The 57,671-nt window shown below is 72.4% G+C and carries 47 protein-coding genes and 1 tRNA gene (2 of these 48 only partly in view); 33 read left to right on the top strand and 15 right to left on the bottom strand.

What is annotated here, in order from left to right; translation table 11 throughout:
* A protein-coding gene (locus ACZ619_RS20220) for a penicillin acylase family protein (protein ID WP_469600490.1) crosses the window boundary here: on the top strand, positions 1–2,172 show its 3' portion. Its footprint begins 585 nt before the window's first position; only the last 2,172 of its 2,757 coding nucleotides appear in the window; its start codon lies beyond the left edge, outside the window; the stop codon is at positions 2,170–2,172.
* 112 nt (positions 2,173–2,284) lie between these two features.
* Here ACZ619_RS20220 and ACZ619_RS20215 read toward each other — a convergent pair whose 3' ends face one another.
* Positions 2,285–2,830 carry a 5-formyltetrahydrofolate cyclo-ligase gene (locus tag ACZ619_RS20215; protein ID WP_469600487.1) on the bottom strand — a complete coding sequence of 182 codons (546 nt, stop codon included), beginning with the start codon at positions 2,828–2,830 and terminating at the stop codon, positions 2,285–2,287.
* 169 nt (positions 2,831–2,999) lie between these two features.
* Between ACZ619_RS20215 and galU the strand changes: the two genes are divergently transcribed.
* The 7 genes from galU (at position 3,000) to ACZ619_RS20180 (ending at position 8,680) form a co-directional block, all read left to right on the top strand.
* Positions 3,000–3,911, top strand: coding sequence for a UTP--glucose-1-phosphate uridylyltransferase GalU (gene galU / locus ACZ619_RS20210; RefSeq protein ID WP_469600485.1), 912 nt, complete (start codon positions 3,000–3,002; stop codon positions 3,909–3,911).
* Complete coding sequence (gene glp / locus ACZ619_RS20205) at positions 3,908–5,230, top strand: molybdotransferase-like divisome protein Glp (RefSeq protein WP_469600482.1); 1,323 nt, start codon at positions 3,908–3,910, stop codon at positions 5,228–5,230. The genes galU and glp overlap by 4 nt, the downstream gene beginning before the upstream one ends.
* 128 nt (positions 5,231–5,358) lie before the next feature.
* Entirely contained in the window at positions 5,359–5,838 is a 480-nt protein-coding gene (moaC, locus tag ACZ619_RS20200; RefSeq protein ID WP_469600479.1) for a cyclic pyranopterin monophosphate synthase MoaC, read from the top strand.
* Complete coding sequence (locus ACZ619_RS20195) at positions 5,835–6,371, top strand: MogA/MoaB family molybdenum cofactor biosynthesis protein (RefSeq protein WP_469600476.1); 537 nt, start codon at positions 5,835–5,837, stop codon at positions 6,369–6,371. The genes moaC and ACZ619_RS20195 overlap by 4 nt, the downstream gene beginning before the upstream one ends.
* A 20-nt stretch (positions 6,372–6,391) precedes the next feature.
* A complete protein-coding gene (locus ACZ619_RS20190) occupies positions 6,392–7,063 on the top strand; it encodes a GNAT family N-acetyltransferase (RefSeq protein WP_469600638.1) in 672 nt (223 codons plus the stop codon).
* Positions 7,064–7,247: 184 nt separating this feature from the next.
* Positions 7,248–8,501 carry a divisome protein SepX/GlpR gene (gene sepX, locus ACZ619_RS20185; RefSeq protein ID WP_469600474.1) on the top strand — a complete coding sequence of 418 codons (1,254 nt, stop codon included), beginning with the start codon at positions 7,248–7,250 and terminating at the stop codon, positions 8,499–8,501.
* Positions 8,502–8,606: 105 nt separating this feature from the next.
* A tRNA-Ala gene (locus tag ACZ619_RS20180) sits at positions 8,607–8,680 on the top strand.
* Between the two features lie 323 nt (positions 8,681–9,003).
* Here the strand turns inward: ACZ619_RS20180 and ACZ619_RS20175 are convergent.
* Positions 9,004–9,480, bottom strand: coding sequence for a GNAT family N-acetyltransferase (locus ACZ619_RS20175; protein WP_469600472.1), 477 nt, complete (start codon positions 9,478–9,480; stop codon positions 9,004–9,006).
* Positions 9,481–9,559: 79 nt separating this feature from the next.
* Between ACZ619_RS20175 and ACZ619_RS20170 the strand changes: the two genes are divergently transcribed.
* On the top strand, positions 9,560–10,363 hold the full coding sequence (locus ACZ619_RS20170; protein WP_469600470.1) for an exodeoxyribonuclease III: 804 nt from the start codon (positions 9,560–9,562) through the stop codon (positions 10,361–10,363).
* A 34-nt stretch (positions 10,364–10,397) separates the two neighbouring features.
* Here ACZ619_RS20170 and ACZ619_RS20165 read toward each other — a convergent pair whose 3' ends face one another.
* Positions 10,398–11,018: a MerR family transcriptional regulator gene (locus tag ACZ619_RS20165; protein WP_469600635.1), complete on the bottom strand. Its 621-nt coding sequence runs from the start codon at positions 11,016–11,018 to the stop codon at positions 10,398–10,400.
* A 222-nt stretch (positions 11,019–11,240) separates the two neighbouring features.
* On the opposite strand from ACZ619_RS20165, the gene ACZ619_RS20160 reads away from it, so the two are divergent.
* The 4 genes from ACZ619_RS20160 to ACZ619_RS20145 all read left to right on the top strand — a co-directional run bounded on the left by ACZ619_RS20160 (position 11,241) and on the right by ACZ619_RS20145 (position 15,001).
* A complete protein-coding gene (locus ACZ619_RS20160; RefSeq protein WP_469600467.1) occupies positions 11,241–12,803 on the top strand; it encodes a flavin-containing monooxygenase in 1,563 nt (520 codons plus the stop codon).
* Positions 12,800–13,783, top strand: a complete 984-nt coding sequence (locus tag ACZ619_RS20155; RefSeq protein WP_469600464.1) for an alpha/beta fold hydrolase — start codon at positions 12,800–12,802, stop codon at positions 13,781–13,783. Before ACZ619_RS20160 ends, ACZ619_RS20155 begins: the two co-directional genes overlap by 4 nt.
* Positions 13,780–14,664 carry an SDR family oxidoreductase gene (locus ACZ619_RS20150; protein ID WP_469600462.1) on the top strand — a complete coding sequence of 295 codons (885 nt, stop codon included), beginning with the start codon at positions 13,780–13,782 and terminating at the stop codon, positions 14,662–14,664. The genes ACZ619_RS20155 and ACZ619_RS20150 overlap by 4 nt, the downstream gene beginning before the upstream one ends.
* 88 nt (positions 14,665–14,752) lie before the next feature.
* The gene (locus tag ACZ619_RS20145) at positions 14,753–15,001 is read left to right on the top strand and encodes a hypothetical protein (protein ID WP_469600460.1); all 249 of its coding nucleotides are present in this window, start codon (positions 14,753–14,755) and stop codon (positions 14,999–15,001) included.
* Positions 15,002–15,188: 187 nt separating this feature from the next.
* On the opposite strand, the gene ACZ619_RS20140 is transcribed toward ACZ619_RS20145, so the two are convergent.
* Positions 15,189–18,632 carry a S41 family peptidase gene (locus ACZ619_RS20140; protein ID WP_469600458.1) on the bottom strand — a complete coding sequence of 1,148 codons (3,444 nt, stop codon included), beginning with the start codon at positions 18,630–18,632 and terminating at the stop codon, positions 15,189–15,191.
* A 376-nt stretch (positions 18,633–19,008) separates the two neighbouring features.
* Here ACZ619_RS20140 and ACZ619_RS20135 point away from each other — a divergent pair, with 376 nt between their 5' ends.
* From ACZ619_RS20135 to ACZ619_RS20095, 9 genes are all read left to right on the top strand, one after another.
* Positions 19,009–19,611 carry a TetR/AcrR family transcriptional regulator gene (locus ACZ619_RS20135; RefSeq protein ID WP_469600456.1) on the top strand — a complete coding sequence of 201 codons (603 nt, stop codon included), beginning with the start codon at positions 19,009–19,011 and terminating at the stop codon, positions 19,609–19,611.
* A gap of 130 nt (positions 19,612–19,741) precedes the next feature.
* Positions 19,742–22,027, top strand: coding sequence for an MMPL family transporter (locus tag ACZ619_RS20130; RefSeq protein WP_469600454.1), 2,286 nt, complete (start codon positions 19,742–19,744; stop codon positions 22,025–22,027).
* Between the two features lie 206 nt (positions 22,028–22,233).
* Positions 22,234–22,755, top strand: a complete 522-nt coding sequence (locus ACZ619_RS20125; RefSeq protein ID WP_469600451.1) for a YbaK/EbsC family protein — start codon at positions 22,234–22,236, stop codon at positions 22,753–22,755.
* A complete protein-coding gene (locus ACZ619_RS20120; protein ID WP_469600450.1) occupies positions 22,752–23,597 on the top strand; it encodes an EamA family transporter in 846 nt (281 codons plus the stop codon). The genes ACZ619_RS20125 and ACZ619_RS20120 overlap by 4 nt, the downstream gene beginning before the upstream one ends.
* Positions 23,598–24,144: 547 nt before the next feature.
* The gene (locus ACZ619_RS20115) at positions 24,145–25,197 is read left to right on the top strand and encodes an ABC transporter ATP-binding protein (RefSeq protein ID WP_469600633.1); all 1,053 of its coding nucleotides are present in this window, start codon (positions 24,145–24,147) and stop codon (positions 25,195–25,197) included.
* Entirely contained in the window at positions 25,194–26,651 is a 1,458-nt protein-coding gene (locus tag ACZ619_RS20110; protein WP_469600447.1) for an ABC transporter permease, read from the top strand. The genes ACZ619_RS20115 and ACZ619_RS20110 overlap by 4 nt, the downstream gene beginning before the upstream one ends.
* 4 nt (positions 26,652–26,655) lie before the next feature.
* Positions 26,656–29,421 carry a bifunctional YncE family protein/alkaline phosphatase family protein gene (locus tag ACZ619_RS20105; RefSeq protein WP_469600445.1) on the top strand — a complete coding sequence of 922 codons (2,766 nt, stop codon included), beginning with the start codon at positions 26,656–26,658 and terminating at the stop codon, positions 29,419–29,421.
* A gap of 202 nt (positions 29,422–29,623) precedes the next feature.
* Entirely contained in the window at positions 29,624–30,505 is an 882-nt protein-coding gene (locus tag ACZ619_RS20100) for an NAD(P)-dependent oxidoreductase (protein ID WP_469600442.1), read from the top strand.
* Between the two features lie 56 nt (positions 30,506–30,561).
* Positions 30,562–30,837 carry a DUF1876 domain-containing protein gene (locus tag ACZ619_RS20095; protein WP_469600439.1) on the top strand — a complete coding sequence of 92 codons (276 nt, stop codon included), beginning with the start codon at positions 30,562–30,564 and terminating at the stop codon, positions 30,835–30,837.
* 267 nt (positions 30,838–31,104) lie between these two features.
* On the opposite strand, the gene ACZ619_RS20090 is transcribed toward ACZ619_RS20095, so the two are convergent.
* The 6 genes from ACZ619_RS20090 to ACZ619_RS20065 all read right to left on the bottom strand — a co-directional run bounded on the left by ACZ619_RS20090 (position 31,105) and on the right by ACZ619_RS20065 (position 36,069).
* Complete coding sequence (locus ACZ619_RS20090; RefSeq protein ID WP_469600631.1) at positions 31,105–32,274, bottom strand: serine hydrolase domain-containing protein; 1,170 nt, start codon at positions 32,272–32,274, stop codon at positions 31,105–31,107.
* 100 nt (positions 32,275–32,374) lie between these two features.
* Positions 32,375–32,779 (bottom strand): organic hydroperoxide resistance protein, encoded by a 405-nt coding sequence (locus ACZ619_RS20085; protein ID WP_469600627.1) that lies wholly within the window; start codon positions 32,777–32,779, stop codon positions 32,375–32,377.
* Positions 32,780–32,960: 181 nt separating this feature from the next.
* Positions 32,961–33,431 carry a MarR family winged helix-turn-helix transcriptional regulator gene (locus tag ACZ619_RS20080; RefSeq protein ID WP_469600437.1) on the bottom strand — a complete coding sequence of 157 codons (471 nt, stop codon included), beginning with the start codon at positions 33,429–33,431 and terminating at the stop codon, positions 32,961–32,963.
* Between the two features lie 55 nt (positions 33,432–33,486).
* Positions 33,487–34,272: an energy-coupling factor ABC transporter ATP-binding protein gene (locus ACZ619_RS20075; protein WP_469600435.1), complete on the bottom strand. Its 786-nt coding sequence runs from the start codon at positions 34,270–34,272 to the stop codon at positions 33,487–33,489.
* Positions 34,260–35,021 carry a cobalt ECF transporter T component CbiQ gene (gene cbiQ / locus ACZ619_RS20070; protein ID WP_469600432.1) on the bottom strand — a complete coding sequence of 254 codons (762 nt, stop codon included), beginning with the start codon at positions 35,019–35,021 and terminating at the stop codon, positions 34,260–34,262. The genes ACZ619_RS20075 and cbiQ overlap by 13 nt, the downstream gene beginning before the upstream one ends.
* A gap of 1 nt (position 35,022) precedes the next feature.
* Complete coding sequence (locus ACZ619_RS20065) at positions 35,023–36,069, bottom strand: energy-coupling factor ABC transporter permease (RefSeq protein WP_469600429.1); 1,047 nt, start codon at positions 36,067–36,069, stop codon at positions 35,023–35,025.
* Between the two features lie 147 nt (positions 36,070–36,216).
* Between ACZ619_RS20065 and ACZ619_RS20060 the strand changes: the two genes are divergently transcribed.
* The gene (locus tag ACZ619_RS20060; protein WP_469600426.1) at positions 36,217–36,564 is read left to right on the top strand and encodes an SsgA family sporulation/cell division regulator; all 348 of its coding nucleotides are present in this window, start codon (positions 36,217–36,219) and stop codon (positions 36,562–36,564) included.
* A gap of 10 nt (positions 36,565–36,574) precedes the next feature.
* On the opposite strand, the gene ACZ619_RS20055 is transcribed toward ACZ619_RS20060, so the two are convergent.
* The 3 genes from ACZ619_RS20055 to ACZ619_RS20045 all read right to left on the bottom strand — a co-directional run bounded on the left by ACZ619_RS20055 (position 36,575) and on the right by ACZ619_RS20045 (position 41,892).
* Positions 36,575–38,245: a penicillin-binding transpeptidase domain-containing protein gene (locus ACZ619_RS20055; RefSeq protein ID WP_469600424.1), complete on the bottom strand. Its 1,671-nt coding sequence runs from the start codon at positions 38,243–38,245 to the stop codon at positions 36,575–36,577.
* Between the two features lie 103 nt (positions 38,246–38,348).
* A complete protein-coding gene (locus ACZ619_RS20050) occupies positions 38,349–39,959 on the bottom strand; it encodes a penicillin-binding transpeptidase domain-containing protein (RefSeq protein WP_469600421.1) in 1,611 nt (536 codons plus the stop codon).
* A 142-nt stretch (positions 39,960–40,101) separates the two neighbouring features.
* Positions 40,102–41,892, bottom strand: coding sequence for a dolichyl-phosphate-mannose--protein mannosyltransferase (locus tag ACZ619_RS20045; protein ID WP_469600418.1), 1,791 nt, complete (start codon positions 41,890–41,892; stop codon positions 40,102–40,104).
* A 124-nt stretch (positions 41,893–42,016) separates the two neighbouring features.
* On the opposite strand from ACZ619_RS20045, the gene rsmI reads away from it, so the two are divergent.
* The 6 genes from rsmI to ACZ619_RS20015 all read left to right on the top strand — a co-directional run bounded on the left by rsmI (position 42,017) and on the right by ACZ619_RS20015 (position 48,154).
* Positions 42,017–42,865, top strand: a complete 849-nt coding sequence (rsmI, locus tag ACZ619_RS20040) for a 16S rRNA (cytidine(1402)-2'-O)-methyltransferase (RefSeq protein ID WP_469600416.1) — start codon at positions 42,017–42,019, stop codon at positions 42,863–42,865.
* 452 nt (positions 42,866–43,317) lie between these two features.
* On the top strand, positions 43,318–43,752 hold the full coding sequence (locus ACZ619_RS20035) for a hypothetical protein (RefSeq protein ID WP_469600413.1): 435 nt from the start codon (positions 43,318–43,320) through the stop codon (positions 43,750–43,752).
* A 46-nt stretch (positions 43,753–43,798) separates the two neighbouring features.
* Positions 43,799–44,704: a TatD family hydrolase gene (locus ACZ619_RS20030; protein WP_469600411.1), complete on the top strand. Its 906-nt coding sequence runs from the start codon at positions 43,799–43,801 to the stop codon at positions 44,702–44,704.
* Positions 44,705–44,861: 157 nt separating this feature from the next.
* Positions 44,862–46,319: a ubiquitin-like domain-containing protein gene (locus ACZ619_RS20025; protein WP_469600408.1), complete on the top strand. Its 1,458-nt coding sequence runs from the start codon at positions 44,862–44,864 to the stop codon at positions 46,317–46,319.
* A gap of 39 nt (positions 46,320–46,358) precedes the next feature.
* A complete protein-coding gene (gene rsmA, locus ACZ619_RS20020) occupies positions 46,359–47,228 on the top strand; it encodes a 16S rRNA (adenine(1518)-N(6)/adenine(1519)-N(6))-dimethyltransferase RsmA (RefSeq protein WP_469600406.1) in 870 nt (289 codons plus the stop codon).
* Entirely contained in the window at positions 47,225–48,154 is a 930-nt protein-coding gene (locus ACZ619_RS20015; RefSeq protein WP_469600403.1) for a 4-(cytidine 5'-diphospho)-2-C-methyl-D-erythritol kinase, read from the top strand. The genes rsmA and ACZ619_RS20015 overlap by 4 nt, the downstream gene beginning before the upstream one ends.
* Positions 48,155–48,425: 271 nt before the next feature.
* Here the strand turns inward: ACZ619_RS20015 and ACZ619_RS20010 are convergent, their stop codons facing one another.
* Both ACZ619_RS20010 and guaD read right to left on the bottom strand, forming a co-directional pair.
* On the bottom strand, positions 48,426–49,751 hold the full coding sequence (locus ACZ619_RS20010) for an MFS transporter (RefSeq protein WP_469600401.1): 1,326 nt from the start codon (positions 49,749–49,751) through the stop codon (positions 48,426–48,428).
* Positions 49,752–49,766: 15 nt separating this feature from the next.
* Positions 49,767–51,098, bottom strand: coding sequence for a guanine deaminase (guaD, locus tag ACZ619_RS20005; RefSeq protein ID WP_469600398.1), 1,332 nt, complete (start codon positions 51,096–51,098; stop codon positions 49,767–49,769).
* Positions 51,099–51,361: 263 nt separating this feature from the next.
* Between guaD and ACZ619_RS20000 the strand changes: the two genes are divergently transcribed.
* The 4 genes from ACZ619_RS20000 to ACZ619_RS19985 all read left to right on the top strand — a co-directional run.
* Entirely contained in the window at positions 51,362–52,474 is a 1,113-nt protein-coding gene (locus ACZ619_RS20000; RefSeq protein ID WP_469600396.1) for a peptidoglycan recognition protein family protein, read from the top strand.
* Between the two features lie 69 nt (positions 52,475–52,543).
* Positions 52,544–54,346 carry an ABC-F family ATP-binding cassette domain-containing protein gene (locus tag ACZ619_RS19995; protein WP_469600394.1) on the top strand — a complete coding sequence of 601 codons (1,803 nt, stop codon included), beginning with the start codon at positions 52,544–52,546 and terminating at the stop codon, positions 54,344–54,346.
* 433 nt (positions 54,347–54,779) lie between these two features.
* Positions 54,780–56,621 (top strand): outer membrane protein assembly factor BamB family protein, encoded by a 1,842-nt coding sequence (locus ACZ619_RS19990; protein ID WP_469600392.1) that lies wholly within the window; start codon positions 54,780–54,782, stop codon positions 56,619–56,621.
* Positions 56,622–56,826: 205 nt separating this feature from the next.
* Positions 56,827–57,671, top strand: partial view of an outer membrane protein assembly factor BamB family protein gene (locus ACZ619_RS19985; protein WP_469600388.1) — the start only. It continues 1,012 nt past the right edge of the window; the window shows 845 of its 1,857 coding nt (coding positions 1–845); the start codon lies at positions 56,827–56,829; its stop codon lies off the right edge, out of view.

Genomic DNA, 57,671 nt, shown 5'->3' with positions numbered 1-57,671 from the left:
CCCGTCGACTCGGTCGCCTGGCTGAAGGCGATGGCCTGGGACCTGCGCGGCAACATGCAGGACGAGATCGACCGCGCCCTGATGACCAGCCGCCTCGGCCCGCAGCAGATCAAGGACCTCTACCCGGACTACCCGTACAGCCGCAACAAGGCGATCGTCCAGGAGGGGCAGTACGACGAGCTCACCAAGACGTTCGAGCAGAGCGGCTCCACAAGCGGCTCCGGGACCTCGACGGGCACGACCGGCTCCTCCACCTCGTCGTCCACCGGTTCGGCGCTCACAAGCCAGCTGGCGGGCCTCTACAACCTCCTGGACGACGTCCCCACGGCCGTCGGCGTGAACGGCCAGGGCATCGGCTCCAACTCCTGGGTCGTCGCGGGCAAGTACACGATCACCGGCAAGCCGCTGCTCGCCAACGACCCGCACCTGTCGGCGTCGCTGCCGTCCGTCTGGTACCAGATGGGCCTGCACTGCACGACGGTCTCCAGCAAGTGCCAGTACGACGTGACCGGCTACACCTTCGCCGGCATGCCGGGCGTGATCATCGGCCACAACGCCGACATCGCCTGGGGCATGACCAACTCCGGGGTCGACGTCACCGACCTCTACCTGGAGAAGCTCTCCGGCGAGGGCTACCTCTACGACGGCAAGGTCAAGCCCTTCACGACCCGCGAGGAGACCATCAAGGTCGCCGGCGGCGCCTCCAAGAAGATCGTCGTCCGCGAGACCAACAACGGCCCCCTCCTGTCCGACCGCGACGACGAACTCGTCCAGGTCGGCAAGAAGGCCAGCGTCGACACCGCGGCGCCCGACCGAGGCGACGGCTACGGCATCGCGCTGAGATGGACCGCCCTGGACCCGGGCACCTCCATGGACGCCGTCTTCGCCATCGACAAGGCCTCCGACTGGAGCGAGTTCCGCGACGCCGCCGCCCTGTTCGACGTGCCCTCGCAGAACCTGATCTACGCCGACACCAAGAACAACATCGGCTACACGCTCCCGGGCAAGATCCCCACGCGCTCCTCGGCCGACGACGGCTCGATCCCGGCGCCGGGCTGGGACTCCAAGTACCGGTGGACCGGCTACATCAAGCAGAACGAGCTGCCCTACGAGTACAACCCGGAGCGCGGCTACATCGTCACCGCCAACCAGGCCGTGGTCGACAAGGACAAGTACCCCTACACGCTCACCACGGACTGGGGCTACGGCACCCGCAGCCAGCGCATCACCGACCTGATCGAGTCGAAGATCAAGGACGGCGGCAAGATCTCCACCGACGACATGCGGCAGATGCAGCTGGACAACAGCAGCGAGATCGCCAAGCTGCTCGTGCCCAAGCTGCTGAAGCTCAACCTCGACGACAAGGACGTGCGCGAGGCCCAGAAGCTGCTGGAGGGCTGGGACTACACCCAGGACTCCGACTCGGCGGCGGCCGCCTACTTCAACGCGGTCTGGCGCAACGTCCTCAAGCTCGCCTTCGGCAACAAGCTGCCCAAGGAGCTGCGGGTCAAGGGCCAGTGCCTGTGGGTGGACAAGATCGACAGCACCGGCCCGGTCGACGACGACACCAAGGTGCGCGAGTGCGGTGAGCGCGACGCCGACCAGGCCCAGCCGGACGGCGGCGACCGCTGGTTCGAGGTGGTCCGCAACCTCATGAACGATCCGAACAGCGACTGGTGGAAGACGTCGGCCTCGGGCACCCGCCCCAAGGCCGACAACATGAACGAGCTGTTCCGGCGCGCCATGATCGACGCCCGCTGGGAGCTGACCGCCAAGCTCGGCAAGGACATCGACACCTGGAGCTGGGGCCGGCTGCACCGCCTGTTCCTCAAGAACCAGACCCTGGGCACCGACGGTCCGAGCATCCTCCAGTACGTCCTCAACCGGGGCCCCTGGAAGCTCAGCGGCGGCGAGGCCACGGTGAACGCGACCGGCTGGAACGCCGCCGGCGGCTACGGCGTCGTCTGGGTTCCCTCCATGCGGATGGTCGTCAACCTCGCCGACCTCGACAAATCCAAGTGGATCAACCTCACCGGCGCCTCCGGCCACGCCTTCAGCGCCCACTACACGGACCAGACGGGCAAGTGGGTCGCCGGCGAACTGCTCTCGTGGTCGTTCTCCGACAAGGCGGTCGACAACAGCACGAGCGACACCCTCGTCCTGAAGCCGTGAACCGCTGACCGCACCCGGCTGAAATGGCCCTCCACGCACGCGTGGAGGGCCATTTCGCGTGAGAGCGGCTCCGGCCGCCGGGGGAGGAATGCTGCCTGAGGGGCGACCCGGCTCAGGGGCTCGTGAACCGGCGCGCGCCCGACGGCGTCACCACCGCGTGGACCGGCCGGTCGTGCGCCTCCGCGGGCACGTGCTCGACGACCTCCGCGTCGTAGAGCAGCACCATGAGCGCGGGGCGCGCGCCCGCGTTCGCCAGGCGTGCCAGTACGCGGTCGTACGAGCCTCCGCCGCGCCCCAGACGCATGCCGCGCGCGTCCACCGCGAGCCCCGGCAGCAGCACGACGTCGGCGGAGAGTACGGCCTCCGGCCCCAGGCGTTCGCCCGAGGGCTCGAAGAGCGCCATCTTCCCGCCGTGTTGGACGCGCGCGAGGGAACCCTCCCCGGCGTACGCGCCCCAGTCCAGGTCGTTGTCCGGCAGGAGCGCGGGGAGAAGGACGCGCACACCCCGCGCGACCAGCGCGTCCAGCAGCGGGAGCGTGCCCGGCTCGTTCCCGACGGAGACGTACGCCGCCACCGTTCGCGCACCCGCCAGCTCGGGAAGCCGCAGCGCGTGCCCGGCCAGCGCGTCGCCCGCCTCCCTGACGACATCCGTCGTCAATCTGTTCCTCACTCCGAGGAATTCTCGCCGCAACGTTCGCTTGTCACTCTCGGCCTCGGATCCGCCTTGCTCCACAGGTCGTTCCCGCACCCTTCTCAATCTGCTCATATGAGTGCCAATTAACCAGAGCCTCAGATTCTTCACAAAGGCACCGGATAAGGTTGCGGACATGACTCAGTCGCACCCCAGGATCAGCAAGGCTGTCATCCCCGCGGCAGGCCTCGGCACCCGGTTCCTCCCGGCGACCAAGGCCACTCCCAAGGAGATGCTGCCGGTCGTCGACAAGCCGGCGATCCAGTACGTGGTCGAGGAGGCCGTGTCGGCGGGGCTCGACGACGTCCTCATGATCACCGGACGCAACAAGCGTCCCCTCGAAGACCACTTCGACCGCAACTACGAGCTGGAGTCGGCCCTTCAGAAGAAGGGCGACGCGAGCCGGCTCGCCAAGGTCCAGGAGTCCAGCGACCTGGCCACGATGCACTACGTCCGCCAGGGCGACCCCAGGGGTCTCGGTCACGCCGTGCTGTGCGCGGCGCCGCACGTGGGCCACGAGCCGTTCGCCGTCCTGCTCGGCGACGACCTGATCGACCCCCGCGACCCGCTCCTCCAGCGCATGATCGAGGTCCAGGAGCAGCACGGCGGCAGCGTGATCGCGCTCATGGAGGTCGCCCCCGAGCAGATCCACCTCTACGGCTGCGCGGCCGTGGAGGCCACCGCCGACGGCGACGTCGTCAAGGTGACCGGCCTGGTCGAGAAGCCGGACGCGGCGGACGCCCCGTCCCACTACTCGGTCATCGGCCGCTACGTCCTCGACCCGCACGTCTTCGACATACTGCGGCGCACCGAGCCCGGCCGCGGCGGCGAGATCCAGCTGACCGACGCCCTCCAGCAGCTGGCCCAGGACGAGAAGGTCGGCGGCCCCGTGCACGGCGTCGTCTTCAAGGGCCGCCGCTATGACACCGGAGACCGCGGCGACTATCTGCGTGCCATTGTCAGGCTCGCGTGCGAACGTGAAGACCTGGGCCCGGACTTCCGGACCTGGCTTCGCAGTTACGTAGCCGAGGAGATGCAACAGAGTTGAGCAACACCGCGACCCGCCCCGCCGGCCCGGACCACCTGTGGTCGGTGGACGAGCACCTGGAGGACGTCCTCGCCGCAGTCCGGCCCCTGGAACCCATCGAACTGCAACTCCTCGATGCCCAGGGCTGCGTCCTCGTCGACGACGTCATGGTGCCGGTCTCGCTGCCGCCGTTCGACAACAGCTCCATGGACGGGTACGCGGTAAGGGTCGCGGACGTGGCGGGCGCGAGCGAGGAGTTCCCGGCCGTCCTGGAGGTCGTCGGGGACGTCGCGGCGGGCGCGGCGGAGCTCACCCCGGTCGGTCCGGGCCAGGCCGTCCGGATCATGACCGGCGCCCCGCTGCCGCCCGGCGCCGAGGCCGTCGTCCCCGTGGAGTGGACCGACGGCGGACTCGGCGGGGGACCGGTCGGCGGGATGCGGGCGCGCAGCCTGGCGCCCGAGGGCGCCGAAGGACACGTGCGCGTGCACCGCCCGGCCGAGGCACGCGCGCACGTGCGCGCGGTCGGCAGCGACGTACGGGCGGGCGACCGGGCCCTGGAGGCGGGTACCGTCCTCGGCCCGCCGCAGATCGGACTGCTCGCCGCGATCGGCCGCGGCACGGTCCGCGTGCGCCCGCGCCCGCGCGTGGTCGTCCTGTCCACCGGCAGCGAACTCGTCCAGCCCGACGAGGCACTGGCCGGCGGCCAGATCTACGACTCCAACAGCTTCGCCCTCACCGCCGCCGCCCGGGACGCGGGCGCCATCGCCTACCGGGTGGGCGCCGTCGTCGACGACGCCGAGACCCTCCGGGCCACCATCGAGGACCAGCTCGTCCGCGCCGACCTGCTGGTCACCACCGGAGGGGTGAGCGTCGGGGCGTACGACGTCGTCAAGGAAGCGCTGTCGCACGTCGGCGACGAGGACGAGGCGGGCAGCGGGATCGACTTCCGCAAGCTCGCCATGCAGCCCGGCAAGCCCCAGGGCTTCGGCTCCATCGGACCCGACCACACACCACTGCTGGCCCTGCCCGGCAACCCCGTGTCGTCGTACGTCTCCTTCGAACTGTTCGTCCGCCCCGCCATCCGCACCCTGATGGGCCTCACGGACGTCCACCGGCCCCGCGTCACCGCGACGCTCAGGGCGGAGCGGGCGCTCGGCTCGCCCAAGGGGCGCAGGCAGTTCCTGCGCGGGGCGTACGCCGACGGCGAGGTGACCGCCGTGGGCGGCGCAGGCTCCCACCTGGTCGCGGCCCTGGCCCACGCCGACGCGCTGATCGTCGTACCCGAGGACGTGGAGTCCGTCGAGCCCGGCACCGAGGTCGAGGTCGTCCTCCTCGGCTGAGCCACGCGCGCGTGCCGCCCGCCGGACGGTCCTGCGCGATGGGGCGCGCCTGCTTGGCGGTACCGTGTCGCGCACAGCAGGCCCGAGCTCCGCATCGCGACGGGCCCGGACGGGGAGCGCCACACAGCATGAGTACGCCAGACCGACTGACGCACATCGACGACGCGGGCGCCGCCCGCATGGTCGACGTATCCGGCAAGGACGTGACCGCGCGCACCGCCCGTGCCAGCGGACGCGTCCTCGTCTCGCCCCGCGTGGTCGAGCTGCTGCGCGGCGAGGGCGTCCCCAAGGGCGACGCCCTGGCCACCGCGCGTATCGCGGGCATCATGGGCGCCAAACGGACGCCGGATCTGATCCCGCTGTGTCACCCCTTGGCGGTCTCCGGTGTGAAACTGGATCTGTCGGTCGCGGACGACGCCGTGGAGATCGTGGCCACGGTGAGGACGACCGACCGCACGGGTGTCGAGATGGAGGCGCTCACCGCGGTCTCCGTCGCCGCGCTCACCGTGATCGACATGGTCAAGGCGGTCGACAAGGGAGCGGTCATCACGGACGTACGCGTGGAGGAGAAGACGGGCGGCAAGTCGGGCGACTGGAGCCGGGCGTGAACGGCGTGCCGTCCGCCGGTGGTGCGACGCGCGCGCCGTATCGCGCGCTGGTCGTGACCGCCTCCAACCGTGCCGCCGCCGGTGTGTACGAGGACAGGGGCGGTCCGTTGATCGCGGCGGGCCTGGCGGGTCTCGGGTTCGCCGTGGACGGGCCGCGGGTCGTGCCCGACGGCGATCCCGTGGCGGCGGCACTGCGCGTGGGCGTCGAGGCCGGATACGACGTGGTCGTCACCACCGGGGGCACCGGGATCTCGCCCACCGACCGCACCCCGGAGGCCACCCGCGCGGTGATCGACTACGAGGTGCCGGGCATCGCGGAGGCCGTCCGCGCGTTCGGACGGGAGAAGGTGCCCACCGCCGCACTCTCCCGGGGCCTGGCCGGAGTGGCGGGCCGGACACTGATCGTCAACCTTCCGGGCTCCACCGGCGGGGTGAGGGACGGGCTTGCCGTCCTGGAGCCCCTGCTGGCGCACGCCGTCGAGCAGATCCGCGGCGGAGACCATCCCGGACCCAGCAGTGGGGGTGCGAGCTGAACAGCCCATCCTGGCCCGTGGTGCTGGTGGACGGCGATGTCGTCCTCCGGCCCATAAGGCTGCGCGACCAGCGGGCCTGGCGCGAGGTCAACCGGCGCAACCGCGACTGGCTGCGCCCCTGGGAGGCGACCATCCCGCCGCCCACGCCCAGCGGGCCGATCGTGCACCGGCCGACCTACCGGCAGATGGTCCGGCACCTGCGGTCCGAGGCGAACGCGGGCCGGATGCTGCCGTTCGTCATCGAGTACCAGGGGCGGCTGGTGGGGCAGTTGACGGTCGCCGGAATCACCTGGGGGTCGATGTGCTCGGGGCACGTCGGTTACTGGGTGGACCAGTCGGTGGCCGGCCGCGGGGTGATGCCGACGGCCGTCGCGCTCGTCGTGGACCACTGCTTCCGCACGGTCGGTCTGCACCGCATCGAGGTCTGCATTCGCCCCGAGAACCGGCCCAGCCGCCGGGTCGTGGAGAAACTCGGATTCCGCGAGGAGGGGCTGCGGCCGCGTTATCTGCACATCGACGGGGCCTGGCGCGACCACATGGTCTTCGCGCTGACCGCGGAGGAGGTGCCGGAGGGGCTGCTCGGCCGCTGGCAGCGGGAACGCTCCCACGGCGCCTCGGCGAAGACACCCGGTACGTCGGGCGCACCGAACGCGTCCCGCAATGCGCACAACACCCCGGGTAATCCCGGCTAGCCGAGGAAATTGAATAAGTGTTCGAAATTGATCGATCGGCGACCGTCTCGGGGCATTGAATTCGCGCCTCCGGCGGCCTGCTGATCGCATCGGTCACAAAAAAGCTCGAAATATCAGCCAGATCGTGCGACACACCGACGCAATTGGCAGATGGCCCCACGCAAACCCCTCTACCGTGTGAGGCGTGAGCAGCAGCGGCCTCATCTACGCAGTCATTGTCGGGGCCTGGGCCGCCTACTTGGTGCCGATGTGGCTCCGTAGGCAGGACGAGCTGAACGAGGCCCGTCCGACGGAACGCTTCAGCACCGCCATCCGGCTGCTGTCCGGACGGGCGGGTATGGAGCGTCGGTACGCCAGGGACCTGCGGGCGCGCTCCACCTCGGAGGGGGAGCAGGACGCCGGTGATCCGGACGCCGTCACCGACTCGGTGGACGTCCGGGCCTTCGCCATGCCCCCGACCCGCCGTCAGGCCCGGGCGGACGTGGAACCGGAGGCGCCCGGGCGCCAGGAACCGGCGCGCGACCAGGTGGTCGCGCCGGCGGCCAAGTCCCCGTCCGCACCGGCACGTCAGGCGGGCGGCACGTCCGCCCCGGCATCAGCTTCGGCGTCCGCCTCCGTCTCCGCGTCGGCGCGCAAACGCGTCCCGGCCGCGAGGCGCACGCCCTCGGATCAGGCGGCCGCGGCGCGAGCCCGGCGCACGAAGGCGCTCGCGCGCCGTCGGCGCACCACCGTCATGCTCTTCCTCGCGTTCACGCTGGGCGCGATCGTCGCCGCCGTCGGGGGGCTCGCGTTCCTGTGGGCGCCGGGGGTGCCCGCGGTCATGCTCAGCGCGTACATCGCCTACCTGCGCACGCAGGAGCGCCGGCGCTTCGCCTTCCACATGGACCGGCGTCAGGCCGAGGTCGCCGCACAGCGGCTCCGGGAGCGCCAGCCGCGGCGGCGCGCGCCCCTCGACGCGGGTGCCGTCGCCGACGAACCGGACGAGGGACCAGTGGCCGAAACCGACCCCGGCCTGTCCGCACTCGCCGCCGACCGCCGCGCCCTCGTTGAGCAGACCGACCACGCGGAGTGGGTCGACCAGCAGCGCGAGCGGCAGCGCCGGCCCGGGCACGGGGACAGCTGGGACCCGGTGCCGGTGCCGCTGCCGACGTACGTGACCGCGCCGGTCGCGCCGCGGGCCACCTCCGACGTGGACCTGGGAGCGCCCGACGCGTGGAGTTCGGCGCGGTCCAGTTCCGTCGCGCCGGAGCAGGAGGCCAAGCCGGCGGCGCCGGAGGCCGAGGAGGACGAGGCGGCGCCCGCCGCCGAGGACAAGTCGGCGGACGGCAAGAGCGACGCGCGCCGCGCGGCCTCCGCACGCCGGGCACGTGAGCGCGGCCGCACGCCGCTCTTCGACCAGTACGAGGACGGCGACCGTCCTCGTGCCGCCAACGAGTGACGGGCGCAGGGGGCGGGGTGCCCAGGCCGGGACCCCGCTCCTGACCAGTCAGGGAACGGATTTCCAAGCACCCCGACGGGGATGCTAGAGTTTCACTCGTTGCAAGGGCCTGTGGCGCAGTCCGGTAGCGCACCTCGTTCGCATCGAGGGGGCCAGGGGTTCGAATCCCCTCAGGTCCACTGCACGACAAGATCCCGGCGATCATGATGATCGCTCGGGATCTTTGTCGTTCTCCGGGCCGCTGCAAGGGCGTTCGGCAGGAGCGGGGTGCCGGGTCCTGCCGGCCGGCCTCGATCGCCTCGTGGCGGCGGCGGCCGCCTGACGCACCGCCTTGTCGGCGACGCGCAAGGCCGGGCGGCCATCTGGGCGGCTTGGTGCAGCAGTTGGGGCCAGCGCTGCGGGGCAGGGGCTGCCCAGGTGCGAACTCCGCGTCGTGGTTGCCCTCCGGACCGTGCCGCCCACCCGGCTGGCCCAGTCGGGCAGGGCGGTGCGCCGGGGCCCTCTACAGGGCCTTCGCGTAGCAGCGGCTCGACTCGTAGTGACGGTAGTAGCCGAACTTGGCGCACGGTTCGTAGCCGCTGGAGGTGTACAGGGCGATGGCCTCCGGCTGCTCGGTGCCCGTCTCCAGGACCATCCGGGCGCGGCCGGCCGCGCGGGCGTCGTCCTCCAGGGCCGTGAGCATCCGGCGGGCCAGGCCACGGCCGCGCGCCTCCGGGATGACGAACATGCGCTTGAGCTCCGCGTCGCCGTCCTCGTTGCCCTCGCCGTTCTCGTCCTGGCTGCGCCAGCCGCCGGTGGCCACGGGCCGGTCGGACTCGTCGTAGGCGATCAGGTAGACGCCGTTCGGCGGTTCGAAGTCGGTCGGGTCGAGGACCGTGGCGTCGCCGCCGTCGCCGTAGCGGACGTGGTACTCGGCCTGGACCTCGTCGTTCAGCTTCACGGCGTCGGGGTGGTCGAAGGGGACACGGCGTATGTTCATGTGGGCCATCGTATTTTCGTGCGGGCGGCGACGCGGGTGGGCATCCGGACTCCGTCCAGTGTGCCGGTAGTGTGCCCTGGTGCTGACTGTGACCTCGGTGAATGTGAACGGGCTGCGGGCCGCCGCGAAGAAGGGCTTCGTGGAGTGGCTCGCGGAGACTTCCGCGGATGTGATCTGTCTCCAGGAGGTGCGCGCCGAGCCGAAGCAGCTCCCGGAAGAGGTGCGCGCGCCTGGCGCGTGGCATGTCGTGCACGCCCCCGCTGCCGCCAAGGGGCGCGCGGGCGTCTCCCTGTACACCCGGCGTGAGCCGGATCGCGTGCGGATCGGCTTCGGGTCGGACGAGTTCGACACGAGCGGGCGCTACGTCGAGGCGGACCTGCCCGGCGTCACCGTCGCCTCGCTCTACCTCCCCTCCGGCGAGGTCGGCACCGAGCGGCAGGACGAGAAGGTCCGGTTCATGGGCGAGTTCCTCGCCCACCTGAAGGAGCTGCGCGAGCGGGCCGCCGCCGACGGGCGCGAGGTCGTCGTCTGCGGCGACTGGAACATCGCCCACCGCCAGGCCGACCTGAAGAACTGGCGCGGCAACACCAAGAACTCCGGCTTCCTCCCCGAGGAGCGCGAGTGGCTCGGCAGCGTTCTCGACCCGGCCGACGGCGGGTACGTCGACGTCGTGCGCGCCCTGCACCCGGACGCCGAGGGGCCGTACTCCTGGTGGTCGTACCGCGGGCGGGCCTTCGACAACGACTCGGGCTGGCGCATCGACTACCAGATGGCCACGCCCGGGCTCGCCGGCAAGGCGGTCAAGGGGTTCGTGGAGCGCGCGGCCACGCACGGGGAGCGCTGGTCCGACCACGCGCCGGTCACCGTCGTGTACGACCTCTGACCGCGCCCGGCGCGGCCACGGGCGCTCCCGCCGGCTAGGTCTGCTTGCGCAGCCGGCGGTCCAGGGCCAGGGAGACCTCCGCCTCCACCACGCTCCGGGCCAGCGGGCGCAGGCGCTCCAGGTCCTCCTCGGGGCCGTGGCGCAGGACGAGGGCGGCGAAGAGTTCGGCGAGCGCGTCGGCGTGCTCGCGCACGCTCCGGCCGGCCGCAAGCACCTCCGCGAGCGGGAAGCCCTCGCGGACCAGGGCCTCGGAGGCGTCCAGCAGACGGCGGCTGATGTGGACGATCTCGTCGCCGTCGGTGCCCAGGTAGCCGAGTTCCATCGCGGCGGCGAGGTTCTCCGGGGTGACCTCGCCCTCGAAGCGGGTGGCGAGCTCCTCCGGGGTGAGCCGGACCGGCTCCTCCTCGGTGGGGGTGTCCACGCCGAGCAGTTCGGCGACGTCCCGGCCGTGGTCGAAGGCCTCCGCCAGCTCGGCGATGCCGTTGAGCGTGTGACCGCGCTCCAGGAGGGCCGAGATCGTCCGCAGCCGGGCCAGGTGATGGTCGTCGTACCAGGCGATACGGCCCTCGCGGCGCGGTGGCGGGATCAGCTTGCGCTCGCGGTAGAAGCGCAGCGTGCGCACGGTGATGCCGGCCAGTCCCGCCAGTTCCTCCATGCGGTACTCGCGCGGTCCGCCGGGCCGTCCGCTCTGTTCGAGGGGCCGGTCACGGTCCGTGGAGCTGCTTCGTCCGCCGTCTTCTGCCACGTGCGCAGCCTATGTTGTACCGCCGGTAACTTTCCCCCGCCCGACCCCTACCCATCGGTACGGGGCTGTTCTACAGTCCCATTGTGCCAGTGTTCACTGGCGTAATCGCGGCAGATGCGTGGAGGCTCCGGGATGGCCCAGCACGAGCATGTACGGGTGGCGGTGATCGGGTCCGGATTCGGCGGACTGGGCGCGGCCGTGCGGTTGCGCCAGGAAGGGATCACCGACTTCGTCGTCCTGGAACGGGCCGGCAGCGTCGGCGGCACCTGGCGGGACAACAGCTATCCGGGGTGCGCCTGCGACGTACCGTCCCACCTGTACTCCTTCTCCTTCGCGCCCAACCCCGACTGGCCGCGCACCTTCTCCGGGCAGGAGCACATCCGCGCCTACCTGGAGCACGTCGCCGACATGTTCGGGCTCCGGCCCCACCTCCGCTTCGACGCCGAGGTGAAGCGGATGACGTGGGACACGCAGAAGCTGCGCTGGGACATCGAGACGGCCGCCGGTTCGCTCTCCGCGGACGTCGTCGTCTCCGCCACCGGACCGCTGTCCGACCCGAAGACCCCCGAGATCCCGGGGCTGGACTCGTTCCCGGGCAAGGTCTTCCACTCGGCCCGCTGGGACCACGACTACGACCTGCGAGGCAAGCGCGTCGCCATGGTCGGCACCGGCGCCTCCGCGATCCAGATCGTGCCCGCCATCCAGCCCGAGGTCGCGCGGCTCACCCTCTTCCAGCGCACCCCGCCGTGGGTGATGCCCCGCGCGGACCGCGCGATCAGCGCCGTCGAGCGCCGGCTGCACCGGGCGCTGCCCTTCACCACCCGGGCCCGGCGCGGACTGCTCTGGGGCATCCGCGAGCTCCAGGTCCAGGCGTTCACCAAGCACCCCGACGAACTCGGCCTGGTCGAACAGCTCGCCAAGCGCAACATGGCCCGGGCCGTGAAGGACCCGGCCCTGCGCGCCAAGCTCACCCCCGACTACCGCATCGGCTGCAAGCGGATCCTGCTGTCCAACGCCTACTACCCGGCGCTCGTGCGGGAGAACGTGGACGTGGTGGCGAGCGGACTGAGCGAGGTGCGCGGGTCGACGGTGGTCGCCGCCGACGGCAGCACCGCCGAGGTCGACGCGATCGTCTTCGGCACCGGCTTCCACGTCACCGACATGCCCATCGCCGAACGTGTCGTCGGCGCCGACGGGCACACCCTCGCCGAGGCATGGAAGGACGGCATGGCGGCGCTGCGCGGCACGGCCGCCACCGGGTTCCCCAACTGGATGGCGATCATCGGGCCCAACACCGGCCTCGGGAACTCCTCCATGATCCTCATGATCGAGTCCCAGCTGAACTACCTGGCCGACTACCTGCGCCAGCTCGACGTCCTCGGGGGGCGCGCGGCCCTCGACGCACGCCCCGGCGCCGTGGCCGCCTGGAACCACAAGGTCCAGGAGCGCATGAAGCGCACCGTCTGGAACACCGGCGGCTGCAACAGCTGGTACCTCGACGCCAACGGCCGCAACACCACCGTCTGGCCGGGCACGACCGCGGAGTTCCGGCGCGCGACCCGGCGGGTGGACCTCGCGGAGTACGAGGTGATCCGCCCGTCGGCGACCGGTGACGGCGACGGCAGCGACGGCGTGGACGGCGCCCGCTCCGGCGCCGAGTCCGACGCCAGGCCCGGCGCGGAGGTGGGCGCGTGAGCCGGCTCACCCACGTGACCTCCGGGCCGTACGCCCCGCCCGCGCCCGCGCACGAACTGACCGTCGTTTCCGCGGACGGCGCGCGCCTGCACGTCGAGGTGCACGGTCCCGAGAACGCGCCGACCGTTGTCCTCGCCCACGGCTGGACCTGCTCGACCGCCTTCTGGGCGGCGCAGATACGGGAGCTGGCCGTCGACCACCGGGTCATCGCCTACGACCAGAGGGGGCACGGACGCAGTCCCGCGAGCCCCGCGTGCACCACCCGCGCGCTGGCGGACGATCTCGAAGCGGTGCTCACGCAGACGCTCGCGCGCGGGGAGCGTGCCGTGATCGTCGGCCACTCCATGGGCGGCATGACCGTCATGGCGGCCTCCGCGCGCCCGCGCTTCCGCGAACACGCCGCCGCGGTCCTGCTGTGCAGCACCGGCAGTTCGCGCCTGGTCGCGGAGGCGCGCGTCATACCAGTGCGCGCCGGGGTCGCGCGCACCTGGCTCACTACCCAGGTCCTCGCATCGCGCGCCCCGCTCGGACCGGTCACGCCCCTCGCGCGGCGCATCCTCAAGTACGCCACGATGGGCGCCGGTTCGGCACCCCAGATGGTGGAGGCGTGCGCACGGATCGTGCACGCCTGCCCGCGCGCCGTGCGCCACGCCTGGGCACGCGTCCTCGCGGAACTCGACCTCGACGACGGCGTGCGGGAGTTGAACGTGCCCACGGCGGTCGTCGCCGGCACGGACGACCGGCTCACGCCCCCTGTGCACGCCCGTGCGCTGGCCGCCGCGCTGCCGCACTCGCTCGGACTCACCGAACTGCCGGGCATGGGCCACATGACGCCCGTCGAGGCACCGGAGCTGGTCAACACGAGGATCCGGGAACTCGTCACCGCGTATGTGACGGACATCCCCGGCGGCACCGGCGGCACCGGCAGCGGCGACGACACCGGCGCCGAGGCGCCCGAGCGGATCAAGGAGGGCTCATGAGCAGGGTCGGTCTGGAAGGACAGGTCGCGGTCGTCACCGGAGCGGCGCGCGGCGTCGGCGAGTTGCTCGCCCGCAAGCTCTCCGCGCGCGGGGCGAGGATCGCGCTGGTCGGGCTGGAGGAGGAGGCGCTCAAGGAGGTCTCGGGGCGGCTGCACACCGACAGCGCGTACTGGCACGCCGACGTCACCGATCACGAGGCGATGAGCCGGGTGGCGCGGGAGGTCAAGGAGCGGTTCGGGAAGGCCGACATCGTGGTGGCCAACGCCGGGGTGGCCAACGGCGGTCCGTTCGCCGACTCCGACCCGGTCGCCTGGCGGCGGGTGATCGAGGTCAACCTGGTCGGCTCGGCGGTGACGGCGCGCGCGTTCCTGCCGGTGCTCACGGAGAGCCGCGGCTACCTGCTGCAGGTCGCCTCGCTGGCCGCGATCACACCGGCGCCGATGATGACGGCGTACTGCGCGTCCAAGGCGGGCGTGGAGGCGTACGCGCACTGCCTGCGCGCCGAGGTCGGCCACCAGGGCGTGCGCGTCGGGGTCGCGTACCTGTCCTGGACGGACACCGACATGGTGCGCGGCGCCGACCAGGACGACGTGATGCGGGAGTTGCGGCAGCGGCTGCCGTGGCCGGCGAACAAGACGTATCCGCTGGGCCCGGCCGTGGACCGGATCGTGGCCGGGATCGAGCGGCGCTCCGCGCACGTGTACGGACAGTGGTGGCTGCGCGGGATGCAGGGCGTGCGCGGGTATCTGCCGGCGCTCATCGGCACGGTCGGGCAGCGCGAGGTGAAGCGGTTCGCGCCCCGCTTGCAGGGCATGCGCACGGGGCTCGTGGGCGCGGGCGGGGCGGCCGACGAGGAGGCGCGCGCTACGCACCGTGACTGATCGACATGCGCGCCGTCACACCCCGTGTGAGCCTGGTCGAGGCCCCACCGAGGGCCGATCCCCTCACCCTCTACGGGAGTGAACCCACATGGGTATGAAGGACAAGGCCGGCAAGATGCAGGGACAGGCCAAGCAGAAGATGCACGAGGGCCAGCAGCAGGCGCAGCAGCGCGGCCAGCAGGCCCAGGAGCGCGGCCGGCAGACCCAGCAGCAGGCCCAGCAGCGTGGCCAGCAGGCGCAGGAGCACGGTCAGCAGACGCGTGACCGCGCGCGGCAGGGCATGGACGACGCGGAGCAGGAGATGCAGGACCGGCTGGACCGGGACTACGACGCGTAGCCGCTGCGCTCGGCTTCGGCCGGCATGGTGTGGGGCGCCCTTCTTCGTGAAGGGCGCCCCGTGCTGCTTTTTTGGGGGCTCGCGCAGTTCCTCGCGCCCCCTGCGGGACTCCCCCTGCGGGACTCCCCCTGCGGGACTCCCCCTGCGGGGCACCCCCTGCGGGGCACCCCCTGTGGGGCGCCCTCGTTCAGGGGGTGGTGGGGCGCGGGGGGAGCTTGGGGCGGGATCTGTCGGGGGCCTCGCTGTAGTCAGGGGGGAGGGCGGCGGGGTGGTCGGTGAGCAGGTCCAGGGCCAGCTGGATGGCGTCGTCCATCTCGACGTGGCGGCCCTCCGCCCAGTCCAGCGGGGTGCGCAGGACCTCCAGGTCGGGGGCGACACCGTGGTTCTCGACGGACCAGCCGTAGTCCTCGAACCAGGCCGCGTTCATCGGCACCGTGATCACCGTGCCGTCGCCGAGCCGGTGCCGTCCCGTCATGCCGACCACCCCGCCCCAGGTGCGCTGCCCGACCACCGGGCCGAGCCGGAGCAGCTTGATGGCGGCCGTGATCATGTCGCCGTCCGAGGAGGTGGCCTCGTCGGCGAGCGCGACGACCGGGCCGCGCGGGGCGTTGGAGGCGTACGACACGGGCTGGGCGTTCCTCGTCAGGTCCCAGCCGAGGATGGTCCGGGTGAGTTTCTCGACGACGAGTTCGCTGATGTGCCCGCCCGCGTTGCCGCGCACGTCCACGATGAGCGCCGGGCGGGAGACCTCCATGCGCAGATCGCGGTTGAACTGGGCCCAGCCCGAGCCGCCCATGTCGGGGATGTGCAGGTAGCCGCACTTGCCGCCGCTCAGCTCCCGCACCACCTCGCGGCGCTTGGCCACCCAGTCCTGGTAGCGCAGCGGCCGCTCGTCGATCAGGGTCAGCACGGCCACCCGGCGCGGCGGCCCCGACTCGCCCTCGCCGGGCGTGAACGTCAGCTCCACCGTCGTACCGCCCGCCCCCGCGAGCAGTGGATACGGGCCGGTCACCGGATCCACCGGCCTGCCGTCCACGTGGGTGAGGACGGCGCCCTCCCGGATGCCCGTGCCCGCGAGCGGGGAGCGCGCCCTGGAGTCGGAGGAGTCGCCGGGCAGGATCCGCTTGACCGTCCAGCCGCCGTTCCGGTGTACGAAGTTGGCGCCGAGCAGGCCCTGGAGGCGCTGGTAGTGGGGCGGGCCCTCGTTGCGGCGGGCCGGGGTGACGTAGGCGTGGGAGGTGCCGAGTTCGCCGAGGACCTCGCGCAGCAGGTCGGCGAACTCGTCCGGGGAGGCGACCCGCTCCACCAGCGGGCGGTACTGGGCGAGCACGCCGTCCCAGTCGATCCCGCACATCCCGGGGTCCCAGAAGTAGTCGCGGATGAGGCGGCCGGCCTCGGCGTACGCCTGGCGCCACTCGGCGGGCGGGTCGACCCGGTGCAGGATGCGCCGCAGGTCGATCCAGACGGTGGTGTCCCCGTCGCCGGACTCGGTCGAGGGGACGGCCCGCAGGTCGCCCTCGTCGACCACGACCAGCCGGCTGCCGTCGCCGCTGACCGTGAACCAGTCCAGGTGGTCGACGAGTTCCGCCTTCTTCGCCTTGGTGATGTGGAAGTACTCGAGGGTCGGGCGGCCACTGGTGTCGGCGGGGTTGGCGAAGGTCTCGCCGAGCGCGCCCGAGATCGGCCAGCGCAGCCAGACCAGGCCGCCGCCCGCGACCGGGCACATCGCCGAATACTTGGAGGCGGCCACCGGGAACGGGGTGACCCGGCTCTCCAGGCCCTCCACCTCGACCGTCACCGCGCTGCCGTCGCCAGGCTCCTCGTCCTCGACGGGGTCCAGTCCGCCGGCGGCCGGCCGTCCGTCCGGGTTGAGGGCGAAGGGGGAGGGGGTGGCCGAGGAGAGCGGCACCAGGTACGGACGGCAGCCCAGCGGGAAGGACAGGTCGCCGGTGTGCACGTCGTACACCGGGTCGAAACCGCGCCAGGACAGGAAGGCGAGATAGCGGCCGTCGCGGGTGAAGACCGGGTTCTCGTCCTCGAAGCGGCCGTTGGTGACGTCGATGACGAACCGGTCGCTGATCCGGGCCATCTTGATCTGCCGCAGCGAACGCCCGATCCCCGGATGCGACCAGGTCAGCCAGGAGCCGTCCGGTGAGAAGGCCAGATCGCGGACCGGCCCGTTGATCGAACGGATCAGTTCCGTGACCGGGCCGTCGGAGTCCCCACCACCCGCGGCGCCGACCGTTCCCTCCGAGCCTTCACCACCTGCGGCGCCGGCCGTTCCCTCCGAGCCTTCACCACCCGCGGCGCCGGTAGTTGCCTCCGGGCCTTCACCATCTGCGGCGCCGGTCGTGGCCTTCACGTCGTCGGCAGCAGTCCCCGCCGCGTCCTCGACGCCTCCCACACCTGCGGCCCCGGAGTCGTCCGACACGTCGATGAGCAGCAGGCGTCCGTCGTGGGCCGCCACCGCGAGCCGCTCGCCCTGCGGGTCGCAGACCAGTTCCAGCACCCGGCCCAGTTCCCCGGAGGCCAGCCGGCGCGGCGGGCGGTCGCCGCTCGCCCGGGGCAGGTGGGCGATTTCCACCGCGTCCTCGCCGCCGGCGTCCGTGACGTACGCGATCTGCCCGGTCGAGCCGAGCATCTCCGGGAGCCGGACCCGTTCGCCGGGTGTGTCGGCGATGGTGCGGGCCGGGCCGTCGCGGTGGGTGAGCCAGTGCAGGCTGCCGCGTACGACGATCGCGCTGGCCCGTCCCGTCTCGTCGACGGAGACACCGTCGACGTGCTGGGCGGCCGGGACCTGGTAGGGGCGGCGCCCGGCGCGCGGCCCGGACAGCCGTACGTCCAGCCGCCGCGGCATCGCGTCCGGGCCGAGGTCGTCCACGAGCCACAGGTCGCCCGCGCACTGGTACACCACGCGCGTGCCGTCACTGGCGGCGTGCCGGGCGTAGAAGGCGTCGTGGTCGGTGTGCCGGCGCAGGTCGGAGCCGTCGTGGGCACAGGAGTAGAGATTGCCGACGCCCTCGTGGTCGGAGAGGAAGGCGATCCGGCCGCCGACGAACATGGGGGAGTGCAGATGGCCGTCGATGCCGGCGAGCAGCCGCTGTCCGTGCAGCCACAGCCGGCCCATGGCGCCGCCCCGGTAGCGCTTCCAGCCGGCCGGTTCGTGCGGCGGGGTGCCCGTGAGCAGCAGCGTCCTGCGTTCGCCGGCGATGTCGGCGACCTGGATGTCGGAGACCGGCCCCCAGGGCAGCTTGCGGCCCGGGTCGCCGTCGGGGGAGACCTTGTAGGCCCACGTGAAGTAGGAGAACGGCTGCCCGTGCGAGGCGACCGCCAGGATGTCGCCCTCCGGGGTCCAGCCGCAGACCTGGGTGTCCGCGCTGCCCCAGTACGTCAGCTGCTCACCGGGTCCGCCGTCGACGTCGACCAGGTGGATCTCGGGCATCAGGCTGCGCCAGCTCGTGCAGGCGATCCGGCGGCCGTCCGGCGAGAAACGGGGATGGCCGACCTTGGCGCGGTCGACGGTGAGCCGCCAGGCGCGGCCCGGGGCGTCGAGGGAGGTCAGCCAGAGGTCGTCCTCGGCCACGAAGCACAACAGGTCGCCGTTGAGATGCGGCAGGCGCAGATAGCTCACCTCCCCATGTTTTTCCGCGCCATGGGGCCCAGCAACTCGTGGGAACCCCTGATTTCCCGGCACGGGCGGGATCAGGGGCGTGCGAAGAGGCGCGAGGGCGCGCATGAGGCCGCGCACGGCGCGTGGAACAGCGCGCGGGAGGCGGCGCGCGCAGAGCAGCGCGAACAAGAGAGCGCGCGCAGGGGTGCGCGCAGGACGGCGCGTACTGAAATGCGTGCGCGGAGAGGTGTGCGCGGAGAGGTGTGCGCGGAGAGGTGTGCGCGGGGAGGCGTGCGTGAGACAGCACACGTACGAAACGGTTTCGTTTCTCTTGCTCTCAGGGTATGTTCATGGAGTACGCACCAAGGTGCCGACGGAGCGGTGAAGGGTGAGAGGTATGACTGAGGTCGCAACGGCGCGTCGCAGTCGGATCACGCCCGAGCGTGAGGCCGAGCTGTACGAGGCCGTGCTCGAACTGCTCCGCGAGGTCGGCTACGACGCCCTCACCATGGACGCCGTCGCCGCCCGCACCAAGTCCAGCAAGGCCACCCTCTACCGCCAGTGGGGCGGCAAGGCCGAACTGGTCGCCAAGGCGGTGCGCTACGCCAAGCCGGGCGGCAAGCTCGGCGAGATCGACACCGGGTCGCTCCAGGGCGACCTGCGGGCCAGCACCCTGCGCTCGGACGACTGCGAGATGGAGCAGAACTCCGCGCTGATGCGTGCGCTGGCCATGACGATCCACGCCAACCCGGAGCTGCTCAAAGCGTTCAAGGAACATCTCGTCGAGCCCGAGATGGCGGGCTTCCACAGGATGGTCCAGCGGGCGATCGACCGGGGTGAGGTCCGCGCGGACAACCCCGCGATCGACTTCATGATGCACATGATGCTCGGCGCGTTCGTCGCCCGCACGCTCCTGGACGAGCAGCCCCCGACGCAGGACTTCCTGCTGTCGTACATCGACGCCGTGGTGCTCCCCGCCCTCGGCGTGGCCACCAGCTGACCCCGACCCCTCCCCGCAAACAGCCCACCTGACGCCTCCGCTCATGTCGTCGGGCCGATCACCCCTGCCACCCACCGGGTTGATCACCCCTGCCCTGAACACCCCACGACCTGACCAGGAGTACGCCCTCGTGGCCACGTTTCTCTACAAGCTGGGCCGGCTCGCCTTTCGGCGACGGCACTTCGTCGCCCTCATATGGGTGGCGCTGCTGACGCTGGCGGGCGTCGGCGCGGCCAGCGCCCCCGCCGCGGGCTCCACGTCCTTCTCGATCCCCGGCACGGAGGCCCAGAAGGCCTTCGACCTGCTGGAACAGCGCTTCCCCGGCTCCAGCGCCGACGGTGCGACCGCGCGGGTCGTCTTCAAGGCCCCGGCCGGCGAGAAGATCACCGACGCCCTGAACAAGGCGACCGTCGAGAAGACGGTCAAGCAGCTGGCCGACGGCTCCGAGGTCACCTCCGTCGCCGACCCCTTCCAGTCGAACGCCGTCAGCAAGAACGGCACGATCGCCTACGCGTCGGTGCGCTACGACGTCTCCGGCATGGAACTGAAGGACTCCTCCCGCGACGCGCTGGAGGCGGCCGGACACCAGGCCCAGAAGGCCGGGCTGACCGTCGAGATCGGCGGCGACGCGTTGCAGTCCGGGGCCGAACCCGGTGCGGCCGGCGAAGCCGTCGGCCTCGCCATCGCCGCCGTCGTCCTCGTCGTCACCCTCGGTTCGCTGGTCGCGGCCGGACTGCCGCTGCTGACGGCGATCATCGGCGTCGGTATCGGCGTCTGCACCATCACCGTCCTCGCCAAGGCGCTCGACCTCGGCGACACCACCTCCACGCTGGCCCTGATGATCGGCCTCGCGGTCGGTATCGACTACGCGCTGTTCATCGTCTCCCGGTACCGCGGCGAACTGGCCGAGGGACGGGACCGGGAGGAGGCGGTCGGCCGCGCCGCAGGCACCGCCGGTTCGGCGGTCGTCTTCGCCGGTCTCACGGTCGTGATCGCGCTGGCCGGCCTCTCGGTCGTCGGCGTCCCCATGCTCACCAAGATGGGCCTCGCCGCGGCCGGCACGGTCGTGGTCTCCGTCCTCATCGCGCTGACCATGATCCCGGCCCTGCTCGGCTACGCCGGCAAGCGGGTCAGGGCGGCCGGCGAGAAGCGCCGCGGCGGCGACACCGCCGTGCGGCGCGGTCACGACGGCAGCGACGACGGCGACGACAAGGGCGACGGCGATGCTGCCGCGCGGTCGCGGCAGGGGAAGCCCGGTCTCGGCGAACGCTGGGCGAGCTTCGTCGTCCGCCGCCCGGCCGCCGTACTGCTGCTCGGCGTGGTCGGACTCGGCGCGGTCGCGCTCCCCGCCTCCCGGCTGGAGCTCGGCCTGCCCGACGACGGCTCCCAGCCCACGTCCACCACCCAGCGCCGCGCCTACGACCTCCTCTCGGAGGGCTTCGGCCCCGGCTTCAACGGCCCCCTGATGATCGTCGTCGACGCCAAGGACAGCGACGACCCCAAGGCGGCGGCCACCACCGTCACCGACGACATCAAGGGCCTCAAGGACGTCGCCACCGTCACCCCCGCGGTGTTCAACGAGGCCGGCGACACCGCGACGATCACCGTGATCCCGTCGTCCAAGCCCTCCTCCGTCCAGACCGAGGACCTCGTCCACGTCATCCGCGACAACGGCGCCGACGTCAAGGCCGACACCGGCGCGAAGGTGCTGGTCACCGGCACCACCGCGATGAACGTCGACTTCTCGCAGAAGCTCAACGACGCGCTGGTCCCCTACCTGGCGCTGGTGGTCGGCCTCGCCTTCCTCCTCCTGATCGCCGTCTTCCGCTCCGTCCTCGTGCCGCTCAAGGCCGCCCTCGGGTTCCTGCTCAGCGTGCTCGCCGCGCTCGGCGCCGTCGTCGCGGTCTTCCAGTGGGGCTGGCTCGGCAGCCTGCTCGGCGTCGAGCAGACCGGCCCGATCATGTCGATGATGCCGATCTTCATGGTGGGCGTGGTCTTCGGTCTCGCCATGGACTACGAGGTGTTCCTCGTGACCCGGATGCGGGAGGCCTACGTCCACGGCGAGACGCCCGGCCAGGCCGTGGTGACCGGCTTCCGGCACAGCGCGCGGGTCGTGGCCGCCGCCGCGGTCATCATGATGTCCGTCTTCGGAGGCTTCATCACCTCCAGCGAATCCATGATCAAGATGATCGGCTTCGGCCTCGCGATCGCCGTCTTCTTCGACGCGTTCGTCGTCCGCATGGCGATCGTCCCGGCGGTGCTCGCCCTCCTCGGCAAGCGCGCCTGGTGGCTGCCGAAGTGGCTGGACCGGGCCCTGCCCAACGTCGACGTCGAGGGCGAGGGACTGCGCACGCTGTCCGACGCCGGTGACGACGCCGGCAAGGGCGACGAGGACCGGGAGCTGGTCCGCGCCTGACGCACGGCGCACGACAGACCGCCGGTGAGGGTCCGTGGGGACGGGCGCCCTCACCGGCTTCTGCGTGTCAGGGGCGTGAGCTGTTCCTCTGCCGGGCCGTGCGGCGTGCCTCCGTCGGGTCGTGCGGCCGTGCGGTGTTCCGCCACCCGGGCGTGCTCGCGTTATCCGCTCGCAGGCGCCGCGCCCCCTTGGCTAGCGTGCTCCGTATGACGACGACAGCCGCCACCGACGCCGATGCCGGGGGCTCCGGAGCCCATCCCCGTTTCGCGGCCGCACTGGAGGAACTGGGGCTCGGGGGACTGATCTCCGAGGTCCGCCGGTTCCCGGACGCGACCCGTACCGCCGCCGAGGCCGCCGCCGCGGTCGGGTGCGAGCTGAGCGAGATCTGCAAGTCGCTGATCTTCGCGGCCGACGGGGTACCGGTCCTGGTGCTGATGGACGGCGCCTCCCGGGTCGACGTGGAACTGGTCCGCAAGGAACTCGGCGCCGAGAAGGTGACGAGGGCCAAGGCGGACGTCGTACGCGAGACGACGGGGTACGCCATCGGGGGCGTGCCGCCGTTCGGGCACCGTACGCGGACCCGGGTGCTCGCCGACCGGGCGCTGCTGCGGCACGACGTGGTGTGGGCCGCCGCCGGCGATCCGCACGCCGTCTTCCCGATCACCCCCGCCGCGCTGGTGGAGCACGCCGGCGCGACGGTCGTGGACGTGCGCGAGCCCTCCGCGTGACTCCGCTGGTCACGGCCGCCGTGCTGGTGGCCGCGGTCACCCACGCCGGCTGGAACGCGATCGCCCACCGGATCAGCGACAAACTCGTCGGCTCGTCGCTGATCGCCGCCGGGGGCGTGCTGATCGGCCTGCTGCTGATGCCGTTCGCGGCGGTCCCGGCGGCCGGGGCGTGGCCGTACCTGATCACGTCCGCGGTCGTCCACGTCGCCTACTTCGCGCTGCTGATGCTCTCCTTCCGGCTCGGTGACTTCGGGCAGGCGTACCCGATCGCACGCGGTACCGCGCCGCTCCTGGTCACGCTCTTCGCCGCGCTGTTCGCGCACGAGGTGCCGGGCGCCTCGGCGGCCGCCGGGATCGCCGTGTCCTGTGCCGGGCTCACCGGGGTCGCGCTCTGGGGGCTGCGCGGGCGGCGGCCCGACTGGGCGGCGGTCGGGGCCGCGCTGGCCACCGGGCTGACCATCGCCGCGTACACCGTCATCGACGGTCTCGGGGTACGGGCCTCGGGATCCTCCGTGGGCTACATCGCCTGGCTGATGGCGCTCCAGGGGCTCGTGATCCCGGCGTACGCCGTCCACCGCAGGCGCGCCGAACTGCTCACCGCGGCACGCCCCTTCGCCGCCCTCGGGCTGTTCGGCGCCCTGCTCTCCGTCTTCGCCTACGGCCTGGTCCTGTGGGCACAGACACGTGCCGAACTCGCGCCGATCGCCGCCCTGCGCGAGTCGTCGATCATCGTGGGCGCCGCGATCGGCGCGGTGTTCTTCAAGGAGCGGTTCGGGGCACCCAGGATCGCCGCGGCGGGCCTCGTGGTCGTCGGGATCGGGTTGATGCTGCACGCCGGGTAGCGCCGGGTAGCGCCGGGGGCGCGGTGGTGCCGGAGGCGCGCGTCGAGGGGCGAAGGCCGGCGGGGAGGAGCGTTCGCGCGGCGGAATGCACGGTGGAGTGCGCGGCGTGCACCACGGCGCGTGAGGCGCGTAACCGCGCGGCGTGTGCGGGGGAGTGTGCGGCACGTGTGGCGTGCGTGGTGTGTCGTGGGCGCGCGCGGATCGCCGTGCGCCTGCGTCGAGCGCCACGCGCTGTTGCGGATCGCCGCACGCCTCTACCGAGTGCCCTTATCGAGTGCCGCGCGCCCCTATTGAGGGTTGCACGCCCCTACCGGGCGCCGCACGCCCGCGTGACGGTTGTGTGCGGCCCGCGCTCGACCGGGTGGGTGCTGCCCGGTTCCGGCGATCGGTGTGCTGGCCGGTTCTGGCGTGAAGTCGTCTGTCCCCGAGTGGACTTGCCGTTGCCTTGACGAACCGTTCGGCGGGCGTTCAGGCAATCGTCTGTGACTGGGTTGTGTGTCGTCCATAAGGTCCCTGCGGATTGCGGAAGAAGGGACTCATGGGACTCATGGACACACCCCGCGCAGTCCGGGCCCGAGGGATCACCAAGTGTTTCGGCGAGGTCGTCGCACTCGACGGCGTCGACCTGGACGTGACACGAGGTCAGATCCACGGCCTGGTCGGACCCAACGGCGCCGGGAAGACGACCCTGCTCGGCCTGTTGCTGGGGCTGGCCGTCGCCGACGGCGGCCGGCTGGAGATCCTGGGCACGCCGGTCGAGCGGGCGCTCGCCGGACCCGACGGCGTCGCCGGATTCGTGGACGCGCCCGGTCTCTACCCCTCGCTCACCGCCCGCCGGAATCTCGCCGCGCTCGCCGCACTCCGCGGCCTGGACGCGCGCACGGCGGGAATCGACGACGTGCTGGCCCAGGTCGGGCTCACCGACGTCGCCGACGACAGGACCCGCGGCTTCTCCCTCGGCATGCGACAGCGGCTCGGGCTGGCCGCCGCGCTGCTCACCAGGCCCCGGCTGCTCGTGCTGGACGAACCCGCCAACGGCCTCGACCCGGCCGGCAAGCGGCATGTGCACCGTGTGCTCAACCGGCTCGCCGCGGACGGGACGAGCGTCGTGCTCTCCAGCCACCGTATGGACGACCTGGAGGCGCTGTGCTCCGAGGTCACCATCCTCGCCACCGGACGTGTCGTGTTCTCCGGTCCGCTGACCGAGCTGGCCGCCGGGAACCGTGAACTCGACTACCGGCTGCGCACCTCCGACCCGTCGGCCGCGCGTCGGCGGGCGGCCGGCACCACGGGCATCCGGATCGTGGACGGCACCGGGGCACGGCAGGACGCCGAGGCGCTCGTCGTACGCGCTCTCGTCCCCGCCCTCGACGAACTGGTCGCAGGACTCGTCCGATCGGGCGTCGCGGTGCGTGAACTCGCCCCGGTGGTCTCGCCCCTGGAGGCCGCGTTCCTCGCCCTCACGGACCAGCAGGACGCCCCGGCAGCGACAGCGGCAGCCCCGGCGACGGCGACGACGGCGGTCACGGGCCCCCGGCACCAGGCCGCCCGCCCCACGAGCGGGACCACCCGCCCCGACCGGCAGGAGACCGCCCGATGACCGGGACCGAGACCGGGACCGAGACCGGGACTGCGACTGTGCCCGCGACCGCGACTGTGCCCGCGACCGCGACCGCGACCGTGGCCGCGACCGTCGCCGTCGCCGACGCCGACGAGGGCCGGGGTGTCCGGGGCGGGCGGGTTCCGGTGCTGCGGGGGTACCGGTTCGAGCTGGTGAAGCTGGTCTCGCAGTGGCGGATCCGGCTGCTCCTGTCGGCCTGCTGGACCGTGCCCGGGCTCTTCGTCGCCGGAGTGGGACAGCAGAGCACGCTGCCCTCCGACACGCTGTTCGGGCGGTGGATGCTCGCCACGGGGTGGGCCGGGCCGCTGGTGATGCTGGGGTTCGCGGGCACCTGGGCGCTGCCGCTGCTGACCTCGGTGGTCGCAGGTGACGTCTTCGCGTCCGAGGACCGGCTCGGCACCTGGCGCCATCTGCTGGTGGCGGTCCGCTCACCGCGCCAGATCTTCGCGGCGAAGGCGCTGGCCGGCCTGACCGTCGTCCTGCTGCTGGTAGCGGGACTGGCCGGTTCCAGCACGGCCGGCGGTCTCCTCGCGGCCGGCGACCGGCCGCTGGTCGGTCTCGACGGGCACCTGCTGTCGCCGGGCGACGCCGGCCTCCGCGTCCTGCTCGCCTGGACGGCCGCCCTCGCCCCGACCCTCGCCCTCGCCGCGATCGGCCTGCTCGGCTCGGTCGCGCTGGGCCGGTCCCCGGCGGGACTGCTGCTGCCCCCGGTCGTCGCGCTCGCGATGCAGGTCGCCCAGATGCTGCCGCTGCCCGTCGCGGTGCGCCTCGCGCTGCCCGGCTACGCCTTCATCTCCTGGAACGGTCTGTTCACCGCTCCCGCCCAGCTCGCCCCGCTGCTCATCGGCGTCGCGGTCGGCCTGGCGTGGGCCGTGCTCGCCACCGCACTGGCCTACGCGCTGTTCGTACGGCGGGACTTCACCAACCCCGCCCAGGACGGTTCCGGCCGCCGCGCGCTCTGCACGGGCCTGCTGCCGCCGGCCGGGCTGACCGCGCTCACCGTCGCCGCGGTCGCCGTGGCGGCCCCCTCGGCCGGTTCGGGGATCGGACAGGACAAGGTCCAGCGGTCCCTGGCCACGGCCTTCGGCCACCTCTACCGCCTGCAGACCCGGCAGCTGCACCGCCCCGCCGTCACCGAGGCGCGGCTGCGGACCACGGCGGCCTGCACCAAGAGCGACGGCCGGGCCGCCCAGGAGGGGCCGGGCAACGACTGGCGCTGCGTCGTGTCCTGGCACCTCCCGGGCGTCGCCGTCACGGGGACGGCCGTGTACCAGCTCGACATCGGCCCGGACGGGCGGTTCGTGGCCGACGGCGACGGTCCGAAGGAAGTCAACGGCTACTTCCTGGTACGCACCCCGGCCGGGGACACCCCGAACCCGCTCTGGCAGTTCGACGGCGACGTCGACCTGCTCGACACCACCTCGAAGGGATAGGTCCATGCAGGTGACACGGCTGCGCCGGGTGAACCGCAAGGAGCAGGTGCGGGTCGGCCTCTTCGGAAGACGCGTCGGCCGCCGGACCCTGATGGCGGCGGCGGGCATCGCCGTCGCCCTCGGTGTCACGGGCACGGCGATCGCCTCGACGTACCGGTTCGGTACCCAGCAGGTCGCCCAGACCACCGAGAACGGCCAGGTCGTCTCCAGCGACCAGTACATCAACCCCTACGGCAGCCGCACCGTCATCGACGACGGCAAGATCATGTCGTCCGCCGTCAGCCCCGACGGCACCCGCCTCGCGGCCTCGATCGCCGACGGCGACGCCTCCCTCGTCGTCATGGACCTCGCCACCGGCCAGGTCAAGCAGAGGATCGGCACCAACGCGGCCGACGACCTGCGCATCGGCAGCGCCGCCGTCGGCCAGGAGGGCCCGACCTACTCGCCCGACGGCAGACAGCTGTGGCTCGGCCAGGCGAACGGATACACCAGGTTCACCGTCGACGCCGACGGCACCCTTACCGACCCCACGGCCGTACCGATCGCCGCCGACGGTGGCAGGCAGGCCCTGGTGGGCGCGGCCGTGTTCTCCGCCGACGGCTCCACCGTGTACTGCGCGGTCAACGGCCAGAACAAGGTCGTCGCCCTCGACGCGGCGACCGGAGCGGTCGAGCGGAGCTGGGCCGTCGGCAACGCCCCGCGCGGACTCGCCCTGGCCGGCGGCAAGCTCTACGTCGGCAACGAGGGCGGCCGCCCGGCCACGGCGGGCGACACCACCATCAACTCGTACGGCACCGACGTGGTCGCGGACCCGAGGACCGGCGCCAGCACCACCGGCACGGTCAGCGTCATCGACACCACGGACGCGTCGGCGCCCGTGGGCACCGTCGACGTGGGCCTGCACCCGACCGCCGTGTACGCGAGGAACGGCGCGGTGTTCGTCACCAACACCGCCGACAACAGCGTGTCCGTCATCGACGCCCGCCGGGACAAGGTCGTCCAGACCATCGCCACCCAGCCCTGGCCCGAGGCCTCGGTCGGCTACGAGCCCGACGCGGTGACCCTCACCGACGACGGCCGTCTGCTGGTGACCCTGGGCCGTGCCAACGCCGTCGCCGTCTACCGCTACACCGCGTCCGACCCGCGGCAGCCCGCCCGCTACGTCGGCCTGCTCCCCACCGACTACTTCCCCTCCGGGATCGCCGCCGTCGGCGACCGGGTGGTCGTCTCCAACACCCGCGGAGTGGACGCCCGCCGCCCCGACAGCGCCGGTCACAACACCCACGACACCACGTCGAGCCTGACCCGGTTCACGCTGCCGGACGACCTCACCGTCAGGGCCCAGACCGCCAAGGTCTTCCGGCAGAACGGCTGGACGGCCGGCTCGGTCACGACGGCGAAGGGCGGCGGCCGAGCGAAGGCCGTCCCGGTCCCCACCCGCATCGGCGCCCCCTCGACGATCAAACACGTCTTCCTGCTCGTCAAGGAGAACCGCACCTACGACCAGGTCCTCGGCGACCTGCCGCAGGGCGACGGCGACTCCTCGCTGACCCAGTTCGGCGAGAACGTGACACCCAACCAGCACGCCCTGGCCGAACAGTTCGGGCTCTACGACAACTTCTACGACATCGGCACCAACTCCGCCGAGGGCCACAACTGGCTGATGCAGTCGGACAACCCGGAGTACACCGAGTCGTCGGCCGGCGAGTACACGCGCAGCTACGACACCGAGAACGACGTCCTCGGCCACCAGAAGTCCGGTTTCATCTGGACGGGCGCCCAGGCGGCCGGCAGGTCCGTCAAGGACTTCGGCGAGTTCCAGTCGCTGGAGACCAAGCCGTCCGGCGCGACCTGGCAGAACCTGTACTGCGACAGCAGGAACATGGCCGCGACCGGCGCCGCCACCGCCTACCCGATCGGGACCGGCTCGGCGATCCCCTCCCTCAACGACGTCTCGGTGCAGGGCTTCCCGCTGTTCGACCTCGACGTCCCGGACATCTACAAGGAGCAGATCTGGAAGCAGGACTTCGAGAGGAACGGCCCGGCGAACCTGAACATGTTCTGGTTCTCCAACGACCACACCGGCGGTCCGGCCAACGCGGCCGCCGAGGTCGCCGACAACGACCTCGCGGTCGGCCGCATGGTCGACGAGATCACCCACAGCAAGCACTGGAAGGACTCGGCGATCTTCGTCGTCGAGGACGACTCCCAGGCCGGCCTCGACCACGTCGACGGCCACCGCGCCCCGGTCCAGGTCATCAGCCCGTACGCGCGGCGCGGCACGGTCGACAGCCACTACTACTCGCAGATCACCATGGTCCGCACGATCGAGCAGATCCTCGGCATCCGCCCGATGAACCAGCTCGACAGCGCGGCCACCCCGATGTACGGGGCGTTCACGCGCAAGGCCGACGACACCCCGTTCACGGCGCTGCCGAACCGGACCTCGCTGACCTTCGGGGTGAGCCCGCAGCCGTCCTGCGGCTCGGACACCCCGGCCGCCCAGGACACCGCCGCGGCCGCCGCGCCGACGTCCGTCGCGGTGCCGGCGGCCGAGGCGAAGACCGCCGCCACGTGGCGGACATGGGCCTCGCACCAGCGGCTGACCGGCCCCGACGCGGTGCCCGACCACGCCAACCCGGCCCAGATGAACCGCTACACCTGGTACCAGACCCACAACTGGACCGAGCCGTACCCCGGTGACAAGAAGATCTACGCGCCCGGCGACGTCCCCGGCGCCTACCTCCCGTCCGCGGAGAACGACGGCTGACCGGCGCCAGGGGCCCCGCGCGTCCGGTTGCCGCTCCCACGGCCGCGCCGTGCGCCAAGCTTGCCGTGGAACGCACGAGGACCGCGAGGACACCGGGACCGTGAGGACCACGAGGACCATGAGGACACCGGGACCGTGAGGACCACGAGGACACCGGGACCGTGCGGACCACGAGGACCGCGAGGACAGGGAGACTGACGTCATGACCGACAAGCCGACCGTGGCGGTGCTGGGCACCGGCATCATGGGCGCCGCGATGGCCCGCAACCTCCTCAGGGCCGGGCACCCGGTCCGCGCCTGGAACCGCACCCGCGCCAAGGCCGAGCCCCTCGCCGCCGACGGCGCCCGGATCACCGACACCCCGGCCGAGGCCGTCGCCGGTGCCGACACGGTCCTGACCATGCTCTACGACGGTGCCACCGCCCTCACTGCGCTGCGTGAGGCCGCCTCCGCGCTGCGCCCCGGCCAGGTCTGGATCCAGTCGACCACCGCCGGCCTCGACCAGATCCCAGGCCTGGCCGCCTTCGCCCGCGAGCACGGACTCGTCTTCTACGACGCCCCGGTCCTCGGCACCCGCCAGCCCGCCGAGGCCGGACAGCTCACCGTCCTGGCCGCCGGACCGCAGGAGGGCCGGGAGCGGGCCACGCAGGTCTTCGACGCGGTGGGCGCCCGCACGGTGTGGACCGGCGACGACGGCTCCTCGGCCGCCGCGACCCGGCTCAAGCTGGTCGCCAACAGCTGGGTCCTCGCGGCCACCGCGGCCACCGGCGAGGTCGTGGCGCTGGCGCAGGGGCTCGGCGTCGACCCGCACCGCTTCTTCGACCTGATCGCCGGCGGCCCCCTCGACATGGGTTACCTGCGGGCCAAGGCCGGGCTCATCCTGGACGGCGCGCTGACCCCGCCGTCCTTCGCGGTCGACACCGCGGGGAAGGACGCCCGGCTGATCGTCGCCGCGGGCCAGAGCCACGGAGTGCGCCTCGACGTCGCCGAGGCCGCCGCCGAACGCTTCGCCCGGGCCGCCGCCCAGGGCCACGCCGACGAGGACATGGCCGCCGCGTACTTCGCCAGCTTCGACGGCGAGTAGCGGCTCCCCGGCCCCGAGGAGCACCCTGGAAGCAGCGATTCCGGAGGTGGTTCCCCATGATGCAGACCGCTGTGGGATGGCATGTCGAGCTGGAGTTCCTGGAGGACGACACGCACACGCGCGCGGTGGCCCTGGTACGCCTGCCCGACGGCACGGAGGTACGCGCCCACGGTCACGCGAGCCGTCACGAGTCCGACTCCAACCAGCCCAGAGTCGGCGAGGAGATCGCCGGCGCCCGCGCCCTGAACGAGATCGCCATGCAACTGCTCACCAAGGCGCACGGCGAGATCGACGCGGAGTCCGGACGGCACTCGCACCCGATCAACGTGTGAGCGGCGCGAGAGGCGTGCGGGGCGTGCGGGGCGTGGTGCAGAGGGGCGCGGCGGGCGGCGGTGAGGCGTGCGTGACGGGGCGGACGCGGGGCGCGCGCAGCGATGCGGGCGCCGGGCGGGCGCGATGGGGTGGGCGCGGGCGTGTGCGGTGATGCGAGCGCCCCGCGCGTGCGGCAAGCGCGGGGCGTGAAGGCGTGCGAGCGGTGGTGAGGCGCTGGGGCGTGCGCGATGGCGGGGTCGTGCGGCGCGAGCGTGACTGCGGCACGGTCAGGACAGCGCCGTGCGGACCGCTCGTACCAGCGCCTGGGCCCGGGCGTCCGCCGTCACGCTCTTGCGGAAGCCGTTGGTGACGTAGCCGAACGCGATGCCCGACTCGGGGTCCGCGAAGCCGAGCGCCCCGCCGCGGCCCGGGTGGCCGAAGGAGGCGGGGGAGAGCAGCGGGGACGCGCTGCCGTGCAGCATGTAGCCGAGCCCGAAGCGGGTGGCGACGACCAGGACGCGGTCCGCCCCCGCCGACCGCTCGGCGCGGGCCAGCTCCACGGTCTCCGGCACGAACAGCCGCCTGCCGCCGTCGACCTCGCCGACGAGGGAGGCGTAGAAACGGGCCAGGCCGTCGGCGGTGGCGATGCCGTTGGAGGCGGGAAGGGCGGCCGCGCGGTAGGCGGGGTCGTTCTCGTCGGGGAGCGGACTGATCGCGCCGAACGCCCGGCGGGTCAGCGACCCCGGGTCGGCGTAGGCCTCGGAGACGGCGCGCTTGGGCCGGGTGCGCAGCGCGCCGGCCGCCTCGGGCGCCTCGATCGGCCCGACGCGGCCCACGCGCGCCCGCTCCGTCTCCGGCAGCCCGAGCCACAGCCCGGCGCCGACCGGTGCGGCGATCTCGTCCGCGATCCACTCGCCGACGGTCCGCCCGGTCACCCTCCGCACCAGCTCGCCGGTCAGCCAGCTGTACGTCTGCGCGTGGTAGCCGTGGTCGGTGCCCGGCTCCCACACCGGTGCCTGCGCGGCCACGGCGGCGGCGCCGAGATCGGGGTCGGCGGCCTCCGCGGGTGTGAGCGGCCGGTCCAGCACCGGCACTCCCGCGCGGTGCGCGAGCAGATGCCGTACCCGTGTCCGTTCCTTGCCCGCGGCCTTGAACTCCGGCCAGTACTCACCCACCGGAGCGTCCGGGTCCAGTTCCCCGCGCTGCGCGAGCAGCAGCAGTGCTGCGGCGGCGACGCCCTTGGTCGCCGAGCGCACGATCTGGGCGGTGCCGTGCTCCCAGGGCGCGGTGTCCGCGTCGCCGTCGAAGTCCCGGGCGCCGCCCCACAGATCGACGACCCGGTGCCCGTCCCGGTAGACGGCGACCGCCGCGCCCCGGTCGCCGAGCAGTTCGAAGTTCCTCGCGAACGCGTCCCTGACCGGCTCGAAGCCCTCGGCCACAGTGCCGTTCACGTCCACGCCCGCCACGTCCCTCCTGATCGCCCACGTCGACGGGTGCAACGCCGCTTCGGGGCCCGCGATTCCTCGGCGGGCCGGGAAAGGGGGCGTGAGCTGCGCCTCAGCCGAGCACGATCGTCACGTCGATGTTCCCGCGCGTGGCGTTGGAGTACGGGCACACCTCGTGCGCGGCGTCCACCAGCTTCGCCGCGACGTCCCCGTCCAGCACCGGCAGCGACACGCTGAGGGCGACCGCCAGGCCGTAGCCGCGCTGCCTGTTGGGGCCGATGCCGACCTTCGCGGCGACCGTGGAGCCGGTCAGGTCGTAGCCCGCGCGGTTGCCGACGAGGATCAGCGCGTTGTGGAAGCACGAGCTGTAGCCGGCCGCGAACAGCTGCTCGGGGTTGGTGCCGTCGCCGTCCCCGCCCAGCTGCGGCGGCATCGCGACCTTGAGGTCGATCTGGCCGTCCTGACTGGTCACGTAGCCGTTCCGGCCGCCGTGCGCGGTCGCCTCGGCGACATACATGATCTGCGTCGGGCGGGTGTCGACGGTGGCGCCATCGATCACGGCGGACCTCCCCCAGGGCTGGTGCGGCGGCTTGGCCAATTACATCGTGCACAAGGTACTGGCCGGTAGGAGTGGTCTCCCACCCCGGGGGCGGTAACCGTGGGTAAGCAGAGGTGGCGCGCGCGGCGGGTCTGCTCGGTCAGGGGTGGCGCTCGGCCGCCTCGTGCGCCCGTTGCGCGAGCCGCCACAACTCCTCGCGCAACCGGGCGACCTCGACGGCGTCGAGCCCGGTCGCGGACAGGAGGGCGCCGGGTACACGCGCCGCGCGCTCCCTGAGTTCCTCGCCGCGCCCCGTGCACGTGACGAGCACCGAGCGCTCGTCATGGGCCGCGCGCTCCCGGCGCACCACCCCGGTGCTCTCCATCCGCTTGAGCAAGGGGGACACCGTGCCGTAGTCGAGGCGCAGCGCCGCCGCGAGTTCCTTGACGGTGGTGGCGCCGCGCTCCCACAGCACGAGCAGCACGAGGTACTGCGGGTAGGTGAGGCCGAGTTCCTCAAGTACCGGACGGTACGCGGCGGTCACCGCGCGCTGGGCGGCGTAGAGCGCGAAGCACAGCTGGTCGTCGAGCAGCGGCGGGCCGCCGGGCGCCGTACGGTCCTCGTTCGTCACGCGGTCATTGTCCCGGACGGCGCGCCCCCCGCGGGACGGACGTCACGGGAACGCGTCACCCGCCGCCGCGCCCCGCCGCCGCGCGCGGGTCGAAGCCGAAGGGGAGTTCCAGCCGGTGGGCGCGCATCAGGGCGTCGTCGGAGAGGAGTTCGCCGGTGGGCCCGTCGGCGGCGATCGTGCCGTCGCTGAGGATCAGGGAGCGCGGACACAGCTCCAGGGCGTAGGGCAGGTCGTGGGTGACCATGAGGACCGTGACGTCCAGGGAGCGCAGGATGTCGGCGAGTTCGCGGCGGGAGGCCGGGTCGAGGTTGGAGGAGGGCTCGTCGAGGACGAGGATCTCCGGCTCCATGGCGAGGACGGTCGCCACCGCCACCCGGCGGCGCTGGCCGAAGGAGAGGTGGTGCGGGGGGCGTTCGGCGAAGTCGGCCATGCCGACCCGGTCCAGGGCGCCACGCACGCGTGCCTCGAGTTCGGCGCCCTTCAGGCCGGCGGCCGCCGGGCCGAACGCCACGTCCTCGCGCACGGTCGGCATGAACAGCTGGTCGTCGGGGTCCTGGAAGACGATGCCGACCCGGCGGCGGATCTCGGCCATGTGCCGCCTGCCGACGGGCAGCCCGGCCACCGTCACCGTGCCGGTGCCGCCGCCCAGGATGCCGTTGAGGTGGAGCACGAGGGTGGTCTTGCCGGCGCCGTTCGGACCGAGCAGCGCGACGCGTTCCCCGCGCGCGATACGGAAGTCGACGCCGAACAGGGCCTGGTGCCCGTCGGGGTAGGCGAAGGCGAGGCCGGAGACCTCCAGGGAGGCGGGAGCGGAGGCGGAGGCAGCGGTCACAGGGCCCATCCCAACACGCGGACGACAAGGGCGGCGAACGGCAGGGCGAGGGCGTACGACCACTGCGCCCGGGACGCGGTCACCTCGTCGATGACCGGCATCGAGCCGGCGTACCCCCGGCTCACCATGGCCAGATGGACGCGCTCCCCGCGTTCGTAGGAGCGGATGAACAGCGCGCCGGCGGACTTCGCGAGCACGCCCCAGTGGCGCACGCCCCGCGCCTGGAAGCCGCGCGACTCCCGGGCGATCCGCATCCGGCGCATCTCGTCGGTGATGACGTCGCCGTAGCGGATCATGAACGAGGCGATCTGGACGAGGAGCGGGGGAAGCTTCAGCCGCTGGAGGCCGAGGAGCAGCTCGCGCAGCTCCGTGGTGGCCGCCAGCAGGACGGAGCAGGCGACGCCCAGGGTGCCCTTGGCGAGGACGTTCCAGGCCCCCCACAGCCCGTTCACGCTGAGGGACAGGCCCAGCACGTCGACCCGCGTGCCCTCCGCCACGAACGGCATCAGCACCGCGAAGGCGACGAACGGCACCTCGATCAGCAGCCGCTTCAGCAGGAAACCGGCGGGCACGCGCGCGAGGCGTGCGACGCAGCCGAGGAACGCGGCGTACAGCGCGAACGCCCACACCGCCTCGCGCGGTGTGGAGACCACGACGACCACGAAGGCGAAGGCCGCGGCGAGCTTGGTGTGCGGCGGGAGCGCGTGCACGGGGGAGTGCGCGTGCCGGTAGAGCCGGTGGGCGTGCCCGGCGCCCATGTCAGTGCGCCTCCGTGGGGGCGCTCGTACGGCGCCTGCGCACCGCCCAGAACACCGCGCTGCCCGCGGCGACGGTCGCGCCGACGCCGATCACGCCCGCGAGACCGCCGGAGAGCCGGGCGTCGGAGACGTTCTCGACGCCGTAGTCGGCGAGCGGGGAGTCCGCGGAGGCGTGCTCCTCGGCCTTGGCGTCGATGCCCTGGTCGTGGGCGACCTTCTCCAGGCCGTCGGGGCTGGACGAGGCGTAGAAGCTGACGAACCCGGCGAGCACCAGGGAGGCCGCCAGGCCCGCGATCCACAGCGCGCGCCGGGAGGTGCGCGCCGCCACGGGCGCCGTGGGCGCCGTCCGGTCGGCGGGCGCGTCCACGAGCACGCCGTTCACACGCAACTTCAGCGCCTGCCGCATCCCGCGCGCCCCGTACACCAGGTCGGGGCGTACGGCGATGACCGCGCCGACCGTGAGCGCGGTGATCGCGGCCTCGCCGACGCCGATGAGGACGTGCACGCCGATCATCGCCGTGGCCACCTTGCCGAGGGAGACGTCGGTGGTGCCGCCGAGGGCGTAGAGGAGTGTGAAGGCGACGGCGGCGGCCGGTACGGAGAGCAGGGCGGCGACGAAGGAGGCCGCGGTCACCGAGCGCCGGGAGCGGGGCAGGACCTTCAGCAGGCCCCGGAAGACGGCGTACGCGACGACGGTCGTCACGATCGCCATGTCGGTGATGTTCACGCCGAGCGCGGTCAGTCCGCCGTCGGCGAACAGGATGCCCTGCATGAGCAGGACCACGGACACGCACAGCACGCCGGTGTAGGGGCCGACGAGTATCGCGGCGAGGGCGCCGCCGAGAAGATGGCCGCTTGTTCCGGCCGCGACGGGGAAGTTGAGCATCTGTACGGCGAAGATGAACGCCGCCACCAGGCCGGCCAGTGGAGCGGTCCGCTCGTCGAGTTCGCGCCGCGCGCCGCGAAGGCTCACGGCGAGGGCGCCGGCCGCGACCACTGCGGTGACCGCGGAGGTGGGGGCGTCTATGAATCCGTCAGGTACATGCACCGTTCGATTTTAGAGGCTTGTTGCGAAGCTTTTGCAAGAGCGAGAGAGTCGTGTATCGCACATGGCGCAATCGGGAAAATGTGCGACATTGGAGAAGAAGTGGATGCACAGCTTTCGCACGGGTCACGGAGTGTGAAGGGCAGTCCGATGTCTGTAGTCGAGCAGTACGCGCGAGCCCACATCGTCACGGACGAGGACGAGCGGGAGGAGCCGGGCGCGGTTCCCGTCGTCCTGCGCTACGACCCCGACGCCGACCCGCGGTCGGTGCGTGTCGGGCTGCCCGGGACCGACGAGTGGACGTTCTCGCGCTCCCTGCTGGAGCAGGGCCTGAGGGCGCCCGCGGAGAGCGGTGACGTACGCGTGTGGCCGCTGGGGCGGGTGCAGGCCGTGGTGGAGTTCCACTCCGACCACGGCACGTCGGTGGTGCAGTTCGAGTCGAAGGCGCTGCTGCGCTTCCTCCGGCGCACCTACATGGCCACGCCGGTCGCCGGCTGACGCCGCCCCGTCACAGGGAGGCGCCCAGCTTCAGCAGCGCCGCCACGATCGGTCCGGCCGTGTCGCCGCCGTGGCCGCCCGCCTGGACCACCCCCGCGGAGGCGAGGTCGCCGCAGTAGGCCGTGAACCAGCCGTTCGGCTTCTTCTGGCCGTCGACCTCGGCCGAGCCCGTCTTGGCACCGCAGCTCGAACTCAGGCCCGACATCGCCTTGGCCGCCGTACCGTACGCGGCCGTGTAGGACATGACGTCCTTCAGCTCGGACTGGGTCTTCGACGACATCGTCCGCGAGGCCTTCGCGATCGCGCGGTTGTCCACCGAGGGGGAGACCAGGTACGGCTGGTGGAAGGAGCCGGTCGCCACGGTCGCCGACACCGACGCCATGTTCAGCGGGTTCATGCGCACGCCGCCCTGCCCGATCAGCGAGGCGCCCATCTGCGCGCCGCTCTGCACCGGGATCGAGCCGTCGAAGGTCGGGACGCCGATGGCCCAGTTGTTCATGCCGAGGCCGTAGACCTGCTGGGCCTCGGTCGTCAGGTCGCTGTCGGAGAGCTTCGGCGCGAAGTTGATGAAGGCGTTGTTGCAGGAGGCTCCGAAGCTCAGCTTGAACGTGCCCTGCTTGATCTCGGAGTTGTCGTCGTTGTGGAACGTCCAGCCGGCGAGCTTGTACGTCTTGGGGCACGGATGCGACGTGTCCGGGGTGACGAGCCCCTTCTCGAACAGCATCGTCGACGTGATGATCTTCATCGTGGAGCCGGGGGCCAGCGAGCCCTGGAAGGCGACGTTGAAGCCGTGGCTGGAGTTGGCGACGGCGAGGACCTCGCCGGTCGACGGGCGCATGACGACGACGGAGGCGTTCTTCTGCGTGGTGACCTGCTTCTCGGCGGCTGTCTGAAGGGTCGGGCTGAGCGTCGTCTTCACCGTGCCCGGGGTGCCCTTGCTCAGCGTGACCAGGGTCTTGTCGGACAGCTCCGCCTTCTCGGACGCCTTGCCGCGCACCACGCGCAGCTCGACGCCCGCCTTGCCGCCGGCCTTCTTGCCGAACTTCTCCCGCAGCCCGTCCAGGACCGTGCCCAGCGACGGGTACTCGGCGGTGGTGATCTCCCCGCCGTCGCGGTCCAGGGCCGTGACGGGCGGGGTCCCGGACTCGCCGGTGACCAGGGTGTCGCCGTCCTTGAGGTCCGGGTGGACGACGGAGGAGTGCCAGTCGACCAGCGGCTTGCCGTCACTGGCGCGCCGCACGACGGTGAACGAGGAGTCGTACGACAGCGGCTTGCTGACGCCCTTGTACGCCACCGTCGCCTTGACCGAGAAGGGGACCTCGGTGCCGGTCCGCTTGCCCTCGGTGAGGGTGACGTCCTTGATGTGGGCGTCCTTGGTGTAGCCGGTCAGGAGCGTGGTGGCGGCGCCGGTGTCGTTCGTCAGGGCGGCGGCCTGGGCCACCAGGCCCCGCTGCCAGGAGATCAGGAAGGTCTGGGCGGTCGTCTGCACCTCGGTGGCGGACAGCGGGCCGGTCTTGACCGGTTTGTCTGACTTGGTCGTCGACGCCGCGTCGGCGGACGCGCCGCCGCCGTACAGCGTGTAGAGGCCGAAGCCCGCGCCGACGGCGACGACGGCGATCACCCCGCCGAGCACGGCGGGTCTGTTCTTCCGCCGCTCGGCGACGCGCCTTCTCTTGCCCACTGATCAGTTCCTCCGCGCACTTCCCCAGGGTCCCCGCCGCCCCGTAGCCCTCACGCTCCCCAACGACTGCACCAGCCTAGAGTCCCGGCCTGTGGGCGTGACGTCAGCCACCGATCCGTAGCACACTCGCGACAATCGGACCGGCCGCGTCGATGCCGTGACCGCCGTCCTGGGTCATGGCCGCGGCCGCCACGTCGTTGCGGTACCCGGCGAACCAGCTGTTCGACCTGGACTGCCCGTCGACCTCCGCCGAACCCGTCTTCGCGCCGACGCTGCCGCTCAGCCCCCGCATCACCCCGGCCGCGGTGCCGCTGGTCGCGGTGCGGTTCATCATGGCGCGCAGCTGGGCGACCGTGCCGGCCGACAGGCCCTTCGCGGTGGCCAGTTCGCGGCCGTCCAGCTTCTGTGGAACGAGCACCGGCTGCCGGAAGGTTCCCGTCATCGCGGTCGCCGCCACCGACGCCATGTTCAGCGGGGACATCTGCACCTGGCCCTGGCCGATCAGGTTGGCCGCGGTGTCCGGGCCGCCGGAGGCCGGCACCCGGCCGTCGAAACTCGGGATGCCCACCTTCCAGTTGTTCTTCCCGAGCCCGAACCGGTCCTCGGCCTCCTTGGTGAGCGAGTCCACCTGGACCGAGTCCGCGTACTTGACGAACGCCGTGTTGCAGGACCGCGCGAAGCTGTCCGACAGGGTGGCCTTCTCGTCCGGTTCGAGACCCTTGAGGTTGCTGAAGGTCTGGCTCTGCCAGGTCGCGGTCGGCGGACAGGGCGCCGGACCGTTCGCCGTGGTCAGACCGGTGTCGATGAGGGTCGCGGCGCTGATGATCTTCATGGTGGAGCCGGGGGCCAGCTCGCCGAGGAAGGCCGCGTTGAAGCCGTCGATCCGGTTGTTGGCGACCGCGAGCACCTCGCCGGTGCTCGGCTCGACGGCCACCACGGACGACTCGGCGTACTTGGTCACCGCGGTCTCGGCGGCGGCCTGCACGCGCGCGTCGAGCGTCGTGCGCAGCTTGCCCGCCTTCCCCTTGGCGAGGGTCAGCAGCGTGGTGTCGGCGGACTCCTGCGACGCGTGCTGGATGACCAGCTCCACGCCCGGGGTGCCGCCCGCCTTGTCGCCGTAGCGGCTGCGCAGCTCGTCCAGGATCGGGCCCAGGGACGGGTACTCGTCCTTCGTGAGCACCTTGCCGTCGCGGTCGACCGCCTCGATCGGCGGGCTCGCCGCCTCGCCGGTGGACAGGGTGTCGCCCCGCCTGAGTTCCGGGTGGACGACGGACGGCTCCCAGTCGACGAGCGCGCGGTGCGTGGTCTCGCCGCGCACGATCTTCAGACGGCTCCTGTAGGCGAGCGTCCTGGACTTCCCGCCGTACGACACCGTCGCCTTCACGGCGTACGGCACGGTGGCGCCGCTCGCCCTGCCGGGCGTGATCCGGACGTCCTTGATGTGCGCGGTGTCGGTGAAGGACGTGAGGACCGGTTCGGCGTCGGCGGCGTCGTTGGTGTACGACGCCGCGCTCACCGAATCGCCCTTCTCCCAGGCCGCGAAGAACTTGTCCGTGGTGTCCTTGATCTCGTCCTTCGTGGGCGGCCCGGTCCGCACGGACGGCGCGGTGTCGCCGTGCAGTGCCGACAGCACGTCGTAGGCGCCGTAGCCGGCCCCGCCCAGCATGACCGCGCAGACACCGCCGATCAAGGTGCCCTTGACCCCCTTGCGCATGGTGCGAAATCCCTCCCCATGGGCCTTTGGCGCATTTTGTGAACGCGTTCAAAAGCTGGTTGTGAATCGCACCCTAGGTCGTTGTGGGGCTCCTGTGCAGACGTTGACCGATTGTTGTCCGAACGGAGATCAGGGATGTGGCTCAGACCCAGGTGTCCAGCCACATCCGTGAACGCCAGGAGTCGATGGGGATCGCCGTGCCCGTGTACAGGGGCCAGAAGTAGATGAAGTTCCAGGCGATCAGCAGGACCAGGACGCCCGCGCCCGACGCGCCGACCAGGCGGCGGGTGTCGCTGGAGCCGGGCGGGCCGATGATCGCGCCGATCATCATCGCCACCGCGAGACACAGGAACGGCACGAAGACGACCGCGTAGAACAGGAAGATCGTGCGCTCCTGGTACATGAACCAGGGCAGGTAGCCGGCCGCGATGCCGCACGCGATGGCCCCGGCCCGCCAGTCGCGGCGGAAGGCCCACCGCCACAGGACGTAGACGATCGCGAAGCAGGCCGCCCACCACAGCAGCGGCGTGCCGATCGCGAGCACCTCGCGCGCGCACTTCTCGCCGGCGTCCGACGGGCAGCCGTCCACACCGGGGGAGGGCGACTCGTAGAAGTACGACACCGGGCGGCCCAGCACGAGCCAGGACCACGGGTTCGACATGTACGTGTGCGGCGACGACAGGCCGACGTGGAACAGGTAGACCTCGTGCTCGTAGTGCCACAGGCTGCGCAGCCAGTCCGGCAGGAACGTCCAGTGGCCGCCCCTGCCGTCGGTGGCCGCCCAGTTGCGGAAGTAGCCGCCGGTCCCGTCGGTCGGCGACATGATCCAGCCGATCCAGGACGTCAGGTAGACCGCGATAGCCACCGGGACGGTCGCCAGGAACGTGATGCCCGTGTCGTGCTGGAGGACCGCCCGGTACGGGTGCAGGGCACCGGCCGCCTTGCGGGCGCCCACGTCCCACAGCAGCGCCATCACGCAGAACGCGGCCAGGATGTAGAGGCCGTTCCACTTGGTGCCGATCGCGAGGCCCAGCAGCAGGCCCGCGCCCCACCGCCAGGGGCGCCGGCCGAAGCGGAAGTCGTCGGCCACGCGCGCGTCGGGCCGCACCCGGCCGTCCGCGTCCGGCGGGAGCGCCGCGGCGAGTTTCTCCCGGGCCCTGTCCCGGTCGATGACCAGGCAGCCGAACGCGGCCAGCACGAAGAACATCAGCACGCCGTCGAGCAGCGAGGTGCGGCTCATCACGAAGTGCAGGCCGTCCACCGCCATCAGCCCGCCCGCCAGGCAGCCCAGGAAGGTGGAACGGAACATCCGGCGCCCGATCCGGCACAGCAGCAGCACGCTCAGCGTGCCCAGCAGCGCGGTCATGAAGCGCCAGCCGAACGGGTTGAAGCCGAAGAGCAGCTCCCCGAGCCCGATGACGTACTTGCCGACCGGCGGGTGCACCACGTACGCCGCGTCCGCCGGGACGGTGACATGGCCGTTCGCCTGAAGGATCAGGTCGTTGGCGTTCTTGTCCCAGTTGACCTCGAAACCGCGGTGGACGAGCGCCCACGCGTCCTTCGCGTAGTACGTCTCGTCGAATATCACCGCCTTCGGGCTGCCCAGGTTCCAGAACCGCAGCAGGCCCGCCATCAGCGTCACGAGGAGCGGACCGCCCCAGCCCGACCAGCGCCTGATCCGCTCGGCGAGCACCGGCGGCACCCCCAGCGCCGGCCACAGCCGCGAGCTGGGCTCGGCGTACGGCGGCACCAGGCGGTCGACGACGTCGGCTTGCGCGCCGGTGCCCGCGGCGCTTCTGCCGCCGGTGGTGTGCGCCGTGTGCGCCGGGCTCGCCGTGTAGCCGAATCGGCGCAGCCGCTGCTGCCACGTCGGCCGCTCGTCGAGCGCTGCCTGGCCCTGCCGGGTGTCCGTGGAGGACGCGGTACTGGTCACCGCGCCATCGTAGGGAACCGTTCTGTGTGAGTCCCGTGCATGGCGCTTAAGTGGTGGGTTCCTTTGCGAACGGGGACCGGCCTCCGCGGACGGTGATGTCAGTGGCTGCTGCGAGGATGGAAGGGTGACTGGAACCCTTGTCCTGGCAGGCACCCCCATCGGCGATGTCGCGGACGCGCCGCCCCGGCTCGTCGCGGAGCTGACCGGAGCCGACGTGATCGCGGCCGAGGACACCCGCCGGCTGCGGTGGCTCACCCAGGCCCTCGGCGTGACCCCCAAGGGCCGCGTGGTGTCGTACTTCGAGGGCAACGAGGCCGCCCGCACACCGGAACTGGTCGAGGAACTCGTCGGCGGCGCGCGCGTGCTGCTCGTGACCGACGCCGGCATGCCCTCCGTCTCCGACCCCGGCTACCGGCTGGTCGCGGCGGCCGTCGAGAAGGACGTGCGCGTCACCGCCGTCCCGGGACCGTCCGCCGTGCTCACCGCGCTCGCGCTGTCCGGGCTGCCCGTCGACCGGTTCTGCTTCGAGGGCTTCCTGCCCCGCAAGGCCGGTGAGCGACGCTCGCGGCTCCAGGAGGTCGCCGAGGAGCGCCGCACCCTCGTCTACTTCGAGGCCCCGCACCGCCTCGACGACACCCTCGCCGCCATGGCCGAGGTCTTCGGGGCCGAGCGGCGGGCCGCCGTCTGCCGCGAGCTGACCAAGACCTACGAGGAGGTGCGGCGCGGTCCGCTGGCCGAGCTCGCGGTGTGGGCCGCCGACGGGGTGCGCGGCGAGATCACCGTCGTCGTCGAGGGCGCGCCCGAGCGCGGGCCCGAGGAACTCGGCGCGGAGGAACTCGTCCGGCGCGTGCGGGTGCGCGAGGAGGCCGGCGAGCGGCGCAAGGAGGCGATCGCGGCGGTCGCGGTGGAGGCGGGCATCCCGAAGCGGGTGGTGTTCGACGCGGTGGTCGCCGCCAAGCGCCTCGAGGGATGAGGGCCGTTCCCGCGGCGCCGCCACGGTTGCTTCCGTGCAGCGGGCCGCGAGTCGGCGGGGCTGACCGCGCGGTTTTCCCCGCCCCTGGGGAGGCGCCGCGGCGCCCGGTGTCCGACGGGGGCGCCCGCTGATCTCCGAGCGGGTCGCTCATCGATTGAGCGTGCGCCCCTGACCTGCGGAAAGGTGTCCTCTGAGCAGGGAGCTTCTCCTCTGAGCACGCGCCCCACGGGACGGTAAAGCGGGGGCGGGAAAGGCAAAGGCAATCCCCCTGTCCCGAGGCCGATTCGGCAAGCGAAGTCCAAATCGCCTCCAACACTCGACAGGCCTGATGCATTCGCGCCGGTGAAGGCGTCCACTGGTCGGCAGGGACGCACCCGTCCCTCACCCCCAAGGGGATTCCGGGGGGAATCCCCGCGCCGGGGGTGCTTGTCCAGCGGACAAGAGGAGCTGGCATGAGTGAGATCACAGGGCAGACCGGCCACCGCGGTACGGCCACAGCCGTCGTCCACGAGTCGTATTCCTTCGCCTGCATGCGGTGCGGGCACGGCTGGGAGCAGTCGTACGAGATAGAGCACCACACGGACGCCGACAACCACGAGTTCGTCCTGTACGTGGCGAACGGCCAGGTCGTCCCGTCCCCGCTGAGCCGGCCCCTGTGCCACAACTGCGACGGCCACGTCGTGCGGATCATGCGCGCGGGGCAGGTCTCGTCGGTGCGCAACGCCGCACAGCGGTCGCGGCAGCGGCCGGTGCGGGGCGTCGCGGCCGGGGCGGCCGCCGGGGAGAGCGGGCGGGCGCAGGCGGCGGAGGCCGCCGCGCGGGGCGGGGAGCCGCACCACTGGCACCTGTCCGACCTGCTGCACCCCTTCCAGCGCAAGGCGAGCTGACCGGGCGCCGGTCCGGCGCGGCATGCCCCTTTCGTAGGATCGGGGCATGCCTTCGAACGCCTCCGGCACCGGCGCCTCCGGTGCGGCCGACAAGAACGCGGCACCGCCGCTGCCGGAACCCCTCAGGGTCCCGGTCGCCGACTCCCACACCCACCTCGACATGCAGTCCGGCACCGTCGAGGAGGGGCTCGCGAAGGCCGCGTCGGTGGGTGTGACGACCGTCGTCCAGGTCGGCTGCGACATCAAGGGCTCGCGGTGGGCGGCCGAGACCGCGGCCGCGTACGCGAACGTCCACGCGACCGTCGCCCTGCACCCCAACGAGGCCCCGCGGATCGTCCACGGCGACCCCGACGGCTGGTCCCGGCAGGGCGCCCGGACGCCCGGCGGCGACGCCGCGCTGGACGAGGCCCTCGCCGAGATCGACCGGCTGGCCGCGCTGCCCCACGTCAAGGGCGTCGGTGAGACCGGCCTCGACCACTTCCGCACCGGGCCCGAGGGCATGGCCGCGCAGGAGCGTTCCTTCCGCGCCCACATCGAGATCGCCAAGCGGCACGGCAAGACCCTCGTCATCCACGACCGCGACGCCCACGCCGACGTGCTGCGCGTCCTCAAGGAGGAGGGCGCCCCCGAGCGGACGGTGTTCCACTGCTACTCCGGGGACGCCGTGATGGCCGAGGAGTGCGCACGCGAGGGCTACTTCATGTCCTTCGCCGGCAACGTCACCTTCAAGAACGCCCAGAACCTCCGCGACGCCCTCGCCGTCGCCCCGCTGGAACTGGTCCTGGTCGAGACCGACGCGCCCTTCCTGACCCCGGCGCCGTACCGCGGACGGCCCAACGGCCCGTATCTCGTTCCGGTCACGGTGCGCGCGATGGCCGCCGTGCGCGGCATCGACGAGGACGCGCTGGCGACGGCCCTGGGCGCGAACACCGCCCGCGCCTTCGACTACTGAGGGTGCGGCGACCGTGACCCGCGCGTGACCCGCGCGTGCCCCGGCACCCCTCCGGTCGCGACGGTGCGTAGTCGCGCCGCTTTGGAGAGTGACGAGCGCTCCGCTAGGTTCTGGTGGCCCGATCCGGACCCCCTCTGGACCTCTGGAGCGTGTCGGCGTGAGCACATCGCAGTACGAGACGACTGAGGCGTACGGCCCCTACGGCACGCCCGCGCACGGCCGGCCCGGCGGCGCGCACCCGCTGCACGACGCAGAGACGCTGGGATACGGCGAGGCGTACGGGAGCGACACCTACCGGCCGGCGTACGGGATGCCGGCCGGGGCGCAGGCGGCGGCGGACGCCGCGGCGCACGCGTACGCGACCGAGCCGGCGCTTCCGCGGCAGAGCGGGCGCGAACCGGAGAACGGGCGCGAACCGGAGAACGGGCCCGAACCGGAGAACGGGGCGCGTGAGACGGGTGTGCGCGCCGTGGTGGGGCGGCGGGCCGCGCGCCGACGGAAGACGCGCCACATCCGGCGCCCGGACTCCGCCGTGCGCCGTCTGCTGCCGCAGGCGCTGGTCGTCGCGTTCCTCGCCGGCGGCACCACCACGTTCCTCGCCAAGGACAAGGCGATCGAGCTGACCGTCGACGGCAGGCCGCGCACCCTGCACACCTTCGCGGACGACGTGACCGGGCTGCTGGCCGAGGAGGGCGTGCCGGTGGGGGCGCACGACATGGTGGCGCCCGCCCCCGGCACCGCGCTGGCCAGCGGCGACGAGGTCGCCGTGCGCTACGGCCGCCCCGTACGGCTCACGCTGGACGGCCGGCGGCGCGAGGTGTGGACGACGGCGCACACGGTGGAGGGGGCGCTCCAGCAGCTGGGGGTGCGTGCCGAGGGCGCGTACCTGTCGGCCTCGCGCTCCCAGAGCATCGGACGCGCCGGGCTCGCGCTCGACGTCCGCACCGAGCGCACCGTCACCATCCTGGCGGACGGCCGCACCCGCACCATCCGCACCAACGCCGCGACCGTCCGCGAGGCCGTCGAGGAGGCCGGGATCACCCTGCACGGCCAGGACACCACCTCCGTGCCGCAGGCCGGCTTCCCGCGCGACGGGCAGACGGTGACCGTGCTGCGGGTCACGGGCGGCAAGGAAGTCCGCGAGGAGACCATCCCGTTCCAGGTGCGGCGGGCGGAGGACCCCACGCTGTTCAAGGGCACCGAGGTCGTCGAGCGGGCCGGGCGGCCCGGGCTGCGCCGGGTCACGTACTACCTGCGGACCGTCAACGGGGTCCGGCAGAAGCCGCGCCGGGAGCGGTCCGAGCTGGTGCGCGAGCCGCGCGCGCAGCTCGTGAAGGTGGGCACCAAACCGCACCCGGACTCCGTGCAGGGCGCCGACGGCCTGAACTGGCACGGGCTCGCCGCCTGCGAGTCCGGCGGCCGCCCGCACGCGGTGGACGCCTCCGGGACGTACGGCGGGCTGTACCAGTTCGACACCCGCACCTGGCACAGCCTCGGCGGCAGCGGCCGTCCGCAGGACGCCCCGGCCGAGGAGCAGACCTTCCGCGCGAAGAAGCTGTACGTGAGCCGCGGGGCCACCCCCTGGCCGCACTGCGGGGCCCGGCTGCACGGGTGACCGGCGGGAGGCGCCCCCGGCGGCCCGTACCCTTGTCCCGTGAGCAGCCCCACCCCCGACGCCCTCCTCGGTCCCGCCGACATCCGTGAACTCGCGGCAGCGCTCGGTGTACGCCCCACCAAGCAGCGCGGCCAGAACTTCGTGATCGACGCCAACACGGTCCGCCGTATCGTCCGCACCGCCGGGGTCCGCCCGGACGACGTCGTCGTCGAGGTCGGACCGGGACTGGGGTCCCTCACCCTGGCGCTGCTGGAGGCCGCCGACCGGGTCACCGCCGTCGAGATCGACGACGTCCTGGCGAGCGCCCTGCCCGCGACGATCACGGCGCGCATGCCGGCGCGCGCGGACCGGTTCGCGCTGGTCCACTCCGACGCGATGCACGTCACCGAGCTGCCCGGCCCGCCGCCGACCGCGCTCGTCGCGAACCTCCCCTACAACGTGGCCGTCCCCGTCCTCCTCCACATGCTCGACACCTTCCCGAGCATCGAGCGGACGCTGGTGATGGTGCAGGCCGAGGTCGCCGACCGGCTCGCCGCCGCGCCCGGCGGCAAGGTGTACGGCGTGCCGTCCGTCAAGGCCAACTGGTACGCCGAGGTGAAGCGGGCCGGCGCGATCGGGCGCAACGTCTTCTGGCCCGCCCCGAACGTCGACAGCGGACTGGTCGCCCTCGTCCGGCGCGCGGAGCCGCTGAAGACCACGGCCGCGAAGAAGGAGGTCTTCGCGGTCGTCGACGCGGCGTTCGCACAGCGGCGCAAGACCCTGCGGGCGGCGCTCGCCGGATGGGCCGGGTCCGCGGCGGCCGCCGAGGCGGCACTGGTCGCGGCCGGGGTCTCGCCCCAGGCGCGCGGCGAGTCGCTGACCGTCGAGGAGTTCGCGAGGATCGCCGAACACAAGGAGCCCGGTCAGTGAGCGTGACGGTACGCGTCCCCGCCAAGGTCAACGTCCAGCTCGCGGTGGGCGCCGCCCGCCCCGACGGCTTCCACGACCTGGCCAACGTCTTCCTCGCCGTCGGCCTGTACGACGAGGTGACGGTCACCCCCGCCGACGAACTGCGCGTCACCTGCGAGGGCCCGGACGCCGCCCAGGTCCCCCTGGACCGCACGAACCTCGCCGCGCGCGCCGCGCTCGCGCTCGCCGGACGCCGGGGCATCGAGGCGGCCGTGCACATCCACATCGTCAAGGACATCCCGGTCGCCGGCGGCATGGCCGGGGGGAGCGCGGACGGGGCGGGCGCGCTGCTCGCGTGCGACGAGCTCTGGCGCGCGGGCGCCTCCCGCGCCGAACTCCTCGCCATCTGCGCCGACCTCGGCAGCGACGTGCCGTTCAGTTTGGTCGGCGGCGCCGCCCTCGGCACCGGGCGCGGTGAGCGGCTGACCGACCTCGAGGTCGGCGGCACCTTCCACTGGGTCTTCGCCATGGCCGAGCGCGGGCTGTCCACCCCGGCCGTCTTCCGCGAGTTCGACCGGCTCGCCGAGGGCCGCGACGTCCCCGCCCCGGTCGCCTCCCGCGACCTGCTCGACGCGCTCGCCGCGGGCGACCCCGACGCGCTCGCCGCGGCCGTCTCCAACGATCTCCAGCCCGCCGCGCTCTCCCTCTTCCCGGAGCTCGCGGACACCCTCGCCGCGGGCCGCGCGGCCGGCGCCCTCACCGCGCTGGTCTCCGGCTCCGGTCCCACCACCGCGTTCCTGGTCCGCGACACCGAGTCGGCGTCGAAGGTGGCCGAGGCGCTGCTCGCCTCCGGCACCTGCCGCACGGTACGCACGGCGACCTCCCCCGCCCCGGGCGCCACCGTGCTCACCCCGGCGCACGACACCAGCGCCCACGCCGGCGCCTGACGCCCTCACACACGCCGGGAGCGTGACGCCCTCACACACGCCGGGAGCGTGACGCCCTCACACACGCCGGGAGCGTGACGCCCTCACACACGCCGGGAGCGTGACGCCGTCGCACACGCCGGAGCCTGCCCCCGTCGCACACGCCGGAGCCGGACGCCGTCGCACACGCCAGCGGTGTCACGCACGCCAGCGGTGTCACGCACGCCAGCGGTGTCACGCACGCCAGCGGCGTCGCCCCCGTAGGCGGCACCCGTCGCCGGCCCCCGTCCGCTCAGCCCCTGGCGGACCCGCCCGTGTCCTTGATGAAGAGGCCGGCCAGGGCGCCCAGGACGAGCAGGACCGGCATGAGCATCAGGGCGTGGCCGTAGTCGGTGAGGTCCGGGTTCTGGGGGAGGAGCTTGCCGGGGACGGCCTGGAGAAGTCCGCCGATGATGAAGCAGACGCCGTTGACGATGGCCGCGGAGCTGCCGACGAGCCTGCCGGGGACGGACTCGCCGGCGACCGTGAAGCCCAGCATGTGGGCGCCGGCGAACAGGCCCACGCAGAACATGGTGACCACGGAGACGCTGTTGGTCTCCTCGGGCAGGTAGATCAGCATCGCGACGGCGGCCGCCTGGAGGAGCACGCCGACGACGGCGGGGACGCGGCGGTTGTTCCAGTGGTCGGAGAGCACGTTGAACAGCGGCGCCCCGATGGCGAGCCCGAGCCAGGACATGGCGGTCAGGATCGCGGCGAAGGAGGTCTGGGCGCCGCGCGCCTCCATCACACGCGGTCCCCACAGCACACCCATGGCGAGCATGGAGCCGAAGGAGACGCCGGCGAGGGCGGCGGAGAGGACGACGTTGCAGTTGCGGAAGCAGTTGCCGAGATCGCGGAAGACGCTCGCGACGAGGGGCGGCTTCGCGACGGTGCCGCCGGTGGCCTGCGCGAGCTGGGCCGGTCCGGGCGAGGGGTTGCGGACCAGCAGCGCGAACAGCACGATCAGCAGCACGCCCGCCGCGCCGAAGCCGTTGAGGAGCTGCTGCCAGGTGACCTGGGTCAGCTGCCAGGAGATGATCGGCTGGCCGAAGGCGGAGCCCAGCGAGGCCAGGCACTGCACCAGGCCGAACATCAGGCCGTAGCGGGCGGCGGGGAACCACTGGCCGCCGATGTACCCGGCGCCGACGAAGCCGAACGAGGACCCGACGGCCAGGACGACCTGCGCGCTGACGAGAGTGGCCATACTGGTGGTCTGCGCGTAGAGGAACGCGCCCGCGGTGACGAAGGCGACGGCGATCGCGAGCAGCGGGCGGGAGCCGAACCGGTCGAGCAGGGCGCCGGAGAAGAACTGGCACAGGGCGAACGCCCAGGTGTAGATCGAACTCGCGAGGCTGATCTGCGCGACCGTGAGCCCCGCGGACTTCTGGATCTCCGGGGAGACGACCGCGTAGCCGGTCTGGATGGAGAACAGCCAGACGACGAAGATCGTGGCCAGGCCCCAGACGACCCAGGCCTCCGCACCGCCGATCGTGCGGTGCGGCCCGTGCAGGATCCTCGCGCCGGGGTGGTTGCGGTACTCGGTCGCGCTGCCGGTCGTGGCAGGAGCGGTGTTCGCCATGGCTGGGGTCTCCCGTCAGCTTCGTGCGGTGGCGTCCTCGCGGTCGTGGGCGAGCGCCCCGTTGACGTAGGTGGCCCGGACCGTGCGGTCGTCGCCCATGACGGCGAGGACGAACAGCAGCTCCTCGATGTCGTCCACGCGGGACGTGCGCCGGGCGAGCAGCGGGGTCGCCCTCGGGTCGAGGACGACGAAGTCCGCCTCCCGTCCCACCGTGAGCGAGCCGACCCGGTCGGCGATGCCCATCGCCCGCGCACCGCCGAGGGTGGCGAGGAAGAACGCCTTGACCGAGTCGAGCGGGTAGTTGCTGAGCTCGGCCACCTTGTACGCCTCGTTCATGGTGGCCAGCAGCGAGAAGCTGGTGCCGGCGCCGATGTCGGTGCCCAGGCCGACGTGCACCGGCCGCCTGGGGTCCTTGGCGTCGTGGACGTGGAACAGCCCGCTGCCCAGGAACAGGTTCGAGGTGGGGCAGTGCGAGACGGCCGTGCCGGTCTCGGCGCAGCGGGCGCGCTCGGCGCCGGTCAGATGCACCCCGTGCGCGAGGACGCTGCCCGGACCGAGCAGGCCGTAGTGGTCGTAGACGTCCAGGTAGCCGCTCCGCTCGGGGAACAGGGAGCGCACCCAGGAGATCTCCCCGGTGTTCTCGGAGACGTGCGTGTGCACCAGCGCCTCCGGGTGCTCCTTGCGCAGCGCGCCGGCGGCCTCCAGCTGCCCGGGCGTGCTGGTGGGCGCGAACCGGGGTGTGACGGCGTACAGGTTGCGGCCCTTGCCGTGCCAGCGCTCCAGCAGCGCCTTGGAGTCGTCGTAGCCCGACTGGGCGGTGTCCAGCAGCGCGTCCGTGGCGTTGCGGTCCATCAGCACCTTGCCCGCCGCCATCCGCATGCCCCGCTCGGACGCGGCCTCGAACAGCGCGTCCACCGACTGCGGGTACACCGCGCAGAACGTCAGGGCGGTGGTCGTGCCGTTGCGCAGCAGCTCGTCGCAGAAGGACGACGCCACCTGGCGCGCGTACGCCGGGTCGGAGAAGCGCTGCTCCTCGACGAAGGTGTAGTGGTTCAGCCAGTCGATCAGCTGCGAGCCGAAGGCGGCGATGATGCCGGTCTGCACGTAGTGGATGTGCGTGTCGACGAACCCCGCGCTGATCACGTGGCCGGGGTAGTGGACCGGCTCGACGCCCTCGGGGAGGTGCTCGCGCAGCGCGCCGTAGTCGCCGGAGGCCGTGATGACGCCGTCCTCGCAGATCAGCAGCCCGTCGCTCTCGTGGACGAAGGCGTCCTCGCGGCTGGTGAGGAACGGGTCGTCGACGAACGAGACGAGCGGGCCGCGCACGGCTGTCACGGGTGAGGACATCGCCACCTCCGGTACGGGAACGCGTTCTCCGTTCCCCAGTGCACGCGCGGCCCGGCGCCCCGGCATCCACGGCTACGCCGAACGGGTGAGGGGGGCGAGGTGCGGGGGCAGCCGTGTCCGGGGCCCGTCTTCGCGTCCCGTCCACAACAAAGGCCGTATCTCCACCAGGAATTGACCCGAATCGCCACCGGGGCGGTACATGCGGGGCGATAGGTTCGATTGACGTTTCAACAGAGCATCCGAACGTCTGCGGAAGGCCGTCCGTGTCCCCATCCCCCACCCCTTCCCACCGCAGGAAGCGGTCCCTGTCCCGCCGCGGAGCGATAGGCGCCGCGGGCGCCGTGGCCGCCGGCGCCGCGCTGACCCCCGTCGTCTTCGCGGCCACCGACTCCGCCACCTCCACCGGCTCCGGTACGGCGACCGGTGCCGCCGGCACCGAGCCGGAGACCTTCCCGGCCACCCGCACGGCGGCCGCCACCGGCACCGGCACGACCGGCCTCGACTTCCCCGCCGCCTTCGTCGGCGTCCGCTGGGACGGCGCCGGGGACGGCGTCGCGATCCGTTTCGCGGGCGGCGCCGGCAAGGCCGTCACCCCCGGCTGCGCCACCCTCGCGGACGGCGGCCGTACGGCCCTGGTCGCGGCCGGCAGCGCCAGGGCGTACGAACTGACCGCGCCCGACGGCACCACCGGCCTGGGCTCCCTCGCGATCGACACCACCGGCGGCCCGGACCGCACCTTCCGGGTGCCGAAGGAGCCGACACGCGTGCGTGGCGTGCGCTACCTCTCCCGCCCGGCCTGGGGCGCCGACGAGTCCAAGCGCTACAAGGACGGCGAGGTCAACTCGCCGGAGAAGTACTACCCGCTGCAGTCGGTCACGGTCCACCACACGGACACGCCCAACAACGACCCGGACCCGGCGGCCACCGTCCGCGCGATCTACGAGTACCACGCGGTCACCCTGGACTGGGGCGACATCGGCTACCACTTCCTGATCGACGAGGCCGGTGCCGTCTACGAGGGCCGCCACTCCGGCGACGACGGCATCCCCGCCTTCGACCCCGACGGCGGCCTGGTCACCGCGTTCCACACCTCCGGCTACAACTCCGGCAACCTCGGCATCGCCCTCCTCGGCACCCTCACCGACCAGGGCCCCACCGACGCGGCCAAGGCCTCCCTGGTCCGGCTCGTCAGGGTGATCGCCCGCTTCCGGGGCCTCGACCCGAGCGCCACGCTCACCTACGTCAACCCGGTCAACGGCGTCACCAGGGACGTCACCACCGTCTCCGGCCACCGCGACTGGCTGGAGACCGACTGCCCGGGCCGGACGATGTACGCCCTCCTCGACGAGGTACGCGCGCGGGCCGGCGGAAAGTAGCTCCCGGCGGGGCGGCCTCCCGGCGCGCATTAGGCTGGGAGGCTGACCGTCCCCGTGCGCAGGAGTGAAATGGCCGTCAACCTGGTCAATGTCGAGAACGTCAGCAAGGTCTACGGCACCCGGGCCCTGCTCGACGGCGTCTCGCTCGGCGTGTCGGAGGGCGACCGCATCGGTGTGGTGGGCCGCAACGGCGACGGCAAGACCACCCTCATCCGGATGCTCGCCAAGCTGGAGGAGGCCGACACCGGCCGCGTCACGCACTCCGGCGGACTGCGCCTCGGCGTCCTCACCCAGCACGACTCCCTCGACCCCGAGGCCACCGTCCGGCACGAGGTCATCGGCGACATGGCCGACCACGAGTGGGCCGGCAACGCCAAGGTCCGCGATGTCCTCACCGGTCTCTTCGGCGGCCTGGACCTGCCGGGCTTCCCCAAGGGCCTGGACACCGTCATCGGCCCGCTCTCCGGCGGCGAGCGGCGGCGCATCGCGCTCGCCAAGCTGCTCATCGAGGGCCAGGACCTGCTCGTCCTGGACGAGCCCACCAACCACCTCGACGTCGAGGGCATCTCCTGGCTGGCCCGGCACCTGCGCGAGCGCCGCTCGGCCCTCGTCTGCGTCACCCACGACCGCTGGTTCCTCGACCAGGTCTGCACCCGCATGTGGGACGTGCAGCGCGGCGCCGTCTACGAGTACGAGGGCGGCTACTCCGACTACGTCTTCGCCCGCGCGGAGCGCGAGCGGATCGCCGCCACCGAGGAGACCAAGCGGCAGAACCTGGTCCGCAAGGAGCTGGCCTGGCTGCGCCGCGGCGCTCCCGCGCGCACCTCCAAGCCGCGCTTCCGGGTCGAGGCCGCCAACGAGCTCATCAAGGACGTGCCGCCGCCGCGCGACACCTCCGAGCTGATGAAGTTCGCCTCCTCGCGGCTCGGCAAGACCGTCTTCGACCTGGAGGACGTGACCGTCCAGGCCGGCCCCAAGGTGCTGCTCAAGCACGTCACCTGGCAGCTCGGCCCCGGCGACCGCATCGGCCTGGTCGGTGTCAACGGCGCCGGCAAGACCTCGCTGCTGCGCGCCATGGCCGAGGCCGCGCGCACCGAGGGCGAGACGCAGCCGGTGGGCGGCCGGGTCGCCGTCGGCAAGACCGTCAAGCTCGCCTACCTCTCCCAGGAGGTCGCCGAACTCGACCCCGCCACCCGGGTCCTGGAGGCCGTGCAGCAGGTCCGCGAGCGCGTCGACCTCGGCAAGGGGCGGGAGATGACCGCCGGGCAGCTGTGCGAGACGTTCGGCTTCAGCAAGGAGAAGCAGTGGACGCCGGTCGGCGACCTGTCCGGCGGTGAGCGCCGCCGGCTCCAGCTGCTCCGGCTCCTCATGGACGAGCCGAACGTCCTCTTCCTGGACGAGCCCACCAACGACCTCGACATCGAGACCCTCACCCAGCTGGAGGACGTCCTCGACGGCTGGCCCGGCTCGATGATCGTCATCTCCCACGACCGGTTCTTCGTCGAGCGGACCACCGACCGCGTCTTCGCGCTCCTCGGCGACGCCGCCCTGCGGATGCTGCCGCGCGGCATCGACGAGTACCTGGAGCGCCGTCAGCGCATGGAGGAGGCGGTCGCCGCCACCGCGGTGGCCCCCAAGGCCCCCTCCGCCGAGCGGAGCGCCGCCGACCAGCGTGCCGCCAAGAAGGAGCTCCAGAAGATCGAGCGTCAGCTGGACCGCGTCTTTGAGAAGGAGACCAAGCTGCACGACCAGATCGCCGCCAACGCCACGGACTTCGCCAAGGTCGCCGAACTCGACGCCCAGCTCCGCGACCTCGCCGCGGAGCGCGAGGAACTGGAGATGCGCTGGCTGGAACTGGCGGAGGACGCGTAACGGGAGCACGCGCCGTACCGGAGGGCGTGAGGAGAGGCGTGCACGCCCCACCTCACGCCCTCCGCCGTTCCCTTCCGCTCCCCTCTGCTCCTCACGCCCTCTGGAGCCCCCTCCGCCGTCCCGTTCACCGGCGGGAATCAGACGCGCACGCACCTCATGTCACGGCGCGCGCAACCCGCCCCCGCGCCCCCTCCCGCCCCTCCCCTCCCGTGCCGAACCTCCTTGCGTGCGCTCGGTGCAGGGGGCGTGAAGGCGCGTAACGGGGGCATCACGGGGCGGTTCTCCCTTGGGAACAGCGGGAGACGCGGGCCCATGGCCTGTCGGTGCCGAGTGATAGAAAGGTCGGTCTGAGAACTGCCTGAGAACGACCTGGGGGTCTGTCAAGAACCTCGGGGCGTGGCTAAAAATCAGTGAACGAGGGGGAAGAGCGCTGATGACTCAGCCGCCCAACCAGCCGCCGCAGGGCGGTTTCGGAGCGCCGCAGGACCAACCGCCGCCGGGGGGTGGATTCGGCGCACCGCAACAACCGCCCGCGCAGGGAGGCTTCGGACCGCCCCCGAGTACGCCCCCCGGCGCACCCGGTGCCCCGGGCGCCCCCGGTACGCCCCCGCCACCACCCCAACCGCCCCACGCGCCCCCGGTCGCGCCCCCGCAGCCCCAGCCCGGCTACGGCTACCCGCAGCAGCCCGCCTCCGGTCCCTACGCGCAGCCGGGCCCGTACGGCGCGCCCGCGGGCTCCCCGGGCCCGTACGGACAGCCGCCGCAGCCCGGTTACGGCTATCCGCAGCAGCCGCAGTACCCCGGCGGACCCGGCACGGTCGCCGTGCCCGGCGGCGGTGGCGGCGGCGGTCCGTTCAAGGGAAAGCCCGCGCTGATCGTCGCGGCGGCGGTCGCCGGTCTGCTGGTGGTCGGCGGCACGGTGTACGCCGTCACCCGGGACGGCGGTGCGAAGACGGACGTTCCCGCGGCCGCGTCCGACGACCCCAAGGCCTCCGGCACCGACACCCCGGTCAACCCCGGTGACGGCAGCGGTGACGGCGCCTCGGACCCGGAGAACCTCAACGAGGGCCGCAAGTCCGGCGAGGCCAAGGTGCTCTGGTACAAGACGGCACCCGACGCGCCCGCGTCCGGCGCCGACGCCCCCGGCATGTGGATCACCGGCAAGACGGCGGTGAAGGCCGCCTACAAGCAGGTCTTCGCCTACGACGTGGCCGGCGGCGACCCGACGTGGAGCCCGATCACGTTCCCGCAGAAGATCTGCGCGGTCACTCCCCAGAAGTCGGCGGACGACAAGGTCGTCGTGGCGTACATGAACGGCACCAGCGACCGGGCCAAGTGCAACCAGCTCCAGGAGATCGACCTCGACACCGGCAAGAAGGGCTGGACTGCGACCGTCGCCGACGGCGGCCTGTTCGACAGCGCGATCAGCATCGAGCTGACGATCAGCGGCAAGACGCTGATGGTGGGCCGTTCCCAGTCCGGCACGGCGTACGACCTCGGCAGCGGCGACAAGCTGTACGACAAGGAGAAGTACGGCGCGTCCTGCTTCCCGACGGCGTTCGCGGGCGGCACGGACCGGCTGGTCGAGGTGGCGTCCTGCGGCGCCGGCGGCAGCGACGAGCACGACGAGATCACGGAACTCGACCCGGCCACCGGCAAGGTCAGGTGGACCCAGCCGGTGAAGAAGGGCTGGACGGTCGAGCGGACCTACTCCGTCGACCCGCTCGTGGTCTACATGACCAACGAGGACAAGAAGGCCTGGAACATCTCGACGCTGGACGACAAGGGCGAGTTCCGCTCCGAGGTGAAGGTCGACGAGAAGTTCGCGCCCCAGTGCGGCTGGGCGATCCTCGCCCGTGACCTCCAGGGCTGCCAGGGCGTGGCCGCCGACGCCGACACCCTCTACCTGCCGACGGACGTGAGCAGCGGCGCCAACGAGATCGTCGCGATCAGCCTCGCCGACGGCAAGGCGAAGTGGCGGGTGAAGTCGCCGACGGACGAGTCGATGTACCCGGTCAAGGTCGAGGGCGGAAAGCTCGTCGCCTACGTGCGGCCGTCGTACGACACGGGCGGCCGGGTCGTGTCGGTCCCGACCTCCGGCTCCACCCACACCACGACCAAGCTGCTGCAGAACCCGGAGCACACCGCCGACATCGAGGACGGTTTCTACGACGGCGCGTACGACTGGGTCGACGGCCGTTTCTACATCTCGTCCACGCGGCTCTCCGGCAGCGACGACGCGAAGGAGAAGCTGATGATGGCCTTCGGCAACTGAGCGGGCCCCGCACCGTCCCGCACAGCGCAGTCCCGGTCCCGCACGGCGCCGTCCCGCACCGCGACATCCCGCGACATCCCGCGGCACACGCCGGACCGCGCCGGACCGGGCCGTGCGCACCATGCGCCACCGTGCCGTCCCGCGGCCCGCGCCGTCCCCGGCCGTCCCCAGCCGTCCCTCACGCGTCCTTCGAGGTAGCCCCGTCATGACCCAGCCGCCCCCGCCCCCGCCCAACCAGCCCCCGCAGCAGCCCGGTCCCGGCACGCCCGTCGGCCCGCCGCAGACCCCGCCGAAGCCGCCGCAGACCCCGCCCCAGCCCCCGGCCCCGCAGCCCGGCTACGGCTACCCGCAGCCGCCCCAGCCCCCGGCCCCGCAGCCGGGTTACGGCTACCCGCAGCAGCCCCCGCAGCCCGGCTACGGCTACCCGGGGCAGCCCCCGGCGCCGGCCCCGGGCCCGAACCCGTACGCCCAGCAGCCGCCCACCACCCCGATGCACAACCCCTACGCCCAGCAGCCCGGTCACGGCTACCCGGGCGGCCCCGGCACGCCCCCGCCCGGACAGCCCTGGCAGTCCGGTCAGCCGGGGCAGCCGGGCGGCGGGACGTCCGGCGGCAACAAGGCCGTCCTGCTGATCGTCGTCGCGGCGGTCGTCGTGATCGCGCTGATCGTCGGCGGCGGCATCTGGTACGCCAAGTCCTCCGGCGGCGACGGCAAGAAGGACGACACCGCCAGCTCCAGCGGCGGCACCGGCGGTACCGGCGGTGAGGACGCGAAGGGCGACTCGGGCGGCACGACCGGCAAGGGCACCGAGAAGGTGCCCGCCGACCCCTCCTCCAAGGTCCTCTTCGAGGTCCCGCTGCCCACCGCGAAGGACACCACCGTCACCGCCGGCTCCTGGCTCACCGACAAGGTGTACGCCAAGAGCGGCGTCGCCCAGATCGTCGGCTACGACCCCGACTCGGGCGCCAAGCTGTGGACGATCCCGCTGCCCGGCCCGGTCTGCCGCGCCACCGGCCATGTCAACGAGGACGGCAGGACGGCGATCGTCTT

This window comes from Streptomyces sp. NPDC104367 (assembly GCF_055583825.1).
The sequence above is the reverse complement of the archived record's forward strand: the minus strand, read 5'-3'. Positions and strand labels throughout refer to the sequence as shown.

Excerpts from the sequence above, each read along its gene's own strand:
- cbiQ (WP_469600432.1), bottom strand. The coding sequence starts at position 35,021 with ATGGGCGCCGGGCACGCCCACCGGCTCTACCGGCACGCGCACTCCCCC.
- ACZ619_RS20110 (WP_469600447.1), top strand. The coding sequence starts at position 25,194 with ATGACCGGGACCGAGACCGGGACCGAGACCGGGACTGCGACTGTGCCC.
- ACZ619_RS20030 (WP_469600411.1), top strand. The coding sequence starts at position 43,799 with ATGCCTTCGAACGCCTCCGGCACCGGCGCCTCCGGTGCGGCCGACAAG.
- ACZ619_RS20085 (WP_469600627.1), bottom strand. The coding sequence starts at position 32,779 with ATGTATGTCGCCGAGGCGACCGCGCACGGCGGCCGGAACGGCTACGTG.
- ACZ619_RS20010 (WP_469600401.1), bottom strand. The coding sequence starts at position 49,751 with ATGGCGAACACCGCTCCTGCCACGACCGGCAGCGCGACCGAGTACCGC.
- ACZ619_RS20160 (WP_469600467.1), top strand. The coding sequence starts at position 11,241 with ATGGCCCAGCACGAGCATGTACGGGTGGCGGTGATCGGGTCCGGATTC.
- ACZ619_RS20165 (WP_469600635.1), bottom strand. The coding sequence starts at position 11,018 with ATGGAGGAACTGGCGGGACTGGCCGGCATCACCGTGCGCACGCTGCGC.
- ACZ619_RS20150 (WP_469600462.1), top strand. The coding sequence starts at position 13,780 with ATGAGCAGGGTCGGTCTGGAAGGACAGGTCGCGGTCGTCACCGGAGCG.
- ACZ619_RS20105 (WP_469600445.1), top strand. The coding sequence starts at position 26,656 with ATGCAGGTGACACGGCTGCGCCGGGTGAACCGCAAGGAGCAGGTGCGG.
- ACZ619_RS20060 (WP_469600426.1), top strand. The coding sequence starts at position 36,217 with ATGTCTGTAGTCGAGCAGTACGCGCGAGCCCACATCGTCACGGACGAG.
- ACZ619_RS20145 (WP_469600460.1), top strand. The coding sequence starts at position 14,753 with ATGGGTATGAAGGACAAGGCCGGCAAGATGCAGGGACAGGCCAAGCAG.
- ACZ619_RS20115 (WP_469600633.1), top strand. The coding sequence starts at position 24,145 with ATGGACACACCCCGCGCAGTCCGGGCCCGAGGGATCACCAAGTGTTTC.
- galU (WP_469600485.1), top strand. The coding sequence starts at position 3,000 with ATGACTCAGTCGCACCCCAGGATCAGCAAGGCTGTCATCCCCGCGGCA.
- ACZ619_RS20075 (WP_469600435.1), bottom strand. The coding sequence starts at position 34,272 with ATGGGCCCTGTGACCGCTGCCTCCGCCTCCGCTCCCGCCTCCCTGGAG.
- moaC (WP_469600479.1), top strand. The coding sequence starts at position 5,359 with ATGAGTACGCCAGACCGACTGACGCACATCGACGACGCGGGCGCCGCC.
- guaD (WP_469600398.1), bottom strand. The coding sequence starts at position 51,098 with ATGTCCTCACCCGTGACAGCCGTGCGCGGCCCGCTCGTCTCGTTCGTC.
- ACZ619_RS20135 (WP_469600456.1), top strand. The coding sequence starts at position 19,009 with ATGACTGAGGTCGCAACGGCGCGTCGCAGTCGGATCACGCCCGAGCGT.
- ACZ619_RS20035 (WP_469600413.1), top strand. The coding sequence starts at position 43,318 with ATGAGTGAGATCACAGGGCAGACCGGCCACCGCGGTACGGCCACAGCC.
- ACZ619_RS19995 (WP_469600394.1), top strand. The coding sequence starts at position 52,544 with ATGGCCGTCAACCTGGTCAATGTCGAGAACGTCAGCAAGGTCTACGGC.
- ACZ619_RS19990 (WP_469600392.1), top strand. The coding sequence starts at position 54,780 with ATGACTCAGCCGCCCAACCAGCCGCCGCAGGGCGGTTTCGGAGCGCCG.
- ACZ619_RS20175 (WP_469600472.1), bottom strand. The coding sequence starts at position 9,480 with ATGAACATACGCCGTGTCCCCTTCGACCACCCCGACGCCGTGAAGCTG.
- ACZ619_RS20050 (WP_469600421.1), bottom strand. The coding sequence starts at position 39,959 with ATGCGCAAGGGGGTCAAGGGCACCTTGATCGGCGGTGTCTGCGCGGTC.
- ACZ619_RS20125 (WP_469600451.1), top strand. The coding sequence starts at position 22,234 with ATGACGACGACAGCCGCCACCGACGCCGATGCCGGGGGCTCCGGAGCC.
- ACZ619_RS20100 (WP_469600442.1), top strand. The coding sequence starts at position 29,624 with ATGACCGACAAGCCGACCGTGGCGGTGCTGGGCACCGGCATCATGGGC.
- ACZ619_RS20095 (WP_469600439.1), top strand. The coding sequence starts at position 30,562 with ATGATGCAGACCGCTGTGGGATGGCATGTCGAGCTGGAGTTCCTGGAG.